Origin of the sequence: Pseudomonas monteilii (genome assembly GCA_001534745.1) — a bacterium.
In the GTDB taxonomy this organism is placed as follows: Bacteria; Pseudomonadota; Gammaproteobacteria; order Pseudomonadales; family Pseudomonadaceae; genus Aquipseudomonas; species Aquipseudomonas alabamensis.
The window spans coordinates 4,492,212-4,549,882 of sequence record CP013997.1; the positions used below are offsets into that span (position 1 = coordinate 4,492,212).

Genomic DNA, 57,671 nt, shown 5'->3' on the forward strand with positions numbered 1-57,671 from the left:
TGCCATCAGGCCCCAAGAAATTTCCCACGGAATTTTAAGTAGGCTCCGATAGCAGCACCTTAGCCGGCTCTTCATTCTTCGTGCACATCCATGCACGGATGCTGATCATCGCCGCCTGCCAGGCGCTGAGCGTCCGCAACGAAGGCACTTTCCATGATGACCGGTGCACGCATGCACGCCCTGTCTCCGCCCAACTGTGGCTGGAATCGAATTCCGATTCTTCCCATTCGCTATGCCGTCGTGCCACGCGACACCGAGTCAGGCAGTACGCGCTATGCCGACTCTGGCTATGCCTTGGATACAGCATTCCCTGCCCTGAAGCGATCGGTCTACACCCTGCGGGCGCTACGGCCTGGTTATGTGTACGTCTTCATGAAAGGCCCGGAGGGTGAGCGACTCGTCATCCACGAACACGACGGCGAAGGCCATTTCAAGGAACTGAAGTATCAGGGGCTGGAGTGCTATCACCGCCGTGACTGCTTCGTGTCCAACCGATCCTTGGGCTGGGTATGGGTCGAGCACGACGAGGCCAGGGCCGCGGAAATCTGGATTGGCTACAGCTCGCACCTGTGGACCAATGCCATGACGGCCAGGCTGTGTGCCAGCCAGGCGATGCGCAGTCGCCATATGCGACGACTCGATCTTGTCGAGCTGCTCAGCGGCGAGTCATCCCCGTCGACCCAGCCTCACGTTCTGCCTGCCGATGCGCTCGTTCAGTGGGTGGAAGATTACAAGCCCGCTGGCCAACGGATGCCGCTGTTCTGGAGCTGTCACGAGAGCAGTCCTGATCTGACGCCCTATACCTTCCTGAGCCTGCGCACCCATTACCCTTGCCTGACGCCACGTGTGCCTGCCGTCGTCGCACTCAACGATGCCGAAGGCATCGGCCTGGACCTTGGCCTGTCGGTCTCGGCGTATCAGCACCAGGTGCGCGATCTCATGCCCACACCGGTACACATGCGTTTCGATGACCCCAGTCAGAGCACCCACGATGCCGTGCCCTCGTGCTTTTACAAGACTTCAGGGGTGCTGAGCGCGGACAGTCAGGACTATCACCGCAAGGACATGATCGCCTTTCTGATCGAGCAGACGCTGGAAAGCTTGTATGAGCAGAAACGTACACCTGCCGGGCTGATGACAGGTGAGCGTTACCGGTCGAAGAGACGCAGCGACGACCGATATTATCAAGGCTCCCCAAGCCAACAACGGTATGAAAAGCTGACCGACCCCCGTGCTTCGCCCCAAGGCGCACGCTTGGCAGAACGGCTGGACGTCGAAAAATACTGGGCGTTCCTCGGGCAGCGTGACCGGATGCAGAGCAAGCGGATGGAACTGCAAGCTATCGCCTTGGAGGCGACCTACGATCATGATGTGTGGCTCGCTTCTGCAGAGGTCGGCTCACTGGAGAACAACCGCAGCCTGGCTGCAGCCCTGGCTACCTACGACCGCGACAATCGGGACTCGGCCACGAGTCTGGAAACGCTACTCGCTTTATTGATCCACCCCATGAGTCAGACTTTGCCGGGGACAGAGGACGAAGACCCACGTTTCAAACGGCTTGAGAGGTGGCTGGACCATGAAGATAGCCCGTTGTACGTCGCATTGGCGCCGTTCAATCCATTCAAAGATCGCGCAGACGCAGTCGCGACGCTATTGAGCGCTAATGCAGGTGTCATTGAGGGTATCGGCGGGCAGTTTCCAGCGCTTGCTGGCACAACCGACTTGACCGCAGAGTCGGTCAGTACGGTTGTGCTCAAACGTATGCGTGGCCAAACGCGTTGGAACGCTAGCCATACCTTGCATCAGCAACTATTGGCGGCTGCGAACGACACCAACGCAGTAAAAGCACTTGGCTTACTCGTCGCACGCTATGAGATAACGGACACCTACATAAAGTCTGACACGTTCAGCAGCGAGATAAAACGCTTCATCGAAGCCGGCATGGCTGAAGTCAAGAAAACCACCTCATTGCACATCCAGGGAAGCCGAACGGTCACCCTTCAAGAGACCACAACGCTCAAAGTGAAGCCCACACGGCTGCTAGTGGCAAAGTCAGGCAGCCTCAGCGCTCTAAACATAGGCGCGCTCTGGTTCAATATGATCAATTTGAAAGCGGCCTACCATAACGCCGTCGCCATTGGCGGCATCGAACACACCACCAGCTTCGCTTCTGCGCTGTTTGCCACCTCGGGGTCCATCAGCGCTTCCATCGCCAGCGGCTATTCTCTCAATGAAATACTCAGGCTGCGGAAAGATCTTTTGATCAAAGAGAGCGGCTTTGCAAAAAGCACTGTGAAGCTCATCACAAGCAAAATTTATACACGTGCATTAGGTTACCCAGCCATACTTTTGGGATTGGCTTCCGACCTCAGCAGAGCAGCCCGACAACGTCGAAACGGTGATAGCATTGCCGCCTTATATTCTTTTGGCGGCGGCATCGCATTTGCACTAGGCAACGGGTTAGTCTTGGAAGGAGGGTTAGCAGCACTGGGACTAACCACATTAGCATCTACCGCAGGCCTGATTGTCTCAACCGTTATCCTAGTTGGCGCTGCTTTTATCATGGTCGGTCTTATTCTTATTTCAAAGTCCAATGACCGTATCCATACACCTACCGAGCTATGGATCGCACGGAGCATTTTTGGAAACAAATTGAACGACGGAGAAGTTCGTGAAGGCATAAGACTTACTTACGACAAAAAGCTTCCTGATTACAAAAGCTTATCTGAAGAGCTGATAAGTTGGCATGCTATCTACCATGCACCGCTCTTACTAGAAAAAATTGAAATAACCTGCATCGCACGCACAATAGAAACCGCCTGGCATGACGCTATACCCATAACGCCTCTAGGCACCTCCGTACCTTATAGCAAGACCTTCTACAGCAAGCCAAGCATTGCTGAATTCACTGTTCTTCTTAGAGGTTTCATGCTGGGTGAAAGCAAATGGGAAGCCAATGCCGAAGGCATTCACGCGAGGAAGGCCACAACTGAAACGGTTATTTACAATGTCGAGGCTTTTGAAACAGCTCAGGGATTGATCTTGAACTTTGAATGTCGCGCAACAGACCTCAAGGAAGTATCTCTTCATGTCCATTATACACCTAGCCACCCTTTAACGAACAGCGAGTCCATTCACCGCACCTTCACGCTAGGAAAATACCCATGGTAGCTGAAAGACATATTAATATGCCTCGCAGTTTGACCAAGCCAAAGATATCCGATCAGCTGATAAGCATGGACAAACGCATTTTATGCCTGCGAAACCCCTGGATCGAAGACTCCGCATTCATGGGCAAGCTCTATTGCTCCTGGGCGCTTATCTCATTTATTGGGCTTCCTGCTATCCTCTTGCATGACAGCGACTTCGATCCTTTCCTGATCTATTTAAGCCTGGCCAGCCTCAGCGTCCCCTTGATGCTCGCGCTCTTCTTGCTCTACCGCATCTACCTCCTCAAAACCCTCTCGCACTTCTTCTTCGACAGAGAACTGCAAGTCATCACCACATGGCGTGGTAAAAAACCGTTCGTCTGCCAGTGGAAAGACGCGGAGCTATACCCTTCTGCCCGCGTAGGTTTCAATGGCGCCGGTATCGGCACGGCGCAGTCCCTGGTGATCCGGGACACGGCCAATCCGTCGAAGGGCTTGCTGGATATCTTCATCTGGATAGACGGCAATACCGCCAGCACGCCAGACGCCTCGAACGTGCTGTCCGTGCAGGCCTACATCGAACACTTCATGGACCACGGCCCTGAAGGGCTGCCGCCCCCGGCAGAGGGCAACTGGGGCCAGGTCCCCAACCAGCGCATCTACCTGACGCCCCGGGAGGCCCTGCGGCATTACGTGCCCTGGCGCACCGGCGAGCCGTGGGAAGAGCAGCTCAAGTACAACGGGTTACTCCCTGTCTGGTGCGTACTCTTCCCCTGGAACCTGTATGGCGCGCTCTGCTGGTATGCGACCTGCCGCCTGTTCAACCTTCGGCAGGCGCCGGCCTGGGCGCCGGATACGGTCTATTGCCCGGCCGAACGCTGAGGGCTGTCGTCAAGCCCGTGGGGCATAGGCGAACACGTCCGCGCGCATCCGATGCGCATCCATGCCGGCCTCGACCAGTGCATCGAGGGTGGCGTAGATCATGTTCGGCGAACCGCTGGCGTACACGTGGACCTGGTTGAGGTCGGCGATGTCTTCGCGCACGGCTTCATGCAGCATGCCGCAGCGCCCTTCCCAGCCACACAGGTCGCTGACGACCTGATGCAGGTGCAGGTTGGGTAACGCCTCCCACTCGGCCCAGTGTTCGAGGGTGTAGAAGTCTTCCGGACGGCGCACGCCCCAGTACAGGTGCACCGGGTGTTCGAACCCCTTGGCACGGCAGTGCTCGATCAGGCTGTGCATCTGGGCCATGCCGGTACCGGCGGCAATCAGCACGAGCGGGCCGTCAGGCAGTTCGGCCAGGTGGGTATCGCCAAAAGGCATTTCCAAGCGTGCCATCTGGTCGCGCTGCAGTTGGGCGATCAGCTGGCGTGTGCTGTCTTCGCGTGCCAGCACGTGAAGCTCCAGCTCACGACCACGGTGGGGGGCCGAGGCCAGCGAAAACGCGGCCTTGCTCGCCCCGTCACGCTCGATCATCAGGTACTGGCCGGCGTGGTAGCGCGGTGGCTTGCCGGCCGGGGCGAGCAGGCGAACACGCCAGACATCGCCGCCCATGTCGCGACAGTCGCTCAGGGTACAGGCCAGGGCGCGTACCGGCAGCTCGCCCAGGGCCAGCACACCGTCCCACAGCAGCACGCAGTCTTCCAGGGGCTCGGCGATGCAGGTGTACAACTCCCCGTGGTCACGCACCTCCCCTTCCTGGCGAATCCGGCCCTCGACCAGCAAGGCTGCGCAGACGTGACAATTGCCATTGCGGCAGCTCTGCGGGCAGTCATAGCCCAGGCGCCGCGCGGCCTCCAGAATCCGTTCTCCCGGTTTCACCGCCAGCACGGCGCCGGACGGCTGCAAGGTTACCTGCATTCAATCGATTCCCAACTGATCCCACAGCTCGTCGATACGGCGAGTGACGGCATCATCCTTGACGATGACCCTGCCCCACTCGCGCGTGGTTTCGCCTGGCCACTTGTGGGTCGCGTCCAGGCCCATCTTCGACCCCAGGCCCGATACCGGCGACGCGAAGTCGAGGTAGTCGATCGGCGTGTTGTCGATCAGCACGGTATCACGCTTGGGATCCATGCGGGTGGTGACCGCCCAGATCACGTCGTTCCAGTCGCGGGCGTTGATGTCGTCGTCGGTCACGATGACGAACTTGGTGTACATGAACTGGCGCAGGAACGACCAGACCCCCAGCATCACCCGCTTGGCATGGCCGGGGTACTGCTTCTTGATGGTCACCACCGCCATGCGGTACGAGCAGCCTTCGGGCGGCAGGTAGAAGTCGACGATTTCCGGGAACTGCTTTTGCAGGATCGGCACGAACACTTCGTTCAAGGCCACACCAAGGATCGCCGGCTCGTCGGGCGGCCGACCGGTATAGGTGCTGTGGTAGATCGGACGCAGGCGGTGGGTGATGCGCTCGACCGTGAACACCGGGAAGCGGTCCACTTCGTTGTAGTAGCCGGTGTGGTCGCCGTACGGGCCTTCGTCGGCCATTTCGCCAGGGTGGATCACCCCTTCGAGCACGATTTCCGCACTGGCCGGTACCTGCAGGTTGCTGCCGCGGCATTTCACCAGCTCGGTGCGATGACCGCGCAGCAAGCCTGCGAAGGCGTACTCCGACAGGCTGTCGGGCACGGGAGTGACCGCTCCCAGAATGGTCGCCGGGTCGGCGCCCAGGGCCACGGCCACGGGGAAGGGTTCGCCGGGATGCTTTTCGCACCATTCGCGGTAGTCCAGCGCACCGCCCCGGTGGCTCAGCCAGCGCATGATGACCTTGTTGCGGGCGATCACCTGCTGGCGGTAGATGCCCAGGTTCTGCCGTTCCTTGTTGGGGCCGCGGGTCACGGTCAGGCCCCAGGTGATCAGCGGCGCGACATCGCCAGGCCAGCAGTGCTGGACAGGCAGCGCGCCCAGGTCGACGTCGTCGCCTTCGATCACGATTTCCTGGCAGGCCGCGTCCTTGAGCACCTTGGGCGCCATGGAGATGATCTTTTTGAAGATCGGCAGCTTGGACCAGGCGTCCTTGAGGCCCTTGGGCGGCTCGGGCTCCTTGAGGAAGGCCAGCAGCTTGCCGATTTCCCGCAGCTCGCTCACCGACTCGGCGCCCATGCCCAGCGCCACGCGCCCGGGCGTGCCGAACAGGTTGCCGAGCACGGGCATGTCGAAACCGACGGGGTTCTCGAACAACAGCGCCGGGCCCTGCTTGCGCAAGGTCCGGTCGCAGATTTCGGTCATTTCCAGCACCGGTGATACCGGCACCGCAATGCGCTTCAGCTCGCCGCGCTGCTCTAGCTGCCGCACGAAGTCCCGCAGATCCTTGAATTCCATCGCCCAGGTCACACTACAAAAGAGGCGCCTAGCTTACCTGCTATCCCTCGCCTGTGCGCAACCCCTCGGCGCATGACAGCAGCCGCTGCACCACGGTGCGCCTCGGGTGCGCCTGGGTAGCGAGCCCCAGCACGGCCCGCGGGCGCTCCAGCGCCAGGGCGCGGAAGGCCAGCCCTGGCCGCTGCATGCGCTGCATGGACGCCGGGACGATCGCCACGCCCATGCCGGCGGAAACCAGGTTGACCGCCGACGATACCTGCGGGGCCTGCTGATGGATCAGGGGGTTGAACCCGTGGGCACGACATTCGGCCACGATATCGGCGCTCAACCCATGGCCTGACTGACGCGCATAGAGCACGAAGCGCTCGTGACGAAGATCCTCCAGACACAGACGATCACGTCGCGCCAGAGCATGGCCGCTGGGTAACACCACCATGAGTGGTTCTTCGCTGAGGATGTGGAAGGCCAAGTCATCCGTGTCGGCAAAAGGAGGCCGGACGATGGCGGCATCCAGCTCCCCTTGGCTCAATCGCCGGATTAGCGTTTCGCTGTCATCTTCGAGCAGCGTGAGGCCGACGTCGGGACAGGCCTGCTGGTAACGGCTGATCAGCTGGGTGACCGTTTCGTTGAACGACGCCGACTCGGTGAATCCCAGGACCAATGTGCCAAGCTCGCCATTGGCCGCCCTGACGGCCTCTTTTTTCGCCTGCTCGACGCGCGCCAGGATATCCAGCGCCGACGTGAGGAACACGGCGCCCGCATCACTGAGCACCACGCCGCGGCCCTGGCGCAAGAACAGCGGCGTACCGACTTCCTGCTCGAGGGCACGTATCTGCTGCCCCAGCGGAGGCTGGGCGATGTGCAGGGCCTGCGCGGCCTTGGTGAAGCTCTGGGCCTGGGCCGTGGCGACGAAATAACGCAGATGACGAAGCTCCATGGAACCTTTTACATCCTAATCAGGTACTTTTTAAATATTAGACATCCTCGACAAGGCCCGCCAAGCTTTTCCCTCCTTCCCGAGAGCAAGAGGCAGAGGACGCCATGACCGTCACCGCACAGCTGCGTAAACACCTCGCCAGCGGCACCAGCCTGGTCGCCCCAGGCGCCTACGATGGGCTGTCCTCGCGCCTGGTCGAACTGGCTGGGTTCCAGGCCGTCTACGCCAGCGGCGGCGCCATTGCGCGCTCCACGGCATTGCCGGACATCGGCCTGCTGAGCTTCAGCGAAGTGCTCGAGCGCATCGAGAAAATCGTCGACGCCACCACGCTTCCCGTGATCGCGGATGCCGACACCGGCTTTGGCGGCGGTCCCAACGTCGAGCGAACCGTGCGCGCGTTCGAACGTATCGGTGTGGCGGCCCTGCACCTGGAAGACCAAGTCTTTCCCAAACGCTGCGGGCACCTGAACGACAAGACACTGATCGCCCCGTCGGAGATGTGCACCAAGATCCGCATCGCGCGCCATGCCCTGCAGGATCCGGACTTCGTACTGATCGCCCGCACCGATGCGATCGCCGTCGAAGGTTTCGAGGCCGCCCTGGACCGTGCCGAGGCCTACATCGAAGCGGGTGCCGACATGATCTTCGTGGAGGCACCGGAGACCCTGGCGCAGATCGAGGCGATCGCGCACCGTCTGCCCGGCCCGAAACTGATGAACATGTTCCACGGCGGCAAGACGCCCATGGTGCCGGTCGAGACCTTGGCAGCCTTGGGCTATCAGCTGGTGATCATCCCGTCGGACCTGCAACGCGCCGCGATCCACGCCATGCAGCAGACCTTGGCCGAGATCATGCGCAGCGGTGACAGCGCCGCGATGGCCGACCAGCTCACCAGCTTCACGGAGCGCGAAGCGATCGTGCGCACCCAGCGCTACCTGGCCTTGGAAAAAGGCTGAAACGGCGCATCCAATTTAGGATCCAATGTCTATCGTTGCGCAGTGACTATGGCTACTATCCGGCATCGGTCCTTGGTAGGGTTTGAGATGAAACACGGTAATGCAGGAAACGAGGTGGTTGCCGCCATCGAGCAGGCTGCCCATGCCAAGGGCTATACGCTCGATGCCTACCAGGTGGCCGCTGCACGGCGCTTGGGCGACTTGACCCAGACGCTGCTCAACCCTTCGTTGTTGATGCGACTCGGGCATCTGATGCCCCGTGGCCTCTACCTGTGGGGGCCGGTAGGACGCGGCAAGAGCTTCGTGCTGGATACGTTCTTCGCAGCCGTGCCCCTGCCCCAGAAACGTCGCATTCATTTCCATGCCTTCTTTCGTGAGTTCCACCAGCGCATGTTCGAGCATGCGGCCACGCCAAACGCGATCGAAACGGCACTGGACAGTCTGCTCGGCGATTGCCGCCTGCTGTGCTTCGATGAGTTCCACCTGCATGACATTGGCGATGCCATGCTGGTCAGTCGCCTGTTCAAGGCCTTGCTCAATCGCCGCTGCGTGATGGTCGTGACCTCCAACTACCCACCTCAAGGCTTGCTGCCGAACCCGCTGTACCACGAGCGCTTCCTGCCGACCATCGAACTGATCGAACAGCACATGGACGTCCAGTCCGTGGCGGGCGACCTGGATTATCGCGCCTCCAGTGACGCCTCGGCAGATGCCTTCAACCAGGGTGCCTTCGTGTCTCCCGGAACCGCCCAACAACGACAACACCTTGGCGTACCGGTCGGGTTGCCGGAGACGGGGCCGCTGACGGTCAATCACCGCGTGCTCGAGGGTCTGGTGCTGGATGACGACATGGTGTACTTCCGGTTCGCGGACCTGTGCGAAGCCGATTCAGCCACCATCGACTATCTGGCCCTGGCCGATCGGTACACGCGCTGGGTGATCGATGCCGTACCCAGGTTGTCGACGGCCAGTGCAGCCGGGCAGCAACGCTTCCTCAACGTCATCGACGTGCTGTACGACAAACGCGCCACGCTGTTTCTGATCAGCGAACTGCCGTTCGACCAGATGATGGATGCCTGCGAGGCCGGCGACCTGGCTCGCACGCGCAGCCGTGTGAGCCAGTTGCGCGATACGCATCAGGCTCCATCGGAAGCGACGAACAGACCCGCAACGGTGTGCGACTAAAGAAGGGATCCAATCGGTGTTGCGCCGTATTGGGTGCTGATTTAGGATCCAAAACGAATTACCCACATAACAAGAAAGGACTCGTGTGATGATCGACGGGCTGACCATTGGATGGGCTCCCTACGCCCTGATTTTTGCCACCCTGCTATGTGCCTACGTGATTTTCGGCATTGCCGGGTTCGGGACTGCCCTGGTGGCGAGCCCCGTGCTGGCCCTGTTCCTGCCGGTTGCCAAGATCGTTCCGCTTCTGGCGCTGATGGACCTGTTCGCGGCCCTGGTCAACGTGAGCCGTGACGGTCGTAATGCCGACTGGCGCGAACTGCGCCGCCTGGTCCCCATGATGATCCTCGGCAGCCTGATCGGCGCGGCCATCCTGTTGGCCACACGCCCTGAGTACCTGCTGCCGGCCCTGGGTGTCTTCGTGGTCTGTTATGCCCTGTATTCGCTGAGCGGGCTCAAGCCCCAGCGCCACTTCAGTGCAGCGGCGGCCTACCCGTTCGGCTCGATTGGCGGCGTCTTCAGCGCCTTGTTCGGTAGCGGCGGGTTCATCTACGCGATCTACCTCAGCGGCCGGATCCCGACCAAGGATGCCATGCGCATCACCCAGACCACGCTCATCGGGCTGAGTACGCTGACCCGCGTGGTGCTGTTCGCGCTGGCCGGGGTGTACCTCGACACCAGCCTGCTGTGGCTGGCGCTCTTTCTCGCCCCTGGCATGTTGATCGGCGTCACCGTCGGGCGCCGCATCACGCTGAACATGTCGCGTGAACAATTCCTCAAGGTGATCAACATCGTGGTGCTCGTTTCCGGCATCACCTTGATCGCGCGTTATTACGTTTGACCTGCCGGCCTCTTCAGGAGGCCGCATCGGACCACGGCTTTCCCCACAACAACAACAAGGAAGTTCTGATGGACGCTGGTGCGCACAACGAAATGATGACAGGGGCCCAATTCCTGGACAGCCTCGACGATGGACGCGACGTGCATATCTATGGCGAGCGGGTGAAGAACGTCTGCGAGCACCCGGCTTTCCGCAATAGCGCCTACTCGCTGTCGCGGCTGTACGACGCGTTGCATGATCCGGCCACGCAGACGCTGATGACGGACATCGACCCGGACGGCTATCGAACGCATCGCTACTTCATGCCGGCACGCTCGTCCGCCGATCTGCTCAAGGCACGGGACGCCATCGCCCATTGGTCGCGTCTGTCCTATGGGTTCATGGGCCGTACGCCGGATTACAAGGCCGGCTTCACCGCGACCCTGCGCTCCGACCCACACCTCTATGCGCCGTTCCACGACAACGCCTTGGCCTGGTACCAGAAAAGCGCCCGCCAGGTGATGTTCCTCAACCACGTGTTGGTCAACCCACCCATAGGGCGGGCACGCAGCGTAGCGGAGATGCGCGACATCTACCTGCATGTGGAAAAGGAAACGGACGCTGGCATCATCGTGCGCGGTGTGAAGATGGTGGCCACCAGCGCCGCCTTGTCCAATGCCACCTTCGTCGCGCAAAACAGCGCGACCCAGTACCGGGCCGGTACCGAAGAAGACTTTGCCCTGTGCTTCATCCTGCCGATGAACGCGCCCAACCTGAAGATCATGTGCCGCCGCTCCTATGAAGCTGCAGCCCTGAGCCCGTTCGACAATCCGTTGTCCAGCCGCTTCGACGAAAACGATTCGGTGCTGATCTTCGATGGCGTGCTTGTGCCCTGGGAAAACGTCTTGATCTACCGGGACGTCGAGCGGGCGCGCAGCTTCTACGCCGCGTCGGGCTTCCTGAACCGTTACCCGTTGCAGTCCGGCACCCGCCTGGCCGTCAAGATGGACTTCATCTGCGGCCTGCTGGCCAAGGTGCTGGCATCCAACGGTTCGTCGGAATTCCGTGGCGTGCGTACGCGGCTGGCGGACATCGTGGCCCTGCGCAACATGCTGTGGACGTTGACCGAAAACCTGTGCCAGTCGCCCGAAGTCCGTCAGGATGGCTCGGTCGTGCCACGCCTCGAAGCCGCCGCCACCGTGCGCTACTTCGGCACCCAGATGATGAGCCAGCTCAAGCCGGTCTTCAACACTATCCTTGGTGGCTCGCCGATCATGCAGGTATCCAGCTGGCTGGACATGGCCGACCCCCAGACCCGGCCGTTGATCGATGACTATTACCAAGGCACGGGCCAGACTGCCTCCGAGCGCATGAAGCTGATCAAGCTGCTGTGGGACGCGCTGGGCAGCGAGTTCGCCGGTCGCCATGAGCTCTACGAGAACAACTACGCCGGCAACAACGAGCAGGTTCGCCTGGACATGCTGCGTCATTGCGAAACCGCCGGTGTGATGGATCAGTGCACCTCTCTGGTCGACCAGTGCCTGGGTGACTACGACGAAACCGGCTGGGCAGCGCCTGGCTGGCGGTTCGAGCCGCGACACCCCGAAATCCGCTGACCGCTGACCTTTGAAAAACGATGCCCTCGGGCATCGACGGCCTTTCTTTGCCTGAAAACAGGAGATACCGATGTTCTACACCGGTGAATGGAATCGTGACGAAGTCGACTACAAGGCGCTGGCAGGACAATGGCATGTGTTGTGCCGCAGTGAAGACGTCGGCGTGCAGCAGCCGCTGGCCGCCAAACTGCTGGGCGAAGACCTGGTGCTGTGGCGAGACGAAGCAGGCCAGGTCCATGCCTGGAAAGACTACTGCGGCCACCGTGGCGCGCGCCTGTCCCTGGGCTGCGTCAAGCAGGGTGAAATCGAGTGCCCCTACCACGGCTGGCGCTACAACGCCCAAGGGCAGTGCACACGGGTACCTGCCCACCCGGAACGCAGCGGACCGGCCTCGCACCGCCTGGTGTACCGGCACCATGCGCAAGAGCGCTACGGCTATGTCTGGGTCAGCCTGGAAACGCCTCAGCGGCCCCTGCCCGAGCTGCCGCAATGGGAAGACGACAGTTACCGGAAGGTCTACGCCGGTCCGTACCACTACAAGGCCAACGCGTTGCGGTCGCTGGAAAACTTCATCGACGCTTCGCATTTCCCCTTCGTCCATGCTCACCTCAACGGTCTGCCGGACGCACCGGAACCGTTGAAAAAGTACAGCGTTCACGAAGACGAACGGGGCTTGCACTCGTCGGAGATCACGGTGTTCCAGCCGTTCGGCGATCACCGTGGCATACCCGTCAACGCGCGCTATACCTACTCGGTGCTCAATCCCACCACCGCGTACTTCATGAAGAAAACCGGCGAAACCGAGCGTTTCTGCACGTTCTTCAATGCCACGCCGGTGGATGAAGCCGAGTGCATCATCTGGCTGATCGTGGCCATCAACTTCGGTCCGGAGCTGACCCTCGAGCAGATCCTCGCCCGTCAGAACACCGTGTTCGAGCAGGATCGGCGCATTGTCGAATCGCAACGCCCTGCCCGCCTGCCCTTGGATCCACGCGCGGAAATGCACGTGGTCAGCGACCGCATGGGCCTCGAATACCGCCGCTGGATCCATGCCCTGGGCCAGCGTGCGGTCAGCCAGAAGCAGGACTCCACCATCGCCACGGTTTCCCTTTGACAAGGACTGCCCCATGAACCCGAATGCTTTGCACATGCTGGCCGCACGAGAATCCAACGCCCGCACCTATGCCAGAAACATTCCCAGGCTTTTGAGCCAAGGCCAGGGCGCCGAGGTCATCGACAGCGAGGGTCGCCATTACCTGGACTGCCTGGCCTGCGCGGGCGCGCTACCCTTGGGCCATAACCATCCGTTCGTCCGCGATCGGGTGATCGCCTTTCTTCAATCGGGACAACTGCAGCAGGCGCTGGACATCGCCACTCCCGCGAAAGTCGACTTCGTCGAGGAGCTGTACCGGGCGCTTCCCGCCGAATTTGCCGCCAACGCTCGCTTCCAGCTCTGCGGTCCTACGGGCGCGGATGCCGCCGAAGCAGCACTCAAGCTGTTCAAGACCGCCACCGGGCGGCGTCCGGTCATCGTCTTCCAAGGCGCCTACCATGGCATGACCCACGGCACGCTGGGCATGATGGGCAATCTGGCGCCCAAGCATGCCATCAGCGGGTTGCCCGGCGAGGTGCATTTTGCGCCGTATCCCTATGCCTTCCGCAGCCCCTTTGGCGCAGGTGTGCATGCCGCAGACACCGATGCGCTGAGCCTGGCGTGCCTGGACAACCTGCTCAGCGACCCTGAAAGCGGCGTTGGCAAGCCCGCCATGGTGCTGCTCGAAGCCATCCAGGGCGAAGGAGGCTGCATTCCCGCCAGCGCCCATTGGCTGCGTCAGGTACGAGAGATCACCACGCGGCATCACGTTCCGCTGGTGATCGACGAGATTCAGAGCGGCATTGGTCGCAGTGGCGACATGTTCGCCTTCGAGCACGCCGGCATCACCCCCGACGCCATCCTGCTCTCCAAAGCCATCGGTGGAGGTTACCCCCTGTCCGTGCTGGTCTACCTGGACCAGTACGACCTGTGGAAACCCGGTGCGCACGCCGGCACGTTCCGGGGTAACCAGATCGCGCTGGTCAGCGGTGCCGCCACCCTGGAATACATTCGCCAGGAGGGCCTGCTCGATCATGTACGTCAGGTGGGCGCTCAACTGCGGGACGGCCTGCTACGACTCCAGCAGGAACATACCTGCATCGGCGACGTTCGAGGCCGGGGCCTGATGTTGGGCATGGAGCTGGTCGACCCAGAGGGCGCACTGGATACCCAGGGTCATCGTCTGGCTGCGGGTGAATTGGCCACACGCGTGAAGCGGGCCTGTCTGGACGAAGGTCTGCTCATCGAAACGGGCGGGCGGCACGGCGCGGTGCTACGTTTCCTGCCACCGCTGGTGATCACGTCCACGCAAGTGGAGCAGATCCTGCAGCGTCTTGGCCGCGCACTGCAACGCACGCTGGCTCAATCGCCCCAGGTGGCGAACGCACTGGAGGCGCAAGCATGAACCGTCTCTCGCCTGTCGTCGACATCCTGGGCATCGGCTTCGGCCCGGCCAACCTGGCCTTGGCCATCGCGCTCGAAGAGCTGGCACCTCACTTGGACGTGGCCTTTCTCGAGCGGCGTCTGGGGCCGCTCTGGCAGCCCAACATGCTGCTGCCCGGCTCGGACATCCAGAACCATCCGCTGCGCGACCTGGTGACGCCACGCAATCCACGCAGCCGCTATGGCTTCACCAACTTCCTCTTCGAGCAAGGCCGTCTCTACGAGCATTTGAACCTGCCGCTGCATTATCCCTTGCGCGAAGAGTACGCCCAGTACGTCACCTGGGCTGCCGGCTTCTTCGCCGACCGCGTGCAGTATGGCTGCGAAGCACAGGCCGTGGCGCTGGTCGAGGCGCCTGAAGGCGAGCGTCACTACCAGGTGACCTGTACCGACGGCCGTGTCGTGTGCGCACGGGCGCTGGTCCTGGCGCCCGGCCGCACCCCTCACATCCCGGCACCCTTCGCGGGGATCAGCGACGCCCGTGTTCGCCACCTGAACGACTACCTGCCAGCGCTGGCCGAAAGCATCGCTGCGACGGGCGGCCAATCTCGGGTGGCGGTGATCGGTGGCAGCCAGAGCGCCGTGGAAATCCTGCTCCATGCCAGCGAACAGTCGGGCGTCCGGGACGTGGTGGGCTTCACACGCAATTTCGGTTACCGGCAAAAAGACACCAGCCCGTTTTCCGATGAGGTCTACTTTCCTGCCTTCGTCGATACGTTCTACAGCGCCACCCCCGACCAGAAAGCACGGCTGCGCCGGGAGCTGGTACACACCAACTATTCGGCGGCCGATATCGACGTGCTCAACCAATTGTACGTGCGTCGCTACGAGCAGTCCCTGCGTGGTGAAAGTCGGCTGCAGTTGCGCACGTGCGAGGAGATCCAGGCGTGTCGTCCGTCGCCCGGACAGGTGGAGATAGAAAGCCGGCACGCCCTCGAGGGCCGTCATCATCGCCAAGGGTTCGATCTGGTCATCCTGGCCACCGGTTTTCTCGACCTTGGCCAGGGCGAACGACAGGAGCCTGTGCCGCCGCTGCTGGCCACGTTGGTTGGCGAGTACGCACACGCAGGGCTGTCGGTTCAGCGCGACTACCGCATCGACTTGGGCAACGCGCTACCGATCTATCTGAATGGTCTGTGCGAATCCACTCATGGGATGGGCGATGCGGGTTCCTTCAGCTTGCTAGCACTGCGCGCCCAGTCCATCGTCGAGTCGCTGAGCGCTTGCCTGGCGGCTCCAGAGCGCGTCGATCATGCATAGTCCAGGCTTGCGCGAATTGCTGACGGCGCCCTCGTGCTGGCAAGCCCGACTGACCTGCCGTCAGGTCCATGGCGCGCCCCTGCCCCTGCAAACCGATGTCGCCGTCATCGGTGCCGGTATCGGCGGCCTGGCCGCCGCGCAGCGGGCACTCGAAGCGGGGCTGTCCGTTACGGTACTGGAAGCGAACCAGGTAGGCAGCGGCGGCAGCGGTCGAAACTCGGGCTTTGTGGTTCCCGTGCCTGCTCGCCACACGCCAGACTCGCTTCGTCGATGCGTGGGCAGTGGTACCAGCGTCTTGATGGCAGCACTTCAAGAGGCTGTCCACGGTGTGTTCGAGCAGGCACCGGGCGCGGATCGGCGTGGCTGGTTGCAACCGTTCACGCCGACAGCATCCACCCAGGCACAGACACTGGCCGCCGGTTGGCGAGCCTTGGGCGTGGAGGTCACCGTACTCGAAGGTGAAGCCCTGGCGCATGCAATCGGCACCTCTCGCTATACGAAGGCGCTGCACTTCCCAGGTGGGGGAGCCATCAATCCCATGACCTTGCTGCAACAGATGGCCAATGCGATCCATCACCAGGGTGGCTCGATCATCGAGCAGTGTCCAGTCATCCGAGTTACCCCCAAGGGCCGTGGGGTCACCCTGGAAACGCCGGCAGGCTGCCTGAGTGCAGGTCGTGTCTTCATCGCCGGTAATGCCTACGGCACCGGAGCCAGCCGGGTGACCCGCCACGCCGTAGGCCCCCTTCCGCTCACTTTGGCCACCTTCGCGTTGCCTCGCCCTGCCGCATCCAGCCCGCTGCCTTTTTCCGACACTCACAAGGACATGTGGTTTGCGCGCTGGCTTGACGCCCGTACGGTCTTGACCGGATGTTTCGCCCTTCCGCTGCAGCGAGGGGCGAAAGCCTGTGGCGATCTGTTGCAGGCGCGCCTGGAAGGGTTGTACGGCCACCGCCCTGCGACACCGTGTCAACAGTGGGCCGGTTGGGTGGGCTTGACGCCCGACGGCCTGCCCAAGGTCCACGACAGCGAAGGACGCGTTCTCAGCTGGAGTGGCTGCAATGGCCGCGGTATCGCCCTTTCGCTGATGATGGGCCGAACCCTGATGGACCAGCTGTGCGGGCTGACCGGAATACGCCTTCCCCTGACTGCACCGGGCTGGCAACCGAGCACGGTGCTGGCCTGGCTGGCACAGGCCGTCATCGCTCGAGACCGTTACCAACAACGCCGCGCCCTGCTGGCGCTTTGAGCCTCTTTTACACGAGACACCACCATGAGCGCCTGTCCCTTTCATTATTCGCAGTACCGCTCCACCTCACCCCAACTGATCGACCGCTTCATCGACGCCTTTCCCCTGGCGGTTCTCACCTCGCACGAAGAAGGCCGCTTCTTTTCAAGTCATGTGCCGCTGCTGCGCCAGGCGGACGGTTCGCTGTTCGGCCATGTGGACGGCCGCAATCCTCAGTTTCGCGGCCAGGAGGAGATCCGTTGCCAGATCATCTTCATGGGGCCGTCTGCCTACATTCCGCCTGAGGCGTATGTCTCCTCTCAGCTACCGACCTGGAATTACCTCGCCGTGCACATGCAGGCCATCGTCCGTGTCTCCGAGAGCCTCCACCAGAACCTCGAGATCCTGCAGCAGACGGCTCAGCGATTGGCGACCAGCGACCGGAGCTACCGCGTTGACCCGACCGACCCCAGGGTGTCGAGCAATCTGCCCCATATCCTCGGCCTGAACATTCAGCCGATCTCCGTGGAGGGTCGCTTCAAGCTATCCCAGGACAAGACCGCGTTCGATGCCTCGGCTGCGCTGGACCATCTGCTGTCTCGAAGCCTCGACGAGCACCACGACCTGCTGGCCGACCTGCTGACGCCTGCCCCCTTGCATCCTACTGAGGCCTGAGCATGCCCATCGTACGTATAGAAGACCCCGTGCACCGAACCCCTGAAACACGCCAGGCGATCATCGAGACGGTTTACCGTTGCCTGCGCCAGGTATTCAAGGTCAGCGACGAGGAGCTGCAAGCGCGTTATCACACCTACGCCGCCCCTGATTTTCGCAGTCCGGGGGACTGCGAGGCCTTTCTCCAGATCGAGATCACTGTTTTCAAAGGGCGAACGCTGGAGACCAAGCGGCGGCTGTACCAGGCCATCAGCCAGGCGCTGTCGGAGCAGCTTCACCTGCCGGCGCAGGCCATGCTGATCCTGCTCGACGAGCGTGAGGGCGAGAACTGGGGCATGCGCGGCGGCATACCTGCGTGTGAGATCGATTTCGGCTATGCCATCGACATCTAGCACCGAGACGTCCCAGCGGGAGCAGTAAACGAAAACGGCGCCCGAAGGCGCCGTTTCTGTTCGAAGCGTCTGTTACTTGCGCTTCATCGACAAGAAGAACTCGTCGTTGGTCTTGGTCTGCTTGAGCTTGTCGACCAGGAACTCGACGGCGGCGATCTCGTCCATCGGGTGCAGCAGCTTGCGCAGGATCCACATGCGCTGCAGCTCGTCGTCGGCGGTCAGCAGCTCTTCGCGACGGGTACCGGAGCGGTTGATGTTGATGGCCGGGAACACGCGTTTTTCAGCGATTCGGCGGTCCAGGGGCAGCTCCATGTTGCCGGTACCCTTGAACTCCTCGTAGATCACCTCGTCCATCTTCGAACCGGTCTCGACCAGCGCGGTGGCGATGATGGTCAGCGAGCCGCCTTCCTCGATGTTACGCGCGGCACCGAAGAAGCGCTTCGGCTTCTCCAGGGCATGGGCGTCCACACCACCGGTCAGCACCTTGCCCGAGCTTGGGATGACGGTGTTGTAGGCACGGGCCAGACGAGTGATGGAGTCGAGCAGGATGACCACGTCCTTCTTGTGCTCGACCAGGCGCTTGGCCTTCTCGATCACCATCTCGGCGACCTGCACGTGACGGGTCGGCGGCTCGTCGAAGGTCGAGGCGACCACTTCACCGCGAACGGTACGCTGCATCTCGGTGACTTCTTCCGGGCGCTCGTCGATCAGCAGGACGATCAGGTGGCACTCAGGGTTGTTACGCGTGATGTTGGCAGCGATGTTCTGCAGCATGATGGTCTTGCCCGCCTTCGGCGGCGCGACGATCAGGCCACGCTGGCCCTTGCCGATCGGTGCGCACAGGTCGATCACACGACCGGTGAGGTCTTCGGTGGAACCGTTGCCGGCTTCCATCTTCAGGCGCTGGTTGGGGAACAGCGGCGTCAGGTTCTCGAAGAGAATCTTGTTCTTGGCGTTTTCCGGGCGGTCGAAGTTGATGGTGTCGACCTTCAGCAGCGCGAAGTAGCGCTCGCCCTCTTTCGGTGGGCGGATCTTGCCCACGATGGTGTCGCCGGTACGCAGGTTGAAGCGGCGGATCTGGCTGGGCGAGACATAGATGTCGTCCGGGCCGGCCAGGTACGACGCATCGGCGGAACGCAGGAAACCGAAACCATCCTGGAGAATCTCCAGCACGCCGTCACCCGAGATCTCTTCGCCGCTCTTCGCGTGTTTTTTCAGCAGGGAGAAAATCACGTCCTGCTTGCGCGAACGGGCCATGTTTTCGATGCCCATCTGTTCGGCCATTTCCAGCAGATCGGTAATCGGCTTTTGCTTGAGTTCAGTCAGGTTCATAAGGGGAGTGACGTAATCATGTAAGAAGGGAGGATTAAGCTTCTGGCTTAATGAAGCCGCGCCGCAAGAAGGCGACAGGATCGCGTACTGATTCGAATTGGGGGTGCATCGGCGACGGCGTGCAGAGGGCACTGGAGAAACAGTGCGAGGCCGAATGTATCACTTGCTTTTTTCGACGTCTAGTGATTTGCAAAAGAAAAGCCCCGGAAATCCGGGGCTTTTTCGTCGCTCGGGCCTGCCTTAGAGGTTGGCGTCGAGGAACGCGGCCAGCTGCGACTTGGACAGTGCACCCACCTTGGTGGCCTCGACGTTGCCGTTCTTGAACAGCATCAGGGTCGGGATGCCACGCACGCCGTGCTTGGCCGGGGTTTCCTGGTTTTCGTCGATGTTCAGCTTGGCGACGGTCAGCTTGCCTTCGTAAGTGGAGGCGATGTCGTCCAGCACAGGGGCGATCATCTTGCAGGGACCGCACCATTCGGCCCAGTAGTCGACCAGTACCGGACCTTCGGCCTTGAGCACTTCGGCCTCGAAGGTGGCATCGGTGACGTATTTGATCAGATCGCTCATGGATATCTCCATATCATAGGCAAGAAAACGTAACCCATCATAGCCGCACCGGCGCGCTACAGGAAGCTGCGGGCGATTGGCAGTCACTATAGCAGTGCTTGATTGCATCAATCGTGACGGCCCCATGACAGCCCTGCGCAGCCCGATTACCTGCTCTCCGTCAAGCTCACACGCAGCACGCGTTGGCGTGCGGCGTGGATCGTGGCACGATTGTCGGGTAATCGACCGAGAACCTCGAGATCATGCCGCATACCAAAGCGAAGAACCTGTCCCTGATCGCCGCCATCGACCTTGGCTCCAACAGCTTCCACATGGTTGTGGCCAAGGCCCACCTGACCGAGATCCGCATTCTCGAGCGACAGGGCGAGAAGGTTCAGCTGGCCGCCGGCATCGGCGAGGATCGCCTGCTCAGCGAGGAAGCCATGCAACGCGGCCTCGACTGCCTCAAGCGCTTCGCCCAACTGATCAATGGCCTGCCCGATGGCGCCGTCAGGATCGTCGGCACCAACGCCCTGCGCGAAGCCCGCAACCGGGCCGAGTTCATCCACCGGGCCGAGGCCATCCTGGGTCATCCCGTGGAGGTCATCTCCGGCCGCGAAGAAGCGCGCCTGATCTACCTGGGCGTTTCACACACCCTGGCCGACACCCCAGGCAAGCGCCTGGTCGCCGACATCGGCGGTGGCAGTACCGAGTTCATCATCGGCCAGCGGTTCGAACCCCTGCTGCGCGAAAGCCTGCAAATGGGCTGCGTGAGCTTCACGCAGCGTTATTTCCGCGACGGCAAGATCACCCCGGCGCGTTACGCACAAGCCTACACGGCCGCGCGCCTGGAGCTGATGAGCATCGAGCATGGCCTGCATCGGCTGGGCTGGGACGAAGCCATCGGTTCGTCCGGCACCATCCGCGCCATCGGCGCGGCCATCAAGGCCGGTGGACAAGGGTCTGGCGAAGTCAATGCGGCTGGCCTGGCCTGGCTCAAGCGCAAGCTGTTCAAGCTTGGCGAGACCGACAAGATCGACTTCGACGGGGTCAAGCCGGACCGCCGTGCGATCTTCCCGGCCGGGTTGGCGATCCTCGAAGCCATCTTCGATGCCCTGGAGCTGCAGCAGATGACCCACTGCGACGGCGCGCTGCGTGAAGGCGTGCTGTACGACCTGCTGGGCCGTCATCATCACGAAGACGTGCGCGAGCGCACCCTCAGCTCCCTGATGGAGCGGTACCACGCCGACCAGCAGCAAGCCGAACGCGTCGAGCGCAAGGCGTTGCATGCCTTCGATCAGGTGGCCGCCGCCTGGGGCCTCGAGGAAGGCAACTGGCGGGACCTGCTGGGCTGGGCGGCCAAGGTGCACGAGATCGGGCTGGACATCGCGCATTACCACTACCACAAGCACGGCGCCTACCTGATCGAACACTCTGACCTGGCGGGGTTCTCGCGCGAGGACCAGCAGATGCTGGCGCTGCTGGTGCGTGGCCATCGACGCAACATTCCCAAGGACCGTTTCGCGGAGTTCGGCGCAGAAGGCGAGACCTTGATCCGCCTGTGCGTGCTGCTGCGCTTCGCCATCCTCTTCCACCATATCCGCGGCACCCAGCAGATGCCCAAGGTCGAGTTGCATCCCGGGCACGACCGACTGGACGTGGTGTTCCCGGAAGGCTGGCTGGAACAGAACCAGCTGACCCAGGCCGACTTCGCCAACGAGGCGCAGTGGCTGGCTCGGGTCGGCTTCGTCCTCAGCGTACGCTGAGAACCGGGTTGCTCAGGCGCTCCAGCAGGGTCGCCTGGGCATTGCGTGGGTTCTGGTTGCCGGTCGGTGTGCTACGCACGTAGCGGCCATCGGACTGCAGGATCCAGGCGTGGGTGTTGTCGGTCAGGTAGCTGTCCAGCTCCTTCTTGACGCGCATGATCAGTTTCTTGCCCTCGACCGGGAAGCAGGTCTCTACACGCTTGTCGAGGTTGCGCTCCATCCAGTCGGCGCTGGACAGGAACATCTGCTCCTCGCCGCCATTGAGGAAATAGAACACCCGCGTGTGCTCCAGGAAGCGCCCGACGATCGAGCGCACCTGGATGTTGTGCGACACCCCCGGAATGCCCGGCCGCAGGCAGCACATGCCCCGCACCACCAGGTCGATGCGCACGCCGGCCTGGCTGGCCTTGTACAGGGCGCGGATGATCTTGGCATCGGTCAGCGAGTTGAACTTGGCGATGATGTGCGCAGGCTTGCCGTCCACCGCGAACTGCGTTTCGCGCGCGATCATGTCGAGCATGCCCTTCTTCAGGGTGAACGGCGCGTGCAGCAGCTTCTTCATGCGCAGGGTCTTGCCCATGCCGATCAACTGACTGAACATCTTGCCCACGTCTTCGCACAGCGCATCGTCGGAGGTCAGCAGGCTGTAGTCGGTGTACAGACGGGCGTTGCCAGCGTGGTAGTTGCCCGTGCCCAGGTGGGCGTAACGCACGATGTCGCCGGCCTCCCGTCGCAGGATCAGCATCATCTTGGCGTGGGTCTTGAAGCCGACCACGCCATAGATCACCACCGCGCCCGCTGCCTGCAGACGGCTGGCCATCTGCAGGTTGGACTCTTCGTCGAAGCGGGCGCGCAGCTCGATGACGGCGGTGACTTCCTTGCCATTACGTGCCGCGTCGACCAGTGCATCGACGATTTCCGAGTTGGCACCGCTGCGGTACAGGGTCTGGCGCACCGCCAGCACGTGGGGGTCCTTGGCAGCCTGGCGCAACAGGTCGACCACCGGCGTGAAGGACTCGAAGGGGTGCATCAACAGCACGTCCTGCTTGCCGATGACGCTGAAGATGTTGTCCGCGTTCTGCAGCAGCTTCGGAATGGCCGGCGTGAAGGGGGTGTACTGCAGCTCTGGGTGACTGTCCAGGCCCGTGATGCTGAACAGGCGCGTCAGGTTCACCGGGCCGTTGACCTGGTACAGCTCGCTCTCGCTCAGGTTGAACTGCTTGAGCAGGTAGTCGGACAAGTGCTTGGGGCAGGTGTCGGCGACTTCGAGCCGCACGGCATCGCCGTAGCGACGCGAGAACAGCTCGCCGCGCAAGGCACGCGCCAGGTCCTCGACGTCCTCGGAGTCCAGCGCCAGGTCGGCGTTGCGGGTCAGCCGGAACTGGTAGCAGCCCTTGACCTTCATGCCCTGGAACAGGTCGTCGGCGTGTGCATGGATCATCGACGACAGGAACACATGGTTGGCACCTGGCCCACCGACGTCTTCCGGTACACGGATCACCCGTGGCAGCAGCCGTGGTGCGGGGATGATGGCCAGACCCGAATCGCGCCCGAAGGCATCGACACCCTCGAGCTCGACGATGAAGTTCAGGCTCTTGTTGACCAGCAACGGGAAGGGGTGCGTCGGGTCGAGGCCGATCGGAGTGATGATCGGCGCGATCTCGTCGCGGAAATAGCGGCGCACCCAGGTCTTGAGCTTGGGTGTCCAGTAGCGTCGGCGAATGAAGCGGATCTGATGCTTGGCCAGCTCGGGCAGCAGCACATCGTTGAGGATGGCGTACTGTCGCTCGACTTCCAGGTGCACCAGTTCGCTGATCCGCGCCATGGCCTGATGGGGTTGCAGGCCATCGGCGCCGGCCTGTTCGCGGGCGAAGGCGATCTGCTTCTTCAGGCCGGCGACGCGGATCTCGAAGAACTCGTCCAGGTTGCTGGAAAAGATCAGCAGGAACTTCAAGCGCTCCAGCAGCGGATACGACTCGTCCAGCGCCTGTTCGAGCACGCGGATGTTGAACTGCAGCTGCGACAGCTCACGATGAATGTACAGACTGCTGTCGTCCAGCCCTGGAATGGCGATGGCCGGCACGGGTGCCGGAGCAGGCGCCACGGCGTCCGGGGCCGCCTCGAGGGCAGGCAGGTCTGGAGGCGTCTGCACCAGCTCGGTGGGCACCGCGTGGGCTTCCTGGGGGTCGAACGGTGTCGGCACTTCGTTATTCATCAGTCGTTCCTGAAGGGCCTTACTGCCCTTTCAACAGTTGAGCGGCACGCACGGCGAAGTAGGTGAGGATGCCATCGGCACCGGCCCGCTTGAAAGCCGTCAGGGATTCGAGAATGACCGCCTCGCTCAGCCAGCCATTCTGGATGGCGGCCATGTGCATGGCGTACTCACCGCTGACCTGGTAGGCGAACACCGGTACACGGAACTCGGTCTTGACCCGGTGGACGATGTCCAGGTACGGCATGCCCGGCTTGACCATGACCATGTCGGCGCCCTCGGCCAGGTCGGTCGCGACCTCGTGCAAGGCTTCGTCGCTGTTGGCCGGATCCATCTGGTAGGAGGCCTTGTTGGCCTTGCCCAGGTTGGCCGCCGAGCCGACCGCATCGCGGAAGGGACCATAGTAGGCGCTGGCGTACTTGGCCGAGTAGGCCATGATCCGCACGTTCACGTGGCCGGCCAGCTCCAGGGCCTCGCGAATGGCTTGCAGGCGGCCGTCCATCATGTCGGAGGGCGCGACCATCTGCGCGCCAGCATCGGCATGGGACAGGGCCTGGCGTACCAGCGCATCGACGGTGATGTCGTTCTGCACGTAGCCCTCGTCATCGAGGATGCCGTCCTGGCCGTGGGTGGTGAAGGGATCGAGGGCGACGTCGGTGATCACGCCCAGCTCAGGGAATCGAGCACGCAGGGCACGGGTGGCGCGCTGGGCGATACCGTCGGGGTTCCAGGCTTCGGCGCCGTCGAGGGTCTTTTTCTCCAGCGGGGTGACCGGGAACAGCGCCAGCGCGGGAATACCCAGCGCGACCCATTCTTCGGCCGCTTCGAGCAGCAGGTCGATCGACAGGCGCTCGACGCCCGGCATGGAGGCGATGTCTTCACGGCGGCCTTCACCATCCAGCACGAACACCGGCAGGATGAGGTCATCGACCGTCAGCACGTTCTCACGCATCAGGCGACGGGAAAAATCGTCCCGGCGATTGCGACGCAGGCGAGTGGCAGGGAACAGACGGTTGGCGGGGGTAAAGCTCACGGCAGACTCCTGAGCCCGCGCAGGCGGGCTAGCGCGACAGTTATAGGCGTCCATTATGACGCCTGCGTTACAGATCTGATCAACCTTGCGACCCATGGACGCAGTGATTGTCCCACGGAAGTCGTTCACGTCGAGACACATTTGGACACTTTCACGAATGCCTGCGAAGGGGTAGGCTGCGCGTTCATTTCGCCAGCACCTACGCCATGCTTCAACAATTCCTGCAGGATTTTGGCTACTTTGCCCTGTTCCTCGGCACGTTCTTCGAAGGTGAGACCATCTTGGTCCTCGCAGGCTTCCTTGCGTTCCGCGGATACATGGACATCAACCTGGTGGTGCTGACGGCGTTCTTCGGCAGCTATGCCGGCGACCAGCTGTGGTACTTCCTCGGACGTAGCCGTGGGCGTGCGTTGCTGGCGCGCAAACCTCGCTGGCAAGCGGCCGGGGACCGTGCGCTGGAGCACATCCGGCGGCATCCGGACATCTGGGTGCTGAGCTTCCGCTTCGTGTACGGCCTGCGCACCGTGATGCCCGTGGCGATCGGTCTTTCCGGCTATCCGCCACGCCGCTACCTGCTGCTCAACGGCATCGGTGCAGCGGTCTGGGCGCTTGCCCTGGGTGCGGCGGCCTACCATTTCGGCGCCATTCTCGAAGGCCTGCTGGGCAGCGTGAAGAAGTACGAGCTGTGGGTGCTGGGCGGGCTGCTGCTGATCGGTATCCTGCTGTGGATTCGCCGGCGTTTCCGTACCCTGCGCGCCGAGCGCAAGGCGGCGGCCGAGGCCAAGGCCGCGCAAGCGGTCACGCCCCAGGACGAGCCACCTGAGCAGCGCCCTTGAGCACGCCCGCCCGCTGACGTTCGTCTGATAACCGACCGCGGTTCTTTTCCAGGCCCTTTGGCACGAAGACATGCGTGGCACATACGGTGGCATGCCTTGAGCGTGCGTATCTGCCACACTGTCGTCATCGATGCCTCGACCTTGGAGAAACGAGCATGCAGAAGAAGATTGCGGTGATCTTGTCGGGTTGTGGCGTCTACGATGGCGCTGAAATCCACGAAAGCGTCATTACCCTGCTACGCCTCGATCAGCGTGGCGCACAGGTGCAGTGTTTTGCACCCGATATCGATCAGAAGCACGTCATCAACCACTTGACCGGCGAAGAGACCCCGGGCTCGCGCAACGTATTGGTGGAGTCGGCGCGCATCGCGCGTGGCCAGGTCAAGGACCTGCGCGAAGCCAGGGCCGATGAGTTCGACGGACTGATCGTGCCGGGTGGCTTCGGGGCCGCCAAGAACCTCTCCGATTTCGCTGACAAGGGCGCCGACTGCAGTGTGCAGCCCGAGGTACTGGCTTTCATCGAGGCTTTCGCCGAACAGGGCAAGCCCGTGGGCCTGATGTGCATTGCGCCGGCCTTCGCGGCGAAGATCTACGGTGAAGGCGTTGTGTGCACGATCGGCAACGATGCCGAGACCCTGGCAGCCCTGGTTGAGATGGGCGCCGCGCACGAAGAATGCGACGTGCACGACATCGTCGAGGACACCAAGCGCAAGCTGGTCACCACACCCGCCTACATGCGCACGCAGTCGATCAGCGAAGCGGCTGCAGGCATCTACAAGCTCGTGGACCGGGTGCTGGAGCTGACCCACGCCGACTGGTGAGGACGGCCGGCAGCCTGCTGAAGGCCTTGCAACATGGCTGACATCAGGCGCCTGCCTGACGCAGCAGCCGCGTCAGGATGCGATCCAGCGCATTGGCGAACGCCTGCTTCTCCCGTTCGCCGTAGGGCGCCTGCCCTCCTCCGACCTGGCCTTGCTCGCGCAACTCGGTGAAGAGGTTGCGCACGGCCAGGCGGTCGCCCATGTTCCGCTCATCGAATTCTCGGCCACGCGGATCCAGGGCGGCGACGCCCTTCTTGATCAACCGATCGGCCAGGGGTACGTCGCTGCAGATCGCCAGCTCGCCGGGCAAGGCGTTGTCGACCAGGTAATCGTCCGCAGCATCCATGCCGCTGGGCACGACGATCAGGCGCACGCAGGTCAGGGTGGGCTTGGCCAGGGCTTGGCCGGCGACCATCACCACCTCCAGCTTGCGCTTGAGGGCGAACTTGATCACCAGGTCCTTGGCAGCTTTCGGGCAGGCATCGGCGTCGATCCAGATACGCATCGTGGGTAGGCAGTCCTGAGTAGGGTCGGTGGGGAAGTATGGCCTAGCGGCGGGAGAGGCTTCAAACGGTAGGCGAACGTGTGACATGGCGGGGTTCATGGACCCTGCGGTCCACTCTCCGTCACGTCGATGCCCGGGCGGACGCCCAGGCGTGGCGTCGATTCAGATCAATCCTTCTTCCTCGTCTTCCTTGATCAAGGTGGTCAGGCTCCCCAGCGCCTTGCGCGCATGCGAGCGGCTGAGCAGCTTGGCCTGTGCACCCGGCGGCAGATCGGTGATGCTGAAGACCCCTTTTGCCGTCAGCACTTCGATCAGGTCCTCGAGCACCCGGATCATGTCGAGGTCGCTCTGTTTCAACTGCTTCAGGCTGTTTTCCACCACATCGTCGGCGAACCAGTCCTGAATCTCGGCATGGTCCGGCGGCAGTGTCTCGGTGGATTCGGCATAGGGCGCAGCTTCCACACGCAGCAGCCGACCTCCGGCGTCGCGTTGCACGTAGAACATGGCGTGTTCCCTCATCACGATGATGCTTGTTGGTAGATCGCAGCATAGGCAAAGTTCACCCACTTCGCCGGCCAGAAGCGCGAGTATGCGCTGTGGACGGCGAGAGGCAAACCCTCCACGTCGCGATGGCCGGTCAAGGCCACCACGAACGCGTGGATCAGTTGTTGGAGTTGTCGATCTTGATGGTCGGGTCGGCACCGCTGATCAACGAGTTGATGCTGGAAGTCGACCAGTTGACACCTTCGAGCTTGATCGACACATCGGCGTTGGCCAGGCCACCCGCTGCGTTGAGCTTGCCCTCGCTGCTGACCTGCAAGGTCGAGCTGCCGTCGACCGTGCTGATCTTCAGGAAGTTGTCGATGGTGCTGGCCTTCTCGCCCTGCAACAGATCACGCAGATCGATACGGTCGCCTTCACTGGCCTTGAAGTCCTTGATCACGTCATTGCCCGTGTCACCTGCCCTCCAGATGAAGGTATCGGCACCCGTGCCGCCGGTCAGGGTGTCGTTGCCCTTGCCGCCGATGAGGAGGTCGTCGCCTTCGCCACCGTCCAGCAAGTCATTGCCGTTGCCGCCGAGCAGGATGTCGTTGCCCTTGCCGCCGTACAGCTTGTCGTCACCGCCCTGGCCGAACAGGATGTCGTTGCCATTGCCACCGTTGAGGAGGTCGCCCCCATCGTTGGTGCGCGAGACGTCGAACTCGTTGTAGTGCTCGGAGACGTACTTGTGCATCAGTCGCGCATCCACACCGCTGGCATCGACGCCCAGCTTGCCGGCCACGTACCCTTGCAGTGCCTCGACACCCGTGCCGGTCACGCCGTTGAAAGTCACCAGGTCACCGAACAGGATGTCGTTGCCGTCACCCCCGTTGACCGTATCGTTGCCTGGTGTGGTCGGCTCGGTATGGCTGAGGATGGCATCGGCCAGCTGACTCGGGTCGATGTTGGTCTGCGGCGTTTGGTCCGAATCATACGGCTTCAGGTCATTGGCATTGATATCGCTGTTCAGGCCAATGGCTTCGACGTTGGACAAATCAGAGAGCAGTTTGAAGCTGCCTTGCGAGTTGACCGTCGCGCTATCCGATGGGCTGCCTGTTCCTGCAGTGCTTGATAGCTCGAAACCGCCATTGCCTTCAGCATGAAGCTCGCCTTTCAAGACGGTCTTCATGTACGAGCTAAACAGCCAGTACTGCTTGACATCTACTGTCAACACGCCGTTGTTGACACTGACATAGGTGTTGCCATTGTCGAAATAGCGTCCGGCGATGGATCCGCCTGGCTGATACCCGTAGGTGCTCAGGTAGGTGTCCAAGGTGATACCGGACGAAGTCAGGGTCGGGTTGCTGTCTTCACCGGTCTGATAGGCCGTCGGTTGCCCGTCGGTTATGAAGTAGGTCTGATTAGTGCCTGTGCTACCGGCATTCTTGAGGTTCTGGAACCAGTTGGCAGTCGTCTTGAAAGCATCTTCATAGTTGGTCAAGCCATCCGATGCCATGGTAGACAGCGCATTTTTCAGCGTCGCCAGGCCCGCATCATTGAGCGTCACCGAGACGGTGCTCTTGACCTGGGTAGCGAAATCCACCAGCAGGACGTTCACCGTTCCAGACATGGAGCCCTTCACGCTTTCCGCCAGTTTCATGAACACCGTTTCCAACGACTTCTTGGCGGCGTCCACGCCCGTCTGACCCATGCTGCCCGACGTGTCGACGATGAAAGCGAGGTTATAGCTCTTGCCAGCTATCACCCGCAGGCCTGAAACGTCTGCCACGACGATGTCACTGCCAGTACCGGCGTTATACGTATCGTTGCCCGTGGTCAGGTTGGTGGCCGTGTAGGTGTCGGCATAGACCGTCACCTTCAAGGTCCCCTCGTTGATGGCCGTGCTGCCGCCGACGTTCTCCGAGGACATCGACGTCACCTTCACGTCGAACTGACCGGAGTAGTACGCCGGTGGCTTGATGGCCAGGTTCGACAGGTTCCAGCCCGTGACGTCCACGGCAGCCGAGCCGACCGTGACGCTGTGGCCTGCGTTGTCGCTGAGCACGGCACCTGCCGGAATGCCGCTGAGCTTGACGCTCAGGCTCTCGGAACCATCGGTATCGGTCAGCGCAGTACCGATACCGACCAGTTTGACGCTGCCGTTCTCCGGCCCTTCATTGAGCTTGTAGCCGTCATAGTAGGTCTGGCCGCTGGCGTTGGTATGCACATCCGATGGCGTCAGCCCGGCACCGGCCATGTCGCTCAGGCTCTGGTACATCGGGATGTTGGTACTGCTCAGGTCCGTGACCGCGCCGCTGCCGACCTTGATGTTCAGGTCATAGCTGCCCGGACCCGACTGGTTGGCATGGTACACCTCGATCGGGTAGTAGCCGCTGGTGGTCGGGGTGAAGCTGCCCGAAATGCTGCCACCGCCGCCCCAGGTCGCATTGACCACGCCTTTGCCGCCGATGGTGACGTACAAGCTGTCGTCGGCTACGCCACTGAAGGTGTAGACCTTGCCGGCTTCCAGGTACAGCAGGCCCGAGGTCTTGGAGCCGGTCTGGGCCGTCACGCTGCTGTCGGACTGCACGTTCGTGGTGGTCTCGCTGCGGTTGGCGCTGCCAGAGTTGGCGAACACCGTCTTGAGCGCTTCACCCGTGATGCCGTTGCCGTCGTTCCCAAGGCCCTTGAGGGTAGTCCAGGACTCCTTGGTCAGACCCAGAGAATTGACGTTGTTGCTGGCGATGCTCAGCGTCGGCTTGTCCGCCACCGGTGCGATGTCGATCTTCATCGTCGCTTCGGTGCCGACGTTGGTGCCGTCGAACGGTTTGAACTTGACCTGCGCGTAGTCGGCCTGCTTGTTGCCGACACCCGAACCACCATAACCATCGACGCCCGACTGGTTGGCCAGCGGCACGAACTTCAGGTAGCCCTTGCCGATGTCCGCCTGGCTGACCGTCTGGTTCAGCGTGACGTCCACCCAGGCCGTGCCGTTGAAGAACTTCAACGCGCCCAGGTCCGGCAGTTTGCTGATGCTCACGCTCAGACCGGTGTTGCCGTCGGCGTCCGTGACCTTGAAGTTGTCCCAGGTGAAGACGTAGTCGGTGTCTTCGACGCCGGTAACTGCGCCGCCGGTGGACACCGGGGCGTTGTCGTTGTCGATGATCGTCGTGGTGATGCTGGACTTGCTGGCGTCGATCGCCAGGTTCTCGAAGCCACCCCCGGTCGCGCTGGTGACCTTGACGACGAAGTTCTCCGCACCTTCGACCAACTGATCATCGATGGTCTTGATGTCGAAGCCCACGCTGCTGGCGTTGGCCGGGATCTTCACGGTGGTGACGCCGGTGTAGTCCTGGCCGTTGGTCGCAGTGCCGCTGTAGGTCAGCGTGACCGTGACTTCGCTCTTCGAGGGGTTGGTCAGGTTCAGCGTGTAGTGCGCCGTTCCGCCTTCGATCACCGAGGCATCGCCGCTGAGGGTCAGGCTGGTCAGGTCGCCCTGCCCGGCCGGCTCGTCGGTGACGGTGGTGGTGCGGGTTTCTCCACCCAGGGTCAGCTTCTCGAAGACCTCGCCGCCGCTGACCGAGGCCAGCTTGTTGACGATGTCCGCCTGACCACCCACGTAGGCATCGTCCTTGGCGACGATGGTCACGGTGCCCGTGGTGCTGCCGGCGGCGACCTTGAGCAGGGTGCCGTCGGTGAGAGTGAAGGTCAGGCCACTGTGGCCACCGACAGGCAGGCCCTGGGCATTGGTCAGGGTCACCGTGTAGGTGACCTGGCCGCCTTCGGTGACGGTGGTCTTGTCCGCCGTCAGGGTCGCCACGACCTCGTTGATCGTGTCGCTGATCTGCACGGTGGCGCTGCTGTTGATATCGAGGTTCTCGAACGACTTGCCGACCACGGCAGCGTCCTTGACGCTCAGGGTCAGCGAGCCTGCATCCTTGAACACGTCCTCGCCCTGGATCGGCGCCTTGTAGATCGCCTGGGTCTGGCCCGCGTCGATGACGACCTGCGCACCGTTGCTCAGCGTCACGGTGAGCGCTTGGTCGAGCTTCTGGCTGACCTTGATGGTGAACGACGGCTGCTCGGTTTCGTTGACGTCGCCATTGCTGACGATGGTCACCGAGACCTTGTCGCCCTGGTTGGTGGAGCCCGTCGTGCCGCTGCCTGGCTCGTCCTTCACCGAGGTGAAGACTTCGTCCTGGCTCATCGTCAGTTTTTCGAAGATGTCGCCGCCGGCTACGGTCACCAGTTTGTTGACGATGGTGGCATGGCCGCCGATGAAGACGTCGTCTGGCGCAGTGACTTGAGTGGTACCCGTGGCGCTGCCTGCGGCCAGGAACACCTTAGTGCCGTCGGACAGGGTGAAGGTCAAGCCATTGTGACCGCTGACTGGCAATCCTTGAGCATTGGTCAAGGTGACGGTGTAGTTGAACGTGTTGCCCTCGATGACCGATGTCTTGTCGACAGTCAGGGTTGCGATCACTTCGCTGACCGTATCGCTGATCTGCACGGTGGCCGCATCGCCCAGCTGCAGGTTCTCGAAGGCCTTGCCCGTGACCGCAGCGTCCTTGATGCCAACGGTCAGCGATCCGGCGTCCTTGAAGACGTCATCACCCTGGATAGGCGCCTTGTACTGGGCCTGGGTCTGGCCGGCCGCGATGACGACACTGGCGCCATTGGTCAGGGTCACGGTGAGGTCGCGATCCAGTATCTGATTGACCTTGACGGTGAAGGCTGGCGCCTGCGACTCGTCCACATCGCCATTGCTGGTGATGGTGACCAGCACCTTGTCGCCCTGGTTGTTGGAGCCAGTCGTACCCGAGCCTGGCTCGTCGGTGACGGTCGTGGTGCGGGTTTCGCCGCCCAGGGTCAACTTCTCGAAGTTGTCACCGCCGCTGACCGAGACCAGCTTGTTGACGATGTCGGCCTGGCCGCCGGTGTATACGTCGTCCTTCGCCACGATGGTCGCGGTGCCGGAGGTGCTGCCAGCCGGGATCTTGACCACGGTGCCGTCGGTCAGGGTGAAGGTCAGGCCGTTGTGGCCACTGACCGGCAGACCTTGGGCGTTGGTCAGGGTCACGGTGTAGGTGACCTGACCGCCTTCGGTGACGGTGGTCTTGTCAGCGGTCAGTGTCGCCACGACTTCGCTGGTGGTGTCGGTGATCTGCAGCGTGGCTGGCGTGGTGCTCAGTTGCAGGTTCTCGAAGCCTTTGTTGCCGGCATCGACTGCGCTCTGCACGCCCAGCTTCACGGTTTCGCCATCTTTGAAGACGTCGTCGCCTTGAGCCGCCAGGGTGTAGGTAGCCGTGGTTGCGCCGGCTTTGACGGTCACAGTGGCACCGTTGCTGAGGGTGACGTTGAGGTCACGCTCCAGCGTGCGGTTGAGGGCGACGGTGAAGGTCGCCGGCTGGTTCTCGTTGACGCTGGTCTGGTCGGCGGTGATGCCGACAGTGACCAGATCGCCGCCGTTCGAAGTGCCAGTACCGCCTGGGTTGCCAGGGGTGCCAGTCTCATCGGTGACGGTCGTGGTGCGGGTTTCGCCGCCCAGGGTCAGCTTCTCGAAGTTGTCGCCGCCGCTGACCGAAACCAGCTTGTTGACGATGTCGGCTTGACCGCCGGTGTATACGTCGTCCTTCGCCACGATAGTCGCGGTGCCAGTGGTGCTGCCCGCAGGTACCTTGACCACGGTGCCGTCGGTCAGGGTGAAGGTCAGGCCGTTGTGGCCACTGACCGGCAGACCTTGGGCGTTTGTCAGGGTCACGGTGTAGGTGACTTGGCCGCCTTCGGTGACGGTGGTCTTGTCGGCCGTCAGCGTTGCCACGACTTCGCTGGTGGTGTCGGTGATCTGCAGCGTGGCTGGCGTAGTGCTCAGTTGCAGGTTCTCGAAGCCCTTGCCGCCAGCATCGACTGCACTCTGCACGCCCAGCTTCACGGTTTCGCCATCTTTGAAGACGTCGTCGCCTTGGGCTGCCAAGGTGTAGGTAGCCGTGGTTGCGCCTGCTTTCACGGTGACCACGCCACCATTGGTCAGCGTGACGTTCAGGTCACGCTCCAGCGTGCGGTTGAGGGTGACGGTGAAGGTCGCCGGCTGGTTCTCGTTGACGCTGGTCTGGTCGGCAGTGATGCCCACGGTGACCAGATCGCCGCCGTTCGAGGTACCGGTACCGCCTGGGTTGCCAGGGGTGCCCGTCTCGTCGGTGACGGTCGTGGTGCGGGTTTCACCGCCCAGGGTCAGCTTCTCGAAGTTGTCGCCGCCGCTGACCGAAACCAGCTTGTTGACGATGTCGGCTTGACCGCCGGTGTATACGTCGTCCTTCGCCACGATGGTCGCGGTGCCAGTGGTGCTGCCCGCAGGTACCTTGACCACGGTGCCGTCGGTCAGGGTGAAGGTCAGGCCGTTGTGGCCACTGACCGGCAGACCTTGGGCGTTGGTCAGGGTCACGGTGTAAGTGACCTGACCGCCTTCGGTGACGGTGGTCTTGTCGGCCGTCAGCGTCGCCACGACTTCGCTGGTGGTATCGGTGATCTGCAGCGTGGCTGGTGTGGTGCTCAGTTGCAGGTTTTCGAAGCCTTTGTTGCCGGCATCGACTGCGCTCTGCACGCCCAGCTTCACGGTTTCGCCGTCTTTGAAGACGTCGTCGCCTTGTGCGGCCAGGGTGTAGGTCGCCGTGGTCGCACCCGCTTTCACAGTCACGGTAGCGCCGTTGCTGAGTGTGACGTTGAGGTCACGCTCCAGCGTGCGGTTGAGGGTGACGGTGAAGGTCGCTGGCTGGTTCTCGTTGACGCTGGTCTGGTCGGCAGTGATGCCCACGGTGACCAGATCGCCGCCGTTCGAGGTACCGGTACCGCCTGGGTTGCCAGGGGTGCCCGTCTCGTCGGTGACGGTCGTGGTGCGGGTTTCGCCGCCCAGGGTCAGCTTCTCGAAGTTGTCGCCGCCGCTGACCGAAACCAGCTTGTTGACGATGTCGGCTTGGCCACCGGTGTACACGTCGTCCTTGGCAGTCACGACGACGCTACCGCTGGCGTTACCGTTGGCGATCACGACCTTGCTGCCGTCGCTGAGGGTGAAGGTCAATCCACCATGGCCTGTCACCGGCAGCCCTTGGGCGTTGCTGAGGGTCACGGTGTAGGTGACCTGACCGCCTTCGGTGACGGTCGTCTTGTCAGCCGTCAAGGTCGCCACGACCTCGTTGGTGGTGTCGAGAATCTGCAGGGATGCCTGGGTGGCATCGATCTGCAGGTTTTCGAAGCCTTTGCCACCGGCATCGACAGCGGACTTCACGCCCAGCTGAACAGTCTGACCGTCCTTGAAGACGTCATCGCCTTGAGCCGCCAGGGTGTAGGTGGCTGTCGTGGCGCCGGCCTTGACGGTGACGACACTGCCATTGGTCAAGGTGACGTTCAGATCACGCTCGAGCGCGCGGTTGATCGTGACCGTGAAGGTCGCGGCCTTGTCTTCGGTCACCGACGGCTGATCGGCCGTGATGCCCACGGCAACGAGGTCGCCACTGTTTGGTGTACCGGTACTGCCCGGGTTGCCTGGCGTACCAGCCTCATCGGTGACCGTGGTGCACGTGCTGCCCGAGGTCGACAGCTTCTCGAAGACGTTGCCACCGGTAATGCCGGTGATCGACTTGATGATGCTTGCCTGACCACCGACGTAGACGTCGTCGGCCGTGGTCAGTACGTAAGTGCCGCTCGCCTTGCCAGCTTCGATGGTGACGACACCACCGCCTTCCAGCGTGAAGGTCATGCCTTTGTGGCCAGTGACCGGCAGACCGTCCTTGCTGATCAGGGTCACGGTGTAGGTGATCTGACCGCCTTCGGTGACGGTGGTCTTGTCGGCCGTCAGTGTCGCCACGACTTCGTTGATCGTATCGGTAATCTGCAGCGTTGCTGGGGTAGTGCTCAGTTGCAGGTTCTCGAAGCCTTTGCCGCCCGCATCGACCGCGCTCTGCACGCCCAGCTTCACGGTTTCGCCGTCTTTGAAGACGTCGTCACCTTGAGCGGCCAGGGTGTAGGTCGCCGTGGTCGCGCCTGCTTTCACGGTCACGGTATCGCCGTTGCTGAGGGTGACGTTGAGATCACGCTCCAGCGTACGGTTGATCGTGACGGTGAAGGTCGCTGGCTGGTTCTCGTTGACGCTGGTCTGGTCTGCGGTGATGCCGACAGTGACCAGATCGCCGCCGTTCGAAGTGCCAGTACCGCCTGGGTTGCCAGGGGTGCCCGTCTCGTCGGTGATGGTTGTGGTGCGGGTTTCGCCGCCCAGAGTCAGCTTCTCGAAGTTGTCACCGCCGCTGACCGAGACCAGCTTGTTGACGATGTCGGCTTGGCCGCCGGTGTATACGTCGTCCTTCGCCACGATGGTCGCGGTGCCAGTGGTGCTGCCCGCAGGTACCTTGACCACGGTGCCGTCGGTCAGGGTGAAGGTCAGGCCGTTGTGGCCACTGACCGGCAGACCTTGGGCGTTGGTCAAGGTCACGGTGTAAGCGACCTGACCGCCTTCGGTGACGGTGGTCTTGTCAGCCGTCAGCGTGGCAATGACTTCGCTGGTGGTGTCGGTGATCTGCAGCGATGCCGGGGTGGTGCTCAGTTGCAGGTTCTCGAAGCCTTTGCCGCCCGTATCAACTGCGCTCTGCACGCCCAGCTTCACGGTTTCGCCGTCTTTGAAGACGTCGTCGCCTTGGGCTGCCAAGGTGTAGGTAGCCGTGGTTGCGCCTGCTTTCACGGTGACCACGCCACCATTGGTCAGCGTGACGTTCAGGTCACGCTCCAGCGCACGGTTGAGGGTGACAGTGAAGGTCGCCGGCTGGTTTTCGTTGACGCTGGCCTGGTCGGCGGTGATGCCGACAGTGACCAGATCGCCGCCGTTCGAAGTGCCAGTACCGCCTGGGTTGCCAGGCGTGCCTGTTTCGTCAGTCACATCGGTGGTGACATAGCCAGAAGTCGACAGCTTCTCGAAGACATTGCCACCGGTGATGCCAGTGATGGATTTGGCGATGGTGCCCTGCCCACCGACATAGACATCGTCAGCCGTGGTCAGCACGTAGCTACCACTTGCCTTGCCAGCCTCGATGGTGACGACGCCGCCACCTTCCAGCGTGAAGGTCATGCCTTTATGGCCGGTGACTGGCAAGCCATCCTTGCTGATCAGGGTCACGGTATAGGTGATCTGACCGCCTTCAGTGACCGTGGTCTTGTCGGCCGTCAGTGTCGCGACGACTTCGTTGATGGTGTCGGTGATCTGCAGCGTTGCTGGAGTGGTGCTCAGCTGCAGGTTCTCGAAACCTTTGCCGCCAGCGTCGACCGCGCTCTGCACGCCCAGCTTCACGGTTTCGCCGTCTTTGAAGACGTCGTCGCCTTGGGCAGCCAGGGTGTAGGTGGCCGTAGTCGCGCCCGCTTTGACGGTCACGGTGTCGCCGTTGCTGAGGGTGACGTTGAGGTCACGCTCCAGCGTACGGTTGAGGGTGACAGTGAAGGTCGCCGGCTGGTTCTCGTTGACGCTGGTCTGGTCTGCGGTGATACCCACAGTGACGAGATCGCCACCGTTTGGCGTACCGGTACCGCCCGGATTGCCTGGCGTGCCAGCCTCATCGGTGACCGTGGTGCACGTGCTGCCCGAGGTCGACAGCTTCTCGAAGACGTTGCCACCGGTGATGCCGGTGATCGACTTGATGATGCTTGCCTGACCGCCGACGTAGACGTCGTCGGCTGTGGTCAGCACGTAGCTGCCGCTTGCCTTGCCAGCCTCGATGGTGACGACACCGCCGCCTTCCAGGGTGAAGGTCATGCCTTTGTGACCGGTAACCGGCAGACCGTCCTTGCTGATCAGCGTCACGGTGTAGGTGATCTGACCGCCTTCAGTGACGGTGGTCTTGTCCGCCGTCAGTGTCGCCACGACTTCGTTGATCGTATCGGTGATCTGCAGCGTTGCTGGAGTGGTGCTCAGCTGCAGGTTCTCGAAGCCTTTGCCGCCCGCATCGACCGCGCTCTGTACGCCCAGCTTCACGGTTTCGCCGTCTTTGAAGACGTCGTCGCCTTGAGCGGCCAGGGTGTAGGTAGCAGTGGTCGCACCTGCTTTTACGGTCACAGTGTCACCGTTGCTGAGGGTGACGTTGAGGTCACGTTCCAGCGTACGGTTGATCGTGACGGTGAAGGTTGCAGGCTGGTTCTCGGCAACGCTTGGCTGATCGGCCGTGATGCCGACAGCGACCAAGTCACCACCGTTCGAAGTGCCAGTACCGCCTGGGTTGCCAGGGGTGCCCGGTTCGTCAGTGACAGTCGTGGTGCGAGTTTCGTCGCCGAGGGTGAGTTTCTCGAAGTTGTCGCCACCGCTGACCGAGGCCAGCTTGTTGACGATGTCAGCCTGGCCGCCGACGTAGGCATCATCTTTCACCGCGATGGTTGCGGTGCCGGAGGTGCTACCAGCCGGGACCTTGACCACGGTGCCGTCGGTCAGGGTGAAGGTCAGGCCATTGTGGCCGCCGACCGGCAGACCTTGGGCGTTGGTCAGGGTCACGGTGTAGGTGACCTGGCCGCCTTCGGTGACTGTGGTCTTGTCGGCCGTCAGCGTGGCCACGACTTCGCTGGTGGTGTCATTGATCTGCAGCGATGCCGGGGTGGTGCTCAGTTGCAGGTTCTCGAAGTCTTTGCCGCCAGCATCGACGGCGCTCTGCACACCCAGGTTGACGGTTTCGCCGTCTTTGAAGACGTCGTCGCCTTGGGCTGCCAGGGTGTAGGTAGCAGTGGTCGCACCTGCTTTTACGGTCACAGTGTCACCGTTGCTGAGGGTGACGTTCAGGTCACGCTCCAGTGTGCGGTTGATCGCGACCGTGAAGGTCGCTGGCTGGTTCTCGGCAACGCTGGACTGGTCGGCAGTAATGCCAACGGTCAGCAGGTCACCACCGTTGTTGCCGCCTGGGGTACCTGGGTTACCAGGAGTACCCGGCTCGTCGGTGACACTCGTGGTGCGGGTTTCGCCGCCCAGGGTCAGCTTCTCGAAGTTGTCGCCGCCGCTGACCGAGGTCAGCTTGTTGACGATGTCAGCCTGGCCGCCGACGTAGGCGTCGTCTTTCACCACGATAGTCGCGGTGCCGGAGGTGCTACCCGCAGGTACCTTGACCACGGTGCCATCGGTCAGGGTGAAGGTCAGGCTGTTGTGGCCACCGACCGGCAAGCCTTGGGCATTGGTCAGGGTCACGGTATAGGTGACTTGGCCGCCTTCGGTAACGGTGGTCTTGTCGGCCGTCAGCGTGGCAATGACTTCGCTGGTGGTATCAGTGATCTGCAGCGATGCCGGAGTGGTGCTCAGTTGCAGGTTCTCGAAGCCCTTGCCGCCGGCATCGACTGCATCCTGCACGCCCAGCTTCACGGTTTCGCCGTCTTTGAAGACGTCGTCACCTTGAGCAGCCAGGGTGTAAGTCGCGGTGGTCGCGCCTGCTTTCACGGTCACGGTGTCGCCGTTGCTGAGGGTGACGTTCAGGTCACGCTCCAGGGTGCGGTTGATCGTGACAGTGAAGGTTGCAGGCTGATTCTCGGCAACGCTGGTCTGGTCGGCAGTGATGCCGACGGTCAGCAGATCACCACCGTTGTTGCCGCCTGGAGTACCTGGGTTACCAGGAGTACCCGGCTCGTCGGTCACAGTCGTGGTGCGAGTTTCATCACCGAGGGTGAGTTTCTCGAAGTTGTCACCGCCGCTGACCGAGGTCAGCTTGTTGACAATGTCAGCCTGGCCGCCGACGTAGGCGTCGTCTTTCACGACGATGGTCGCTGTACCGGAGGTGTTGCCAGCTGGGACTTTGACCACGGTGCCGTCGGTCAAGGTGAAGGTTAGACCGGTATGGCCGCCGACCGGCAGACCTTGGGCGTTGGTCAGGGTCACGGTGTAGGTGACCTGGCCACCTTCATTAACGGTGGTCTTGTCAGCGGTCAGCGTCGCTATGACTTCACTGGTGGTGTCGGTGATCTGCAGCGTGGCCGGGGTAGTGCTCAGCTGCAGGTTCTCGAAGCCTTTGCCGCCTGCATCGACTGCGCTCTGTACGCCCAGGTTGATGGTTTCGCCGTCTTTGAAGACGTCGTCGCCTTGTGCAGCCAGGGTATAGGTCGCCGTGGTCGCGCCCGCTTTCACGGTCACGGTATCGCCGTTGCTGAGGGTGACGTTCAGGTCACGCTCCAGGGTGCGGTTGATCGTGACAGTGAAGGTTGCAGGCTGATTCTCGGCAACGCTGGTCTGGTCGGCAGTAATGCCGACGGTCAGCAGATCACCACCGTTGTTGCCGCCTGGGGTACCTGGGTTACCAGGAGTACCTGGCTCGTCGGTCACAGTTGTGGTGCGAGTTTCATCACCGAGGGTGAGTTTCTCGAAGTTGTCACCGCCGCTGACCGAGGTCAGCTTGTTGACGATGTCAGCCTGGCCACCGACGTAGGCGTCGTCTTTCACGACGATGGTTGCGGTGCCGGTGGTGCTGCCGGCTGGGACTTTAACCACGGTGCCGTCGGTCAGGGTGAAGGTCAGGCCATTGTGGCCGCCGACCGGCAGACCTTGGGCGTTGGTCAGGGTCACGGTGTAGGTGACCTGGCCGCCTTCGGTGACTGTGGTCTTGTCGGCCGTCAGCGTGGCCACGACTTCGCTGGTGGTGTCATTGATCTGCAGCGATGCCGGGGTGGTGCTCAGTTGCAGGTTCTCGAAGTCTTTGCCGCCAGCATCGACGGCGCTCTGCACACCCAGGTTGACGGTTTCGCCGTCTTTGAAGACGTCGTCACCTTGAGCAGCCAGGGTGTAAGTCGCGGTGGTCGCACCCGCTTTAACGGTCACGGTATCGCCGTTGCTGAGGGTGACGTTCAGGTCACGCTCCAGCGTACGGTTGATCGTGACGGTGAAGGTTGCGGGCTGATTCTCAGCAACGCTGGACTGGTCGGCAGTAATGCCGACGGTCAGCAGGTCACCACCGTTGTTGCCGCCCGGAGTACCTGGGTTGCCAGGGGTACCCGGCTCGTCGGTCACGGTCGTGGTGCGAGTCTCATCACCGAGGGTGAGCTTCTCGAAGTTGTCACCGCCGCTGACCGAGGTCAGCTTGTTGACGATGTCAGCCTGGCCGCCGACGTAGGCATCATCTTTCACCACGATGGTCGCGGTGCCAGAGGTACTACCCGCAGGCACTTTGACCACAGTGCCATCGGTCAAGGTGAAGGTCAGGCCGGTATGACCGCCAACTGGCAGACCTTGGGCGTTGGTCAGGGTCACTGTGTAAGTGACCTGGCCGCCTTCGGTGACGGTGGTCTTATCGGCCGTCAGTGTGGCTACGACTTCGCTGGTGGTGTCGGTGATCTGCAGCGTGGCTGGCGTAGTGCTCAGTTGCAGGTTCTCGAAGCCTTTGTTGCCGGCATCGACTGCGCTCTGCACGCCAAGCTTCACGGTTTCACCGTCTTTGAAGACGTCGTCGCCTTGAGCAGCCAGGGTGTAGGTAGCAGTGGTCGCGCCCGCTTTGACGGTCACGGTGTCGCCGTTGCTGAGGGTGACGTTGAGGTCACGCTCCAGCGTACGGTTGAGGGTGACAGTGAAGGTCGCCGGCTGGTTCTCGTTGACGCTGGTCTGGTCCGCCGTGATACCCACAGTGACGAGGTCACCCCCGTTTGGCGTACCGGTACCGCCCGGATTGCCTGGCGTGCCAGCCTCATCGGTGACCGTGGTGCACGTGCTGCCCGAGGTCGACAGCTTCTCGAAGACGTTGCCACCGGTAATGCCGGTGATCGACTTGATGATGCTTGCTTGACCACCGACGTAGACGTCGTCGGCCGTGGTCAGTACGTAAGTGCCGCTCGCCTTGCCAGCCTCGATGGTGACGACACCGCCGCCTTCCAGTGTGAAGGTCATACCTTTGTGACCGGTGACTGGCAGGCCATCCTTGCTGATCAGGGTCACGGTGTAGGTGATCTGACCGCCTTCAGTGACCGTGGTCTTGTCGGCCGTCAGTGTCGCGACGACTTCGTTGATGGTGTCGGTGATCTGCAACGTTGCTGGAGTCGTGCTCAGCTGCAGGTTCTCGAAGCCTTTGCCGCCCGCATCGACCGCGCTCTGTACGCCCAGCTTCACGGTTTCGCCGTCTTTGAAGACGTCGTCACCTTGTGCTGCCAGTGTGTAGGTAGCAGTGGTCGCACCCGCTTTGACGGTCACGGTATCGCCGTTGCTGAGTGTGACGTTGAGGTCACGCTCCAGCGTGCGGTTAATCGTGACGGTGAAGGTTGCAGGCTGGTTCTCGGCAACGCTTGGCTGGTCGGCAGTAATGCCGACAGTCACGAGGTCACCGTTATTGGTGCTGCCTGGAGTCCCTGGATTGCCTGGGGTGCCCGGCTCATCGGTCACATCGGTCGTGACATAGCCAGAAGTCGACAGCTTCTCGAAGACATTGCCACCGGTGATACCAGTGATGGACTTGGCAATGGTGCCCTGCCCACCGACATAGACGTCGTCGGCCGTGGTCAGCACGTAGCTACCGCTTGCCTTGCCAGCCTCGATGGTGACGACGCCGCCACCTTCCAGGGTGAAAGTCATGCCTTTGTGACCGGTAACTGGCAGACCGTCTTTGCTGATCAGCGTTACGGTGTAGGTGATCTGACCGCCTTCGTTGACCGTAGTCTTATCAGCGGTCAGCGTGGCCACGACTTCATTGATGGTGTCGGTAATCTGCAGCGTGGCTGGGGTAGCGTCGATTTGCAGATTTTCGAAGCCCTTGCCGCCGGCATCGACTGCATCCTGCACGCCCAGTTTCACGGTTTCGCCATCTTTAAAGACGTCGTCGCCTTGAGCAGCCAGGGTGTAGGTCGCCGTGGTCGCGCCCGCTTTGACGGTCACGGTATCGCCGTTGCTGAGGGTGACGTTCAGGTCACGCTCCAGCGTGCGGTTGATCGTGACCGTGAAGGTCGCTGGCTGGTTCTCAGCAACGCTGGACTGGTCGGCAGTAATGCCGACGGTCAGCAGGTCACCACCGTTATTGCCGCCTGGGGTACCTGGGTTGCCAGGAGTACCCGGTTCGTCGGTCACGGTTGTGGTGCGAGTTTCATCACCCAGGGTCAGCTTCTCGAAGTTGTCACCGCCGCTGACCGAGGTCAGCTTGTTGACGATGTCAGTCTGGCCGCCAACGTAGGCGTCGTCTTTCACGACGATGGTTGCGGTGCCGGTGGTGCTGCCCGCAGGTACCTTGACCACGGTGCCGTCGGTCAAGGTGAAGGTCAGGCCGTTGTGGCCACTGACCGGCAAGCCTTGGGCATTAGTCAGGGTCACGGTATAGGTGACTTGGCCGCCTTCGGTGACGGTAGTCTTGTCAGCGGTCAGCGTGGCCACGACTTCGCTGGTGGTGTCGGTGATCTGCAGCGATGCCGGGGTGGTGCTCAGTTGTAGGTTTTCGAAGTCCTTGCCGCCAGCATCGACTGCGCTCTGCACGCCCAGGTTGATGGTTTCGCCGTCTTTGAAGACGTCGTCGCCTTGGGCTGCCAGGGTGTAGGTAGCAGTGGTCGCACCTGCTTTTACGGTCACAGTGTCACCGTTGCTGAGGGTGACGTTCAGGTCACGCTCCAGTGTGCGGTTGATCGTGACCGTGAAGGTCGCTGGCTGGTTCTCGGCCACGCTGGACTGGTCGGCGGTAATGCCGACGGTCAGCAAGTCACCACCGTTGTTGCCGCCTGGAGTACCTGGGTTACCAGGAGTACCCGGCTCGTCGGTCACGGTCGTGGTGCGAGTTTCATCACCCAGGGTCAGCTTCTCGAAGTTGTCACCGCCGCTGACCGAGGTCAGCTTGTTGACGATGTCAGTCTGGCCGCCAACGTAGGCGTCGTCTTTCACGACGATGGTTGCGGTGCCGGTGGTGCTGCCCGCAGGTACCTTGACCACGGTGCCGTCGGTCAAGGTGAAGGTCAGGCCGTTGTGGCCACTGACCGGCAAGCCTTGGGCATTAGTCAGGGTCACGGTATAGGTGACTTGGCCGCCTTCGGTGACGGTAGTCTTGTCAGCGGTCAGCGTGGCCACGACTTCGCTGGTGGTGTCGGTGATCTGCAGCGATGCCGGGGTGGTGCTCAGTTGCAGGTTCTCGAAGCCTTTGCCGCCGGCATCGACTGCATCCTGCACGCCCAGTTTCACGGTTTCGCCATCTTTGAAGACGTCGTCGCCTTGTGCAGCCAGGGTGTAGGTCGCCGTGGTCGCGCCCGCTTTCACAGTCACGGTATCGCCGTTGCTGAGGGTGACGTTGAGGTCGCGCTCCAGCGTGCGGTTGAGGGTGACGGTGAAGGTAGCCGGCTGATTCTCGGCAACACTCGTCTGATCGGCAATGATGCCGACAGTCAGCAGGTCACCACCGTTGTTGCCGCCTGGAGTACCTGGGTTACCAGGAGTACCCGGCTCGTCGGTCACGGTCGTGGTACGGGTTTCGTTACCGAGGGTCAGCTTCTCGAAGTTATCGCCACCGCTGACCGAGGTCAGCTTGTTGACAATGTCAGCCTGGCCGCCGACGTAGGCGTCGTCTTTCACGACGATGGTCGCTGTACCGGAGGTGTTGCCAGCTGGGACTTTGACCACGGTGCCGTCGGTCAAGGTGAAGGTTAGACCGGTATGGCCGCCGACCGGCAGACCTTGGGCGTTGGTCAGGGTCACGGTGTAGGTGACCTGGCCACCTTCATTAACGGTGGTCTTGTCAGCGGTCAGCGTCGCTATGACTTCACTGGTGGTGTCGGTGATCTGCAGCGTGGCCGGGGTAGTGCTCAGCTGCAGGTTCTCGAAGCCTTTGCCGCCTGCATCGACTGCGCTCTGTACGCCCAGGTTGATGGTTTCGCCGTCTTTGAAGACGTCGTCGCCTTGGGCTGCCAGGGTGTAGGTAGCAGTGGTCGCACCTGCTTTTACGGTCACAGTGTCACCGTTGCTGAGGGTGACGTTCAGGTCACGCTCCAGTGTGCGGTTGATCGCGACCGTGAAGGTCGCTGGCTGGTTCTCGGCTACGCTGGACTGGTCGACGGTAATGCCGACGGTCAGCAAGTCACCACCGTTGTTGCCGCCTGGAGTACCTGGGTTACCAGGAGTACCCGGCTCGTCGGTCACGGTCGTGGTGCGAGTTTCATCACCCAGGGTCAGCTTCTCGAAGTTGTCACCGCCGCTGACCGAGGTCAGCTTGTTGACGATGTCAGCCTGGCCGCCGACGTAGGCATCATCTTTCACCACGATGGTCGCGGTGCCGGAGGTGCTACCCGCAGGTACCTTGACCACGGTGCCATCGGTCAGGGTGAAGGTCAGGCCGTTGTGGCCACTGACCGGCAGACCTTGGGCGTTGGTCAGGGTCACGGTGTAGGTGACTTGGCCGCCTTCGGTGACGGTGGTCTTGTCAGCCGTCAGCGTGGCAATGACTTCGCTGGTGGTATCAGTGATCTGCAGCGATGCCGGGGTGGTGGTCAGCTGCAGGTTCTCGAAGCCTTTGCCGCCAGCATCGACTGCGCTCTGCACGCCCAGGTTGACGGTTTCGCCGTCTTTGAAGACGTCGTCGCCTTGGGCTGCCAGGGTGTAGGTAGCAGTGGTCGCGCCGGCTTTGACGGTCACAGTGTCGCCGTTGCTGAGGGTGACGTTCAGATCACGCTCCAACGTACGGTTGATCGTGACGGTGAAGGTCGCTGGCTGGTTTTCGTTGACGCTGGTCTGGTCAGCAGTGATGCCAACAGTCAGCAAGTCACCACCGTTGTTGCCGCCTGGGGTACCTGGGTTACCAGGAGTACCTGGCTCGTCGGTCACAGTTGTGGTGCGAGTTTCATCACCGAGGGTGAGTTTCTCGAAGTTGTCACCGCCGCTGACCGAGGTCAGCTTATTGACGATGTCAGCCTGGCCACCGACGTAGGCGTCGTCTTTCACGACGATGGTTGCGGTGCCGGTGGTGCTGCCGGCTGGGACTTTAACCACGGTGCCGTCGGTCAGGGTGAAGGTCAGGCCATTGTGGCCGCCGACCGGCAGACCTTGGGCGTTGGTCAGGGTCACGGTGTAGGTGACCTGGCCGCCTTCGGTGACTGTGGTCTTGTCGGCCGTCAGTGTGGCCACGACTTCGCTGGTGGTGTCATTGATCTGCAGCGATGCCGGGGTGGTGCTCAGTTGCAGGTTCTCGAAGTCTTTGCCGCCAGCATCGACGGCGCTCTGCACACCCAGGTTGACGGTTTCGCCGTCTTTGAAGACGTCGTCACCTTGAGCAGCCAGGGTGTAAGTCGCGGTGGTCGCACCCGCTTTAACGGTCACGGTATCGCCGTTGCTGAGGGTGACGTTCAGGTCACGCTCCAGTGTACGGTTGATCGTGACGGTGAAGGTCGCTGGCTGGTTCTCGTTGACGCTGGTCTGGTCGGCCGTGATGCCGACAGTGACCAGATCGCCGCCGTTCGAAGTACTAGTACCGCCTGGATTGCCAGGGGTGCCGGTCTCGTCGGTGACGGTCGTGGTACGGGTTTCGCCACCCAGGGTCAGCTTCTCGAAGTTGTCACCGCCGCTGACCGAGACCAGCTTGTTGACGATGTCGGCCTGGCCACCGGTGTACACGTCGTCCTTCGCCACGATGGTCGCGGTGCCGGAGGTGCTGCCCGCAGGTACCTTGACCACGGTGCCATCGGTCAGGGTGAAGGTCAGGCCATTATGACCAGCCACTGGCAGACCTTGGGCGTTGGTCAGGGTCACGGTGTAGGTGACTTGGCCGCCTTCGGTAACGGTGGCCTTGTCAGCGGTCAGCGTCGCCACGACTTCGCTAGTGGTGTCGGTGATCTGCAGCGATGCCGGGGTGTTGCTCAGCTGCAGGTTCTCGAAGCCTTTGCCGCCAGCATCGACTGCGCTCTGCACGCCCAGGTTGACGGTTTCGCCGTCTTTGAAGACGTCGTCGCCTTGGGCTGCCAGGGTGTAGGTAGCAGTGGTCGCACCTGCTTTTACGGTCACAGTGTCACCGTTGCTGAGGGTGACGTTGAGGTCACGTTCCAGCGTACGGTTGAGGGTGACAGTGAAGGTCGCTGGCTGGTTCTCGGCAACGCTTGGCTGGTCGGCAGTAATGCCGACAGTCACGAGATCACCGTTATTGGTGCTGCCTGGGGTCCCTGGGTTGCCCGGGGTACCTGGCTCGTCGGTCACATTGGTAGTCACATAACCGGAAGTCGACAGCTTCTCGAAGACATTGCCGCCGGTGATGCCAGTGATGGACTTGGCGATGGTGCCCTGCCCACCGACATAGACATCGTCAGCCGTGGTCAGCACGTAGCTACCACTTGCCTTGCCAGCCTCGATGGTGACGACGCCGCCACCTTCCAGCGTGAAGGTCATGCCTTTATGGCCGGTGACTGGCAAGCCATCCTTGCTGATCAGGGTCACGGTATAGGTGATCTGACCGCCTTCGGTGACGGTGGTCTTGTCGGCCGTCAGTGTGGCTACGACTTCGTTAATGGTGTCGGTGATCTGCAGCGATGCCGGAGTGGTGCTCAGTTGCAGGTTCTCGAAGCCTTTGCCGCCAGCATCGACTGCACTCTGCACGCCCAGCTTCACGGTTTCGCCATCTTTGAAGACGTCGTCGCCTTGTGCAGCCAGGGTGTAGGTAGCAGTGGTCGCACCGGCTTTCACGGTCACAGTATCGCCGTTGCTGAGGGTGACGTTCAGGTCACGTTCCAGCGTGCGGTTGATCGTAACGGTGAAGGTTGCAGGCTGATTCTCGGCAACGCTCGACTGGTCGGCAGTGATGCCAACAGTCAGCAGATCACCACCGTTGTTGCCGCCCGGAGTACCTGGGTTACCAGGGGTGCCCGGCTCGTCGGTAACGGTCGTGGTGCGAGTCTCATCACCGAGGGTCAGCTTCTCGAAGTTGTCACCGCCGCTGACCGAGGTCAGCTTGTTGACGATGTCAGCCTGACCGCCGACGTAGGCGTCGTCTTTCACCACGATGGTCGCGGTGCCGGAGGTGCTGCCTGCCGGGACTTTGACCACGGTGCCATCGGTCAAGGTGAAGGTCAGGCCGGTATGGCCGCCAACTGGCAGACCTTGAGCATTGGTCAGGGTCACGGTGTAAGTGACCTGACCGCCTTCGGTGACGGTGGTCTTGTCGGCCGTCAGCGTCGCCACGACTTCGCTGGTGGTGTCGGTGATCTGCAGCGTCGCCGGGGTGGTGCTCAGTTGCAGGTTCTCGAAGCCCTTGCCGCCGGCATCAACTGCGCTCTGCACACCCAGGTTGACGGTTTCGCCGTCTTTGAAGACATCGTCGCCTTGAGCCGCCAGAGTGTAAGTAGCAGTGGTCGCGCCCGCTTTGACGGTCACAGTGTCGCCGTTGCTGAGGGTGACGTTCAGGTCACGTTCCAGCGTGCGGTTGATCGTAACGGTGAAGGTTGCAGGCTGATTCTCGGCAACGCTGGTCTGGTCGGCAGTGATGCCAACGGTCAGCAGGTCACCACCGTTATTGCCGCCTGGGTTACCAGGAGTACCCGGCTCGTCGGTCACGGTCGTGGTACGGGTTTCGTTACCGAGGGTCAGCTTCTCGAAGTTGTCACCGCCGCTGACCGAGGTCAGCTTGTTGACGATGTCAGCCTGGCCGCCGACGTAAGCGTCGTCTTTCACCACGATGGTTGCGGTGCCGGTGGTGCTGCCCGCAGGTACCTTGACCACGGTGCCGTCGGTCAAGGTGAAGGTCAGGCCGTTGTGGCCACCGACCGGCAAGCCTTGGGCATTGGTCAGGGTCACGGTATAGGTGACTTGGCCGCCCTCGGTAACGGTGGCCTTGTCAGCCGTCAGCGTGGCAATGACTTCGCTGGTGGTGTCGGTGATCTGCAGCGATGCCGGCGTGGTGCTCAGTTGCAGGTTCTCGAAGCCTTTGCCGCCAGCATCGACAGCGCTCTGCACGCCCAGCTTCACGGTTTCGCCGTCTTTGAAGACGTCGTCGCCTTGTGCGGCCAGGGTGTAGGTCGCCGTAGTCGCGCCGGCTTTGACAGTCACGGTAGCGCCGTTGCTGAGGGTGACGTTGAGGTCACGCTCCAGCGTGCGGTTGAGGGTGACGGTAAAGGTCGCCGGCTGATTCTCGGCAACGCTTGGCTGGTCAGCCGTAATGCCGACAGTGACCAGATCGCCGCCGTTCGAAGTGCCAGTACCGCCTGGATTGCCGGGGGTACCCGGCTCGTCGGTGACAGTCGTGGTGCGGGTTTCGCCGCCCAGGGTCAGCTTCTCGAAGTTATCGCCGCCGCTGACCGAAACCAGCTTGTTGACGATGTCCGCTTGACCGCCGGTGTACACGTCGTCATTTGCCACGATGGTTGCAGTACCAGTGGTACTGCCAGCCGAGACCTTGACCACGGTGCCATCGGTCAAGGTGAAGGTCAGGCCGTTGTGGCCGCTGACCGGCAGGCCTTGGGCGTTGGTCAGGGTCACGGTGTAAGTGACCTGGCCGCCTTCGGTGACGGTAGTCTTGTCGGCCGTCAGCGTCGCCACGACTTCACTGATGGTATCGGCGATCTGCACCGTGGCAGGCCCGCTGAGCTGCAAGTCTTCGAAGGTGCGTCCGTCGACTGCCGCATCCTGGACGCCAACAGTCACCGATCCGGCATCCTTGAAGACGTCGTCGCCTTGGGCATCGACGCGATAGGTCGCCTCAGTCTTGCCTGCTGCAATGACGACCTTGTCGCCATTGCTTAGGGTGACGGTAAGATCACGATCCAGCGCCTGGTTCACACGTACGGTGAAGGCCGGCTGCTGATCTTCGGTGACATTGCCATTGCTGACGATGGAAACAGTCACCGTGTCGACGGTGTCGTTGACCGTCGTGCTGACAGGTGTTTTGTCCGGCACCACGCTTTCGAAATTGCCGCCGGACGTGCCGACGATGCTGGTGGTGACGACCGGATTATCGGTGTAGACGTTGTTCGGAGCCGTGTAATCCACCGAAGCCGAGCTTGAGCCGACTGGAATGGTGATGGTCTGACCATTGGCAAGCGTTACGACCAGGGGCGATTCGGTCACAGGTGCCGTGATGCTGGCGGTGTAGGTGATGACACCGCCTTCGGTGACCGATGGGGTCGCCGTCAGCGTCACGGTGCTGATGTCGATGGTATCGGTCACGGCAGTGACTGCTGGCGTGCCGTTGATTGCCAGGTTTTCAAAGTTGCCGCCGGTGGCAGTGGTGATAGTCGCATTGACCGAACCGGCGTCGATGTACGGGTCATCACCAGGGGCTGCAACTGTGATACTGCCTGCGGTCTGACCTGCGGCGATGGTGATTACCGAGCCGTTGCTCAAGGTCACGCTAACTGGCGTCTGCGCAGCATTGGTCAGGGTCGCGGTATAGACGATCTGACCACCTTCGGCCACGGTCGGCGTCGCGCTCAGCGCAACGGTCGTGGTGTCGTTGGTGCCTGGGCCATCGGTGACGGTGGTGCTTGGCGTGCCCGCAGCGACCAGCTTCTCGTAGTTACCGCCACTGACGTCAGTGATGCTGTTGGTTACAGCCGGATTGGTGGCGTACACGTTGTCGGGGGCGGTGAAGTTCACCGAGCCCGAGCTTGCACCGACCGGGATCATGATGGTCTGGCCGTTGGCCAGGGTCACGACCAGCGGAGCTTCAGTTACCGGCGCAGTGACGCTCGCGGTGTAGGTAATCACGCCGCCTTCGGTCACCGATGGGGTCGCGGTCAGCGTCAACGTCGAAGTATCGATAGTGTCGGTGACAGCAGTCACTGCTGGGGTGCTGCTAACAGCCAAGTTCTCGAAGTTGCCGCCGGTGGCGCCGGTGATAGTTGTGCTGACAGAGCCCGCATCGATATATGGATCATCACCAGGCGCTGCAACCGTAATGCTGCCCGCGGTCTGACCTGCGGCAATGGTGATTACCGAGCCGTTGCTCAAAGTCACACTAACTGGCGTCTGTGCAGCGTTGGTCAGGGTCGCCGTGTAAACGATCTGGCCACCCTCGGCCACGGTCGGCGTCGCGCTCAGCGCTACAGTCGTCGTGGTGCTGGTACCTGGGCCATCGGTCACGGTGGTGCTCGGTGTACCGGCAGTCACCAGGTTTTCGTAGTTGCCGCCGCTGGTGGTCGTGATGCTGTTAGTCACAGGCGGATTGGTGGCGTACACGTTGTCCGGCGCGGTGAAGTTCACCGAGCCCGAGCTGGCCCCGACCGGGATGGTGATGGTCTGGCCGTTGGCCAGGGTCACGACCAGCGGAGCTTCGGTAACGGGTGCAGTCACGCTCGCGGTGTAGGTGATCACACCGCCTTCGGTCACCGATGGTGTGGCCGTCAGGGTTACCGTCGAAGTGTCGATGGTGTCGGTAACAGCAGTCACTGCTGGCGTGCCATTGATCGCCAGATTCTCGAAGTTGCCACCCGTGGCACCGGTGATGGTCGCATTGACCGAGCCGGCATCGATGTATGGATCGTCGCTAGGTGCAGCGACGTTCACAGAGCCGGAAGTCTGCCCTGCAGCAATGGTAATGACCGAGCCATTGCTCAAGGTTACGCTAACTGGCGTCTGAGCAGCGTTGGTCAGGGTCGCGGTGTAAACGATCTGGCCGCCTTCGGCCACGGTCGGCGTCGCGCTCAGCGCTACAGTCGTGGTGTCGTTGGTGCCTGGGCCATCGGTGACGGTGGTGCTTGGCGTGCCCGCAGCGACCAGCTTCTCGTAGTTACCGCCACTGACGTCAGTGATGCTGTTGGTTACAGCCGGATTGGTGGCGTACACGTTGTCGGGGGCGGTGAAATTCACCGAGCCCGAGCTTGCACCGACCGGGATCGTGATGGTCTGGCCGTTGGCCAGGGTCACGACTAGCGGAGCCTCGGTGACGGGAGCAGTCACGCTAGCGGTATAGGTAATTACGCCGCCTTCGGTAACCGATGGGGTCGCAGTCAGCGTCACCGTCGAAGTATCGATAGTGTCAGTGACAGCAGTCACTGCTGGTGTGCCGTTGACCGCCAGGTTCTCAAAGTTGCCGCCGGTGGCACCGGTAATGGTCGCATTGACCGAACCAGCATCGATGTATGGATCGTCGCCAGGCGCTGCAACCGTGATGCTGCCTGCGGTCTGGCCAGCCGCGATGGTGATTACCGAGCCATTGCTCAAGGTCACGCTAACCGGAGTCTGAGCCGCATTGGTCAGAGTCGCGGTGTAGACGATCTGACCACCTTCGGCCACGGTCGGCGTCGCGCTCAGCGCTACGGTCGTCGTGGTGTTGGTGCCTGGGCCATCGGTCACGGTAGTGCTTGGCGTACCGGCGCTGACCAGATTTTCGTAATTGCCGCCGCTGGTGGCCGTGATGCTGTTGGTCACAGGCGGATTGGTGGCATACACGTTGTCTGGCGCGGTGAAGTTCACCGAGCCTGAGCTTGCACCGACCGGGATCGTGATGGTTTGGCCATTGGCCAGGGTCACGACCAGTGGAGCTTCGGTAACGGGTGCAGTCACGCTAGCGGTATAGGTAATTACGCCGCCTTCGGTAACCGATGGGGTCGCAGTCAGCGTCACCGTCGAAGTATCGATAGTATCAGTGACAGCAGTCACTGCTGGTGTGCCGCTGACAGCCAGATTCTCGAAGTTGCCGCCGGTGGCACCGGTAATGGTCGCGTTGACCGAACCGGCATCGATGTACGGGTCATCGCCAGGCGCTGCAACCGTGATGCTGCCTGCGGTTTGACCTGCGGCGATCGTGATCACCGAGCCATTGCTCAAGGTTACGCTAACTGGCGTCTGAGCCGCATTGGTCAGGGTGGCGGTGTAGACGATCTGGCCGCCTTCGGCCACGGTTGGCGTGGCAGTCAGGGCAACAGTTGTAGTGGTGCTGGTACCTGGGCCGTCAGTGACGGTGGTGCTTGGTGCACCGGCAGTGACTAGGTTTTCGTAATTACCGCCGCTGGTGGCCGTGATGCTGTTGGTCACAGGCGGATTGGTGGCGTACACGTTGTCTGGGGCGGTGAAGTTCACCGAGCCCGAGCTGGCGCCGACTGGGATCGTAATGGTCTGGCCGTTGGCCAAGGTCACGACCAGCGGCGCCTCGGTAACCGGAGCAGTAACGCTGGCGGTGTAGGTAATCACACCCCCTTCGGTCACCGATGGTGTGGCCGTCAGGGTTACCGTTGAAGTGTCGATGGTGTCGGTGACAGCAGTTACTGCTGGCGCGCCATTGACTGCCAGATTCTCGAAGTTGCCACCGGTAGCGCCAGTGATAGTCGTGCTGACAGAGCCCGCATCGATATACGGATCATCACCAGGTGCTGCAACCGTGATGCTGCCTGCAGTTTGACCTGCCGCAATCGTGATGACCGAGCCATTGCTCAAGGTCACGCTAACGGGCGTCTGCGCAGCATTGGTCAGCGTTGCGGTGTAAACGATCTGGCCGCCTTCAGCCACGGTTGGCGTGGCAGTCAGGGCAACAGTTGTAGTGGTGCTGGTACCTGGGCCGTCAGTGACGGTGGTGCTTGGTGCACCGGCAGTGACTAGGTTTTCGTAATTACCGCCGCTGGTGGCCGTGATGCTGTTGGTCACAGGCGGATTGGTGGCGTACACGTTGTCTGGGGCGGTGAAGTTCACCGAGCCCGAGCTGGCGCCGACCGGGATCGTGATGGTCTGGCCGTTGGCCAGGGTCACGACCAGCGGCGCCTCGGTAACCGGAGCAGTCACGCTAGCGGTATAGGTAATCACGCCGCCTTCGGTAACCGATGGGGTCGCAGTCAGCGTCACCGTCGAAGTATCGATAGTGTCAGTGACAGCAGTCACTGCTGGTGTGCCGTTGACCGCCAGATTCTCGAAGTTGCCGCCGCTGGCACCGGTAATGGTCGCGTTGACCGAACCGGCGTCGATGTATGGATCGTCACTAGGCGCAGCTACGTTCACCGAACCAGAGGTCTGACCTGCAGCAATCGTAATGACCGAGCCATTGCTCAAGGTCACGCTAACCGGAGTCTGAGCTGCATTGGTCAAGGTCGCGGTATAGACGATCTGACCACCTTCGGCCACGGTTGGCGTCGCGCTCAGCGCTACGGTCGTCGTGGTGCTGGTACCTGGGCCATCGGTCACGGTGGTGCTTGGTGTGCCGGCAGTGGCCAGGTTTTCGTAGTTGCCGCCGCTGGTGGCCGTAATGCTGTTGGTCACAGGCGGATTAGTGGCATACACGTTGTCTGGCGCGGTGAAGTTCACCGAGCCCGAGCTGGCGCCGACCGGGATCGTGATGGTCTGGCCGTTGGCCAGGGTCACGACCAGCGGCGCCTCGGTAACCGGAGCAGTCACGCTAGCGGTATAGGTAATCACGCCGCCTTCGGTAACCGATGGGGTCGCAGTCAGCGTCACCGTCGAAGTATCGATAGTGTCAGTGACAGCAGTCACTGCTGGTGTGCCGTTGACCGCCAGATTCTCGAAGTTGCCGCCGCTGGCACCGGTAATGGTCGCGTTGACCGAACCGGCGTCGATGTATGGATCGTCACTAGGCGCAGCTACGTTCACCGAACCAGAGGTCTGACCTGCAGCAATCGTAATGACCGAGCCATTGCTCAAGGTCACGCTAACCGGAGTCTGAGCTGCATTGGTCAAGGTCGCGGTATAGACGATCTGACCACCTTCGGCCACGGTTGGCGTCGCGCTCAGCGCTACAGTCGTCGTGGTGCTGGTGCCTGGACCATCGGTCACGGTGGTGCTCGGTGTACCGGCAGTCACCAGGTTTTCGTAATTGCCGCCGCTGGTAGCCGTGATGCTGTTGGTCACAGGCGGATTAGTGGCATACACGTTGTCTGGCGCGGTGAAGTTCACCGAGCCCGAGCTTGCACCGACCGGGATCGTGATGGTCTGGCCGTTGGCCAAGGTCACGATCAGCGGGGCTTCAGTTACCGGAGCAGTGACGCTGGCAGTGTAAGTAATCACGCCGCCTTCAGTGACCGACGGAGTCGCCGTCAGCGTGACGGTGCTGGTGTCGATGGTGTCGGTTACAGCAGTGACTGCTGGCGTGCCATTGACCGCCAGGTTCTCGAAGTTGCCGCCAGTGGCGCCGGTAATGGTCGCGTTGACGGAACCGGCATCGATGTACGGGTCATCACCAGGGGCTGCAACTGTGATGCTGCCTGCGGTCTGACCAGCTGCGATGGTAATGACCGAGCCGTTGCTCAAGGTCACGCTAACTGGCGTCTGCGCAGCATTGGTCAGGGTCGCGGTGTAGACGATCTGGCCGCCCTCGGCCACGGTCGGTGTGGCGCTCAGCGCTACAGTCGTCGTGGTGCTGGTGCCTGGACCATCGGTCACGGTGGTGCTCGGTGTACCGGCAGTCACCAGGTTTTCGTAATTGCCGCCGCTGGTAGCCGTGATGCTGTTGGTCACAGGCGGATTAGTGGCATACACGTTGTCTGGCGCGGTGAAGTTCACCGAGCCCGAGCTTGCACCGACCGGGATCGTGATGGTCTGGCCGTTGGCCAAGGTCACGATCAGCGGGGCTTCAGTTACCGGAGCAGTGACGCTGGCAGTGTAAGTAATCACGCCGCCTTCAGTGACCGACGGAGTCGCCGTCAGCGTGACGGTGCTGGTGTCGATGGTGTCGGTTACAGCAGTGACTGCTGGCGTGCCATTGACCGCCAGGTTCTCGAAGTTGCCGCCAGTGGCGCCGGTAATGGTCGCGTTGACGGAACCGGCATCGATGTACGGGTCATCACCAGGGGCTGCAACTGTGATGCTGCCTGCGGTCTGACCAGCTGCGATGGTAATGACCGAGCCGTTGCTCAAGGTCACGCTAACTGGCGTCTGCGCAGCATTGGTCAGGGTCGCGGTGTAGACGATCTGGCCGCCCTCGGCCACGGTCGGTGTGGCGCTCAGCGCTACAGTCGTCGTGGTGCTGGTGCCTGGACCATCGGTCACGGTGGTGCTCGGTGTACCGGCAGTCACCAGGTTTTCGTAATTGCCGCCGCTGGTAGCCGTGATGCTGTTGGTCACAGGCGGATTAGTGGCATACACGTTGTCTGGCGCGGTGAAGTTCACCGAGCCCGAGCTTGCACCGACCGGGATCGTGATGGTCTGGCCGTTGGCCAAGGTCACGATCAGCGGGGCTTCAGTTACCGGAGCAGTGACGCTGGCAGTGTAAGTAATCACGCCGCCTTCAGTGACCGACGGAGTCGCCGTCAGCGTGACGGTGCTGGTGTCGATGGTGTCGGTTACAGCAGTGACTGCTGGCGTGCCATTGACCGCCAGGTTCTCGAAGTTGCCGCCAGTGGCGCCGGTAATGGTCGCGTTGACGGAACCGGCATCGATGTACGGGTCATCACCAGGGGCTGCAACTGTGATGCTGCCTGCGGTCTGACCAGCTGCGATGGTAATGACCGAGCCGTTGCTCAAGGTCACGCTAACTGGCGTCTGGGCCGCGTTGGTCAGGGTCGCGGTGTAGACGATCTGGCCACCTTCGGCCACGGTTGGCGTGGCCGTCAGCGCCACGGTCGTCGTGGTGCTGGTGCCTGGACCATCGGTCACGATAGTGCTCGGGGTGCCGGCAGTAACCAGGTTTTCGTAGTTGCCGCCGCTGGTGGCCGTGATGCTGTTGGTCACAGGCGGATTAGTGGCGTACACGTTGTCTGGCGCGGTGAAGTTCACCGAGCCCGAGCTGGCACCAACTGGGATGGTAATGGTCTGGCCGTTAGCCAGAGTCACGACCAGCGGAGCCTCGGTAACCGGCGCAGTGACGCTCGCGGTATAGGTGATCACACCGCCTTCGGTAACCGATGGGGTCGCGGTCAGGGTTACCGTCGAAGTATCGATCGTGTCAGTGACAGCAGTCACTGCTGGCGTGCCGTTGACTGCCAGATTCTCGAAGTTGCCGCCGGTGGCACCAGTAATGGTCGCATTGACCGAACCGGCGTCGATGTACGGGTCATCACCAGGCGCAGCCACGTTCACCGAACCAGAAGTCTGTCCTGCGGCGATGGTAATCACCGAGCCATTGCTCAAGGTCACGCTAACCGGGGTCTGCGCAGCATTGGTCAGGGTCGCGGTATAGACGATCTGGCCGCCTTCAGCCACGGTCGGCGTGGCAGTCAGAGCAACTGTCGTCGTCGTGCTGGTGCCTGGGCCATCGGTCACGGTGGTGCTTGGTGTGCCGGCAGTGGCCAGGTTTTCGTAGTTGCCGCCGCTGGTGGCGGTAATGCTGTTGGTCACAGGCGGATTGGTGGCGTACACGTTGTCCGGCGCAGTGAAGTTCACCGAGCCCGAGCTGGCACCGACTGGGATGGTAATGGTCTGGCCGTTGGCCAGAGTCACGACCAGCGGAGCCTCGGTAACCGGAGCAGTCACGCTGGCGGTGTAAGTAATCACACCGCCTTCAATGACCGACGGAGTCGCCGTCAGCGTGACGGTGCTGGTGTCGATGGTGTCGGTGACAGCAGTGACTGCTGGCGTGCCGTTGACCGCCAGGTTCTCGAAGTTGCCGCCGGTGGCGCCGGTAATGGTCGCGTTGACGGAACCGGCATCGATGTACGGATCGTCGCCAGGCGCAGCCACATTCACCGAACCAGAAGTCTGGCCAGCTGCGATGGTAATGACCGAGCCATTGCTCAAGGTCACGCTAACTGGAGTCTGAGCAGCGTTGGTCAGAGTCGCGGTGTAGACGATCTGGCCACCTTCGGCCACGGTTGGCGTGGCCGTCAGCGCCACGGTCGTCGTAGTGCTGGTACCTGGGCCATCGGTCACGGTAGTGCTCGGGGTGCCGGCAGTGACCAGGTTTTCGTAGTTGCCGCCGCTGGTGGCCGTGATGCTGTTGGTCACAGGCGGATTGGTGGCGTACACGTTGTCCGGTGCGGTGAAGTTCACCGAACCCGAGCTGGCGCCGACCGGGATCGTGATGGTCTGGCCGTTGGCCAGAGTCACGACCAGTGGAGCTTCGGTAACCGGCGCAGTCACACTGGCAGTGTAAGTAATCACGCCGCCTTCAGTGACCAACGGAGTCGCGGTCAGCGTGACGGTGCTGGTGTCGATGGTGTCGGTTACAGCAGTGACTGCTGGCGTCCCATTGACCGCCAGGTTCTCGAAGTTGCCGCCGGTGGCACCGGTAATGGTCGCATTGACCGAACCAGCATCGATGTAC

Annotated in this window: 24 protein-coding genes and 1 pseudogene (1 of these 25 only partly in view); 15 read left to right on the top strand and 10 right to left on the bottom strand. The window is 61.9% G+C overall.

Translation table 11 applies throughout. The annotated features are described in order from the left end of the window. The first annotated feature begins 240 nt into the window (after window positions 1-240). On the top strand, window positions 241-3,171 hold the full coding sequence (locus tag APT63_19260; GenBank protein AMA47602.1) for a hypothetical protein: 2,931 nt from the start codon (window positions 241-243) through the stop codon (window positions 3,169-3,171). Then, window positions 3,165-4,031, top strand: a complete 867-nt coding sequence (locus APT63_19265; protein AMA47603.1) for a hypothetical protein — start codon at window positions 3,165-3,167, stop codon at window positions 4,029-4,031. The genes APT63_19260 and APT63_19265 overlap by 7 nt, the downstream gene beginning before the upstream one ends. Window positions 4,032-4,040: 9 nt before the next feature. On the opposite strand, the gene APT63_19270 is transcribed toward APT63_19265, so the two are convergent. From APT63_19270 to APT63_19280, 3 genes are read right to left on the bottom strand one after another with little or no spacing between them, the layout of a single operon-like run. Beyond that, entirely contained in the window at window positions 4,041-5,009 is a 969-nt protein-coding gene (locus APT63_19270) for a CDP-6-deoxy-delta-3,4-glucoseen reductase (protein AMA47604.1), read from the bottom strand. Further along, window positions 5,010-6,476, bottom strand: coding sequence for a 3-octaprenyl-4-hydroxybenzoate decarboxylase (locus APT63_19275; protein AMA47605.1), 1,467 nt, complete (start codon window positions 6,474-6,476; stop codon window positions 5,010-5,012). 40 nt (window positions 6,477-6,516) lie between these two features. Next, window positions 6,517-7,413: a LysR family transcriptional regulator gene (locus APT63_19280; protein AMA47606.1), complete on the bottom strand. Its 897-nt coding sequence runs from the start codon at window positions 7,411-7,413 to the stop codon at window positions 6,517-6,519. A gap of 104 nt (window positions 7,414-7,517) precedes the next feature. Between APT63_19280 and APT63_19285 the strand changes: the two genes are divergently transcribed. From APT63_19285 to APT63_19330, 10 genes and pseudogenes are all read left to right on the top strand, one after another. Then, window positions 7,518-8,369, top strand: a complete 852-nt coding sequence (locus APT63_19285) for an isocitrate lyase (GenBank protein ID AMA47607.1) — start codon at window positions 7,518-7,520, stop codon at window positions 8,367-8,369. Window positions 8,370-8,456: 87 nt separating this feature from the next. Then, the gene (locus tag APT63_19290; GenBank protein AMA47608.1) at window positions 8,457-9,554 is read left to right on the top strand and encodes an ATPase; all 1,098 of its coding nucleotides are present in this window, start codon (window positions 8,457-8,459) and stop codon (window positions 9,552-9,554) included. Between the two features lie 88 nt (window positions 9,555-9,642). After that, window positions 9,643-10,395 carry a permease gene (locus APT63_19295; GenBank protein AMA47609.1) on the top strand — a complete coding sequence of 251 codons (753 nt, stop codon included), beginning with the start codon at window positions 9,643-9,645 and terminating at the stop codon, window positions 10,393-10,395. A 68-nt stretch (window positions 10,396-10,463) separates the two neighbouring features. After that, window positions 10,464-11,990: a Pyoverdin chromophore biosynthetic protein pvcC gene (locus tag APT63_19300; GenBank protein ID AMA47610.1), complete on the top strand. Its 1,527-nt coding sequence runs from the start codon at window positions 10,464-10,466 to the stop codon at window positions 11,988-11,990. Window positions 11,991-12,060: 70 nt separating this feature from the next. Beyond that, on the top strand, window positions 12,061-13,104 hold the full coding sequence (locus APT63_19305; GenBank protein AMA47611.1) for an aromatic-ring-hydroxylating dioxygenase: 1,044 nt from the start codon (window positions 12,061-12,063) through the stop codon (window positions 13,102-13,104). Window positions 13,105-13,117: 13 nt separating this feature from the next. Beyond that, window positions 13,118-14,410 (top strand): annotated as a pseudogene (locus APT63_19310) (2,4-diaminobutyrate 4-aminotransferase). 74 nt (window positions 14,411-14,484) lie between these two features. Beyond that, the gene (locus APT63_19315) at window positions 14,485-15,786 is read left to right on the top strand and encodes a hypothetical protein (protein AMA47612.1); all 1,302 of its coding nucleotides are present in this window, start codon (window positions 14,485-14,487) and stop codon (window positions 15,784-15,786) included. A 7-nt stretch (window positions 15,787-15,793) separates the two neighbouring features. Continuing rightward, window positions 15,794-17,035 carry a hypothetical protein gene (locus APT63_19320; protein ID AMA47613.1) on the top strand — a complete coding sequence of 414 codons (1,242 nt, stop codon included), beginning with the start codon at window positions 15,794-15,796 and terminating at the stop codon, window positions 17,033-17,035. 24 nt (window positions 17,036-17,059) lie between these two features. Beyond that, window positions 17,060-17,689, top strand: a complete 630-nt coding sequence (locus APT63_19325) for a hypothetical protein (protein AMA47614.1) — start codon at window positions 17,060-17,062, stop codon at window positions 17,687-17,689. A 2-nt stretch (window positions 17,690-17,691) separates the two neighbouring features. Continuing rightward, complete coding sequence (locus tag APT63_19330) at window positions 17,692-18,081, top strand: hypothetical protein (protein ID AMA47615.1); 390 nt, start codon at window positions 17,692-17,694, stop codon at window positions 18,079-18,081. 72 nt (window positions 18,082-18,153) lie between these two features. Here APT63_19330 and rho read toward each other — a convergent pair whose 3' ends face one another. Both rho and APT63_19340 read right to left on the bottom strand, forming a co-directional pair. Then, complete coding sequence (rho, locus tag APT63_19335; GenBank protein AMA47616.1) at window positions 18,154-19,413, bottom strand: transcription termination factor Rho; 1,260 nt, start codon at window positions 19,411-19,413, stop codon at window positions 18,154-18,156. A 240-nt stretch (window positions 19,414-19,653) separates the two neighbouring features. Then, window positions 19,654-19,980, bottom strand: coding sequence for a thioredoxin (locus tag APT63_19340; GenBank protein ID AMA47617.1), 327 nt, complete (start codon window positions 19,978-19,980; stop codon window positions 19,654-19,656). Window positions 19,981-20,222: 242 nt separating this feature from the next. Here APT63_19340 and APT63_19345 point away from each other — a divergent pair, with 242 nt between their 5' ends. Beyond that, entirely contained in the window at window positions 20,223-21,725 is a 1,503-nt protein-coding gene (locus APT63_19345) for an exopolyphosphatase (protein ID AMA47618.1), read from the top strand. On the opposite strand, the gene APT63_19350 is transcribed toward APT63_19345, so the two are convergent. Both APT63_19350 and APT63_19355 read right to left on the bottom strand, forming a co-directional pair. Continuing rightward, window positions 21,712-23,940, bottom strand: a complete 2,229-nt coding sequence (locus tag APT63_19350) for an RNA degradosome polyphosphate kinase (protein ID AMA47619.1) — start codon at window positions 23,938-23,940, stop codon at window positions 21,712-21,714. The genes APT63_19345 and APT63_19350 overlap by 14 nt on opposite strands. Window positions 23,941-23,959: 19 nt before the next feature. Beyond that, window positions 23,960-24,970 (bottom strand): delta-aminolevulinic acid dehydratase, encoded by a 1,011-nt coding sequence (locus APT63_19355; GenBank protein AMA47620.1) that lies wholly within the window; start codon window positions 24,968-24,970, stop codon window positions 23,960-23,962. A 206-nt stretch (window positions 24,971-25,176) separates the two neighbouring features. On the opposite strand from APT63_19355, the gene APT63_19360 reads away from it, so the two are divergent. Together APT63_19360 and APT63_19365 are read left to right on the top strand one after the other, a co-directional pair. After that, entirely contained in the window at window positions 25,177-25,806 is a 630-nt protein-coding gene (locus tag APT63_19360) for a hypothetical protein (protein AMA47621.1), read from the top strand. 155 nt (window positions 25,807-25,961) lie between these two features. Continuing rightward, window positions 25,962-26,627 (top strand): isoprenoid biosynthesis protein, encoded by a 666-nt coding sequence (locus APT63_19365; protein ID AMA47622.1) that lies wholly within the window; start codon window positions 25,962-25,964, stop codon window positions 26,625-26,627. A gap of 43 nt (window positions 26,628-26,670) precedes the next feature. On the opposite strand, the gene APT63_19370 is transcribed toward APT63_19365, so the two are convergent. The 3 genes from APT63_19370 to APT63_19380 form a co-directional block, all read right to left on the bottom strand. Next, complete coding sequence (locus APT63_19370; GenBank protein AMA47623.1) at window positions 26,671-27,132, bottom strand: hypothetical protein; 462 nt, start codon at window positions 27,130-27,132, stop codon at window positions 26,671-26,673. Between the two features lie 162 nt (window positions 27,133-27,294). After that, the gene (locus tag APT63_19375; protein ID AMA47624.1) at window positions 27,295-27,636 is read right to left on the bottom strand and encodes a tryptophan synthase subunit beta; all 342 of its coding nucleotides are present in this window, start codon (window positions 27,634-27,636) and stop codon (window positions 27,295-27,297) included. A gap of 157 nt (window positions 27,637-27,793) precedes the next feature. Next, window positions 27,794-57,671: the 3' portion of a hypothetical protein gene (locus tag APT63_19380; GenBank protein ID AMA47625.1), read on the bottom strand. The gene runs 3,734 nt beyond the window's last position; only the last 29,878 of its 33,612 coding nucleotides appear in the window; the start codon falls outside the window, past its right edge; the stop codon is at window positions 27,794-27,796.

Bases quoted from the DNA above. Each gene is read 5' to 3' on its own strand.
- APT63_19325 (AMA47614.1), top strand. From the start codon at position 17,060: ATGAGCGCCTGTCCCTTTCATTATTCGCAGTACCGCTCCACCTCACCC.
- APT63_19285 (AMA47607.1), top strand. From the start codon at position 7,518: ATGACCGTCACCGCACAGCTGCGTAAACACCTCGCCAGCGGCACCAGC.
- APT63_19365 (AMA47622.1), top strand. From the start codon at position 25,962: ATGCAGAAGAAGATTGCGGTGATCTTGTCGGGTTGTGGCGTCTACGAT.
- rho (AMA47616.1), bottom strand. From the start codon at position 19,413: ATGAACCTGACTGAACTCAAGCAAAAGCCGATTACCGATCTGCTGGAA.
- APT63_19330 (AMA47615.1), top strand. From the start codon at position 17,692: ATGCCCATCGTACGTATAGAAGACCCCGTGCACCGAACCCCTGAAACA.
- APT63_19290 (AMA47608.1), top strand. From the start codon at position 8,457: ATGAAACACGGTAATGCAGGAAACGAGGTGGTTGCCGCCATCGAGCAG.
- APT63_19270 (AMA47604.1), bottom strand. From the start codon at position 5,009: ATGCAGGTAACCTTGCAGCCGTCCGGCGCCGTGCTGGCGGTGAAACCG.
- APT63_19265 (AMA47603.1), top strand. From the start codon at position 3,165: ATGGTAGCTGAAAGACATATTAATATGCCTCGCAGTTTGACCAAGCCA.
- APT63_19340 (AMA47617.1), bottom strand. From the start codon at position 19,980: ATGAGCGATCTGATCAAATACGTCACCGATGCCACCTTCGAGGCCGAA.
- APT63_19295 (AMA47609.1), top strand. From the start codon at position 9,643: ATGATCGACGGGCTGACCATTGGATGGGCTCCCTACGCCCTGATTTTT.
- APT63_19375 (AMA47624.1), bottom strand. From the start codon at position 27,636: ATGTTCTACGTGCAACGCGACGCCGGAGGTCGGCTGCTGCGTGTGGAA.
- APT63_19350 (AMA47619.1), bottom strand. From the start codon at position 23,940: ATGAATAACGAAGTGCCGACACCGTTCGACCCCCAGGAAGCCCACGCG.
- APT63_19360 (AMA47621.1), top strand. From the start codon at position 25,177: ATGCTTCAACAATTCCTGCAGGATTTTGGCTACTTTGCCCTGTTCCTC.
- APT63_19300 (AMA47610.1), top strand. From the start codon at position 10,464: ATGGACGCTGGTGCGCACAACGAAATGATGACAGGGGCCCAATTCCTG.
- APT63_19345 (AMA47618.1), top strand. From the start codon at position 20,223: ATGCCGCATACCAAAGCGAAGAACCTGTCCCTGATCGCCGCCATCGAC.
- APT63_19305 (AMA47611.1), top strand. From the start codon at position 12,061: ATGTTCTACACCGGTGAATGGAATCGTGACGAAGTCGACTACAAGGCG.
- APT63_19315 (AMA47612.1), top strand. From the start codon at position 14,485: ATGAACCGTCTCTCGCCTGTCGTCGACATCCTGGGCATCGGCTTCGGC.
- APT63_19275 (AMA47605.1), bottom strand. From the start codon at position 6,476: ATGGAATTCAAGGATCTGCGGGACTTCGTGCGGCAGCTAGAGCAGCGC.
- APT63_19370 (AMA47623.1), bottom strand. From the start codon at position 27,132: ATGCGTATCTGGATCGACGCCGATGCCTGCCCGAAAGCTGCCAAGGAC.
- APT63_19280 (AMA47606.1), bottom strand. From the start codon at position 7,413: ATGGAGCTTCGTCATCTGCGTTATTTCGTCGCCACGGCCCAGGCCCAG.